At 71.2% G+C, this 55732-nt stretch carries 51 protein-coding genes (1 of these 51 cut by a window edge); 16 read left to right on the top strand and 35 right to left on the bottom strand.

From position 1 onward, the window contains the following. Positions 1 to 375 carry the 3' portion of a DUF779 domain-containing protein gene (locus tag FV226_RS10100; RefSeq protein WP_147762789.1) on the top strand. The gene continues 48 nt to the left of window position 1, outside the view, so only the last 375 of its 423 coding nucleotides appear in the window; the start codon falls outside the window, past its left edge; its stop codon occupies positions 373 to 375. Positions 376 to 585: 210 nt separating this feature from the next. On the opposite strand, the gene FV226_RS10095 is transcribed toward FV226_RS10100, so the two are convergent. The 6 genes from FV226_RS10095 to gap form a co-directional block, all read right to left on the bottom strand. Then, entirely contained in the window at positions 586 to 1605 is a 1020-nt protein-coding gene (locus tag FV226_RS10095; protein ID WP_238270240.1) for a tetratricopeptide repeat protein, read from the bottom strand. Next, positions 1602 to 2252 (bottom strand): thiamine phosphate synthase, encoded by a 651-nt coding sequence (locus tag FV226_RS10090; RefSeq protein WP_147762788.1) that lies wholly within the window; start codon positions 2250 to 2252, stop codon positions 1602 to 1604. The genes FV226_RS10095 and FV226_RS10090 overlap by 4 nt, the downstream gene beginning before the upstream one ends. A 272-nt stretch (positions 2253 to 2524) precedes the next feature. Beyond that, positions 2525 to 3595, bottom strand: coding sequence for a class II fructose-bisphosphate aldolase (fba, locus tag FV226_RS10085; protein ID WP_147762787.1), 1071 nt, complete (start codon positions 3593 to 3595; stop codon positions 2525 to 2527). A 111-nt stretch (positions 3596 to 3706) separates the two neighbouring features. Further along, on the bottom strand, positions 3707 to 4909 hold the full coding sequence (locus FV226_RS10080; RefSeq protein ID WP_147762786.1) for a phosphoglycerate kinase: 1203 nt from the start codon (positions 4907 to 4909) through the stop codon (positions 3707 to 3709). Positions 4910 to 4934: 25 nt separating this feature from the next. Next, a complete protein-coding gene (locus FV226_RS10075; protein ID WP_238270242.1) occupies positions 4935 to 5441 on the bottom strand; it encodes a hypothetical protein in 507 nt (168 codons plus the stop codon). Positions 5442 to 5573: 132 nt separating this feature from the next. Further along, on the bottom strand, positions 5574 to 6581 hold the full coding sequence (gene gap / locus FV226_RS10070) for a type I glyceraldehyde-3-phosphate dehydrogenase (protein WP_147762785.1): 1008 nt from the start codon (positions 6579 to 6581) through the stop codon (positions 5574 to 5576). A 433-nt stretch (positions 6582 to 7014) separates the two neighbouring features. On the opposite strand from gap, the gene FV226_RS10065 reads away from it, so the two are divergent. From FV226_RS10065 to FV226_RS10055, 3 genes are all read left to right on the top strand, one after another. Further along, on the top strand, positions 7015 to 7371 hold the full coding sequence (locus FV226_RS10065) for a DUF4164 family protein (RefSeq protein WP_147762784.1): 357 nt from the start codon (positions 7015 to 7017) through the stop codon (positions 7369 to 7371). Positions 7372 to 7438: 67 nt separating this feature from the next. Beyond that, a complete protein-coding gene (zapA, locus tag FV226_RS10060) occupies positions 7439 to 7825 on the top strand; it encodes a cell division protein ZapA (RefSeq protein WP_147750381.1) in 387 nt (128 codons plus the stop codon). A 259-nt stretch (positions 7826 to 8084) separates the two neighbouring features. Beyond that, positions 8085 to 9206, top strand: coding sequence for an L-dopachrome tautomerase-related protein (locus FV226_RS10055; protein ID WP_147762795.1), 1122 nt, complete (start codon positions 8085 to 8087; stop codon positions 9204 to 9206). Positions 9207 to 9372: 166 nt separating this feature from the next. Here FV226_RS10055 and FV226_RS10050 read toward each other — a convergent pair whose 3' ends face one another. From FV226_RS10050 to FV226_RS10020, 7 genes are all read right to left on the bottom strand, one after another. Then, a complete protein-coding gene (locus FV226_RS10050; protein ID WP_147750392.1) occupies positions 9373 to 10248 on the bottom strand; it encodes an RNA polymerase factor sigma-32 in 876 nt (291 codons plus the stop codon). 307 nt (positions 10249 to 10555) lie between these two features. After that, positions 10556 to 11143: a CarD family transcriptional regulator gene (locus FV226_RS10045; RefSeq protein WP_147762783.1), complete on the bottom strand. Its 588-nt coding sequence runs from the start codon at positions 11141 to 11143 to the stop codon at positions 10556 to 10558. Positions 11144 to 11603: 460 nt separating this feature from the next. Beyond that, positions 11604 to 11942 (bottom strand): ferredoxin FdxA, encoded by a 339-nt coding sequence (gene fdxA, locus FV226_RS10040; protein ID WP_147750383.1) that lies wholly within the window; start codon positions 11940 to 11942, stop codon positions 11604 to 11606. Between the two features lie 209 nt (positions 11943 to 12151). Then, the gene (locus FV226_RS10035; protein WP_147762782.1) at positions 12152 to 12478 is read right to left on the bottom strand and encodes an RNA-binding S4 domain-containing protein; all 327 of its coding nucleotides are present in this window, start codon (positions 12476 to 12478) and stop codon (positions 12152 to 12154) included. A gap of 16 nt (positions 12479 to 12494) precedes the next feature. Next, on the bottom strand, positions 12495 to 15956 hold the full coding sequence (locus FV226_RS10030; RefSeq protein WP_147762781.1) for a helicase-related protein: 3462 nt from the start codon (positions 15954 to 15956) through the stop codon (positions 12495 to 12497). Between the two features lie 75 nt (positions 15957 to 16031). Further along, entirely contained in the window at positions 16032 to 16364 is a 333-nt protein-coding gene (locus FV226_RS10025) for a hypothetical protein (protein ID WP_147762780.1), read from the bottom strand. A gap of 2 nt (positions 16365 to 16366) precedes the next feature. Then, positions 16367 to 17245 carry a DUF3108 domain-containing protein gene (locus tag FV226_RS10020; RefSeq protein ID WP_147762779.1) on the bottom strand — a complete coding sequence of 293 codons (879 nt, stop codon included), beginning with the start codon at positions 17243 to 17245 and terminating at the stop codon, positions 16367 to 16369. Between the two features lie 370 nt (positions 17246 to 17615). On the opposite strand from FV226_RS10020, the gene rpmB reads away from it, so the two are divergent. Together rpmB and FV226_RS10010 are read left to right on the top strand one after the other, a co-directional pair. Then, positions 17616 to 17927: a 50S ribosomal protein L28 gene (gene rpmB / locus FV226_RS10015; RefSeq protein WP_147754427.1), complete on the top strand. Its 312-nt coding sequence runs from the start codon at positions 17616 to 17618 to the stop codon at positions 17925 to 17927. Between the two features lie 28 nt (positions 17928 to 17955). Next, complete coding sequence (locus FV226_RS10010) at positions 17956 to 18717, top strand: TraX family protein (RefSeq protein WP_147762778.1); 762 nt, start codon at positions 17956 to 17958, stop codon at positions 18715 to 18717. Between the two features lie 106 nt (positions 18718 to 18823). On the opposite strand, the gene cobT is transcribed toward FV226_RS10010, so the two are convergent. The 4 genes from cobT to FV226_RS09990 all read right to left on the bottom strand — a co-directional run bounded on the left by cobT (position 18824) and on the right by FV226_RS09990 (position 23188). Further along, entirely contained in the window at positions 18824 to 20725 is a 1902-nt protein-coding gene (cobT, locus tag FV226_RS10005; protein ID WP_147754425.1) for a cobaltochelatase subunit CobT, read from the bottom strand. A 5-nt stretch (positions 20726 to 20730) separates the two neighbouring features. Further along, positions 20731 to 21234, bottom strand: a complete 504-nt coding sequence (locus tag FV226_RS10000) for a DUF29 domain-containing protein (protein ID WP_147762777.1) — start codon at positions 21232 to 21234, stop codon at positions 20731 to 20733. Between the two features lie 19 nt (positions 21235 to 21253). Beyond that, the gene (cobS, locus tag FV226_RS09995) at positions 21254 to 22237 is read right to left on the bottom strand and encodes a cobaltochelatase subunit CobS (protein ID WP_147754424.1); all 984 of its coding nucleotides are present in this window, start codon (positions 22235 to 22237) and stop codon (positions 21254 to 21256) included. A 258-nt stretch (positions 22238 to 22495) separates the two neighbouring features. Then, a complete protein-coding gene (locus FV226_RS09990) occupies positions 22496 to 23188 on the bottom strand; it encodes a J domain-containing protein (RefSeq protein WP_147762776.1) in 693 nt (230 codons plus the stop codon). A 129-nt stretch (positions 23189 to 23317) separates the two neighbouring features. Between FV226_RS09990 and FV226_RS09985 the strand changes: the two genes are divergently transcribed. Both FV226_RS09985 and arfB read left to right on the top strand, forming a co-directional pair. After that, on the top strand, positions 23318 to 23602 hold the full coding sequence (locus FV226_RS09985; protein WP_147754698.1) for a BolA family protein: 285 nt from the start codon (positions 23318 to 23320) through the stop codon (positions 23600 to 23602). A gap of 19 nt (positions 23603 to 23621) precedes the next feature. Beyond that, complete coding sequence (arfB, locus tag FV226_RS09980) at positions 23622 to 24041, top strand: alternative ribosome rescue aminoacyl-tRNA hydrolase ArfB (protein ID WP_147754697.1); 420 nt, start codon at positions 23622 to 23624, stop codon at positions 24039 to 24041. A gap of 352 nt (positions 24042 to 24393) precedes the next feature. Here the strand turns inward: arfB and FV226_RS09975 are convergent, their stop codons facing one another. Continuing rightward, positions 24394 to 25161 carry a YoaK family protein gene (locus tag FV226_RS09975; protein WP_147754696.1) on the bottom strand — a complete coding sequence of 256 codons (768 nt, stop codon included), beginning with the start codon at positions 25159 to 25161 and terminating at the stop codon, positions 24394 to 24396. 166 nt (positions 25162 to 25327) lie between these two features. After that, positions 25328 to 26425: a methyltransferase domain-containing protein gene (locus FV226_RS09970; RefSeq protein WP_147762794.1), complete on the bottom strand. Its 1098-nt coding sequence runs from the start codon at positions 26423 to 26425 to the stop codon at positions 25328 to 25330. A 161-nt stretch (positions 26426 to 26586) separates the two neighbouring features. Between FV226_RS09970 and FV226_RS09965 the strand changes: the two genes are divergently transcribed. Genes FV226_RS09965 through FV226_RS09955 form a run of 3 tightly spaced genes read left to right on the top strand, consistent with a single transcriptional unit; the run spans position 26587 to position 29875 of the window. Further along, complete coding sequence (locus FV226_RS09965) at positions 26587 to 27663, top strand: ligase-associated DNA damage response exonuclease (protein ID WP_147762775.1); 1077 nt, start codon at positions 26587 to 26589, stop codon at positions 27661 to 27663. Continuing rightward, the gene (locus FV226_RS09960; protein ID WP_147762774.1) at positions 27660 to 29411 is read left to right on the top strand and encodes a cisplatin damage response ATP-dependent DNA ligase; all 1752 of its coding nucleotides are present in this window, start codon (positions 27660 to 27662) and stop codon (positions 29409 to 29411) included. The genes FV226_RS09965 and FV226_RS09960 overlap by 4 nt, the downstream gene beginning before the upstream one ends. Beyond that, positions 29408 to 29875 carry a secondary thiamine-phosphate synthase enzyme YjbQ gene (locus FV226_RS09955; protein ID WP_147762773.1) on the top strand — a complete coding sequence of 156 codons (468 nt, stop codon included), beginning with the start codon at positions 29408 to 29410 and terminating at the stop codon, positions 29873 to 29875. Before FV226_RS09960 ends, FV226_RS09955 begins: the two co-directional genes overlap by 4 nt. A 101-nt stretch (positions 29876 to 29976) precedes the next feature. On the opposite strand, the gene FV226_RS09950 is transcribed toward FV226_RS09955, so the two are convergent. The 6 genes from FV226_RS09950 to FV226_RS09925 all read right to left on the bottom strand — a co-directional run bounded on the left by FV226_RS09950 (position 29977) and on the right by FV226_RS09925 (position 38161). Further along, positions 29977 to 31107 (bottom strand): PrpF domain-containing protein, encoded by a 1131-nt coding sequence (locus FV226_RS09950; RefSeq protein ID WP_147762772.1) that lies wholly within the window; start codon positions 31105 to 31107, stop codon positions 29977 to 29979. Between the two features lie 89 nt (positions 31108 to 31196). Beyond that, the gene (locus FV226_RS28560; protein WP_238270250.1) at positions 31197 to 31337 is read right to left on the bottom strand and encodes a type II toxin-antitoxin system YafQ family toxin; all 141 of its coding nucleotides are present in this window, start codon (positions 31335 to 31337) and stop codon (positions 31197 to 31199) included. A 266-nt stretch (positions 31338 to 31603) separates the two neighbouring features. Further along, entirely contained in the window at positions 31604 to 31885 is a 282-nt protein-coding gene (locus tag FV226_RS09940) for a type II toxin-antitoxin system RelB/DinJ family antitoxin (protein ID WP_147762771.1), read from the bottom strand. 72 nt (positions 31886 to 31957) lie between these two features. Further along, entirely contained in the window at positions 31958 to 33493 is a 1536-nt protein-coding gene (locus FV226_RS09935; RefSeq protein WP_147762770.1) for an efflux transporter outer membrane subunit, read from the bottom strand. 152 nt (positions 33494 to 33645) lie between these two features. Further along, positions 33646 to 36792 carry a CusA/CzcA family heavy metal efflux RND transporter gene (locus FV226_RS09930; RefSeq protein WP_147762769.1) on the bottom strand — a complete coding sequence of 1049 codons (3147 nt, stop codon included), beginning with the start codon at positions 36790 to 36792 and terminating at the stop codon, positions 33646 to 33648. Positions 36793 to 36823: 31 nt separating this feature from the next. Beyond that, positions 36824 to 38161 (bottom strand): efflux RND transporter periplasmic adaptor subunit, encoded by a 1338-nt coding sequence (locus FV226_RS09925; RefSeq protein WP_147752798.1) that lies wholly within the window; start codon positions 38159 to 38161, stop codon positions 36824 to 36826. Positions 38162 to 38713: 552 nt separating this feature from the next. On the opposite strand from FV226_RS09925, the gene FV226_RS09920 reads away from it, so the two are divergent. Then, the gene (locus FV226_RS09920; RefSeq protein ID WP_147762768.1) at positions 38714 to 39730 is read left to right on the top strand and encodes a GTP-binding protein; all 1017 of its coding nucleotides are present in this window, start codon (positions 38714 to 38716) and stop codon (positions 39728 to 39730) included. 35 nt (positions 39731 to 39765) lie between these two features. Here FV226_RS09920 and FV226_RS29070 read toward each other — a convergent pair whose 3' ends face one another. The 3 genes from FV226_RS29070 to FV226_RS09905 form a co-directional block, all read right to left on the bottom strand. Next, positions 39766 to 39915, bottom strand: a complete 150-nt coding sequence (locus FV226_RS29070; RefSeq protein ID WP_306422380.1) for a hypothetical protein — start codon at positions 39913 to 39915, stop codon at positions 39766 to 39768. Positions 39916 to 40185: 270 nt separating this feature from the next. Further along, positions 40186 to 40512 carry a HigA family addiction module antitoxin gene (locus FV226_RS09910; RefSeq protein WP_147762767.1) on the bottom strand — a complete coding sequence of 109 codons (327 nt, stop codon included), beginning with the start codon at positions 40510 to 40512 and terminating at the stop codon, positions 40186 to 40188. Positions 40513 to 40529: 17 nt separating this feature from the next. Continuing rightward, a complete protein-coding gene (locus FV226_RS09905) occupies positions 40530 to 40808 on the bottom strand; it encodes a type II toxin-antitoxin system RelE/ParE family toxin (protein WP_147762766.1) in 279 nt (92 codons plus the stop codon). A 267-nt stretch (positions 40809 to 41075) separates the two neighbouring features. Between FV226_RS09905 and FV226_RS09900 the strand changes: the two genes are divergently transcribed. Next, the gene (locus FV226_RS09900) at positions 41076 to 42383 is read left to right on the top strand and encodes an O-antigen ligase family protein (RefSeq protein WP_147752802.1); all 1308 of its coding nucleotides are present in this window, start codon (positions 41076 to 41078) and stop codon (positions 42381 to 42383) included. Continuing rightward, positions 42380 to 45679 (top strand): PAS domain-containing protein, encoded by a 3300-nt coding sequence (locus FV226_RS09895; RefSeq protein ID WP_238270252.1) that lies wholly within the window; start codon positions 42380 to 42382, stop codon positions 45677 to 45679. Before FV226_RS09900 ends, FV226_RS09895 begins: the two co-directional genes overlap by 4 nt. A gap of 373 nt (positions 45680 to 46052) precedes the next feature. Here FV226_RS09895 and FV226_RS09890 read toward each other — a convergent pair whose 3' ends face one another. From FV226_RS09890 to maiA, 4 genes are all read right to left on the bottom strand, one after another. Beyond that, positions 46053 to 46370 (bottom strand): hypothetical protein, encoded by a 318-nt coding sequence (locus FV226_RS09890; RefSeq protein ID WP_147752803.1) that lies wholly within the window; start codon positions 46368 to 46370, stop codon positions 46053 to 46055. Next, the gene (locus FV226_RS09885; RefSeq protein WP_147762765.1) at positions 46367 to 46681 is read right to left on the bottom strand and encodes an EthD family reductase; all 315 of its coding nucleotides are present in this window, start codon (positions 46679 to 46681) and stop codon (positions 46367 to 46369) included. Before FV226_RS09885 ends, FV226_RS09890 begins: the two co-directional genes overlap by 4 nt. A gap of 313 nt (positions 46682 to 46994) precedes the next feature. After that, on the bottom strand, positions 46995 to 48326 hold the full coding sequence (locus tag FV226_RS09880; RefSeq protein WP_147762764.1) for an NAD(P)/FAD-dependent oxidoreductase: 1332 nt from the start codon (positions 48324 to 48326) through the stop codon (positions 46995 to 46997). 238 nt (positions 48327 to 48564) lie between these two features. After that, positions 48565 to 49212: a maleylacetoacetate isomerase gene (maiA, locus tag FV226_RS09875; RefSeq protein WP_147752812.1), complete on the bottom strand. Its 648-nt coding sequence runs from the start codon at positions 49210 to 49212 to the stop codon at positions 48565 to 48567. 186 nt (positions 49213 to 49398) lie between these two features. On the opposite strand from maiA, the gene dgcN reads away from it, so the two are divergent. Beyond that, complete coding sequence (gene dgcN / locus FV226_RS09870; RefSeq protein ID WP_147762763.1) at positions 49399 to 50418, top strand: N-acetyltransferase DgcN; 1020 nt, start codon at positions 49399 to 49401, stop codon at positions 50416 to 50418. After that, positions 50415 to 51401: an N-acetyl-D-Glu racemase DgcA gene (dgcA, locus tag FV226_RS09865; RefSeq protein ID WP_147762762.1), complete on the top strand. Its 987-nt coding sequence runs from the start codon at positions 50415 to 50417 to the stop codon at positions 51399 to 51401. The genes dgcN and dgcA overlap by 4 nt, the downstream gene beginning before the upstream one ends. 6 nt (positions 51402 to 51407) lie before the next feature. Here the strand turns inward: dgcA and FV226_RS09860 are convergent, their stop codons facing one another. From FV226_RS09860 to FV226_RS09850, 3 genes are all read right to left on the bottom strand, one after another. After that, positions 51408 to 52181 (bottom strand): methyltransferase domain-containing protein, encoded by a 774-nt coding sequence (locus FV226_RS09860; protein WP_147762761.1) that lies wholly within the window; start codon positions 52179 to 52181, stop codon positions 51408 to 51410. Positions 52182 to 52192: 11 nt separating this feature from the next. Continuing rightward, positions 52193 to 53401: an MFS transporter gene (locus FV226_RS09855; RefSeq protein ID WP_147762760.1), complete on the bottom strand. Its 1209-nt coding sequence runs from the start codon at positions 53399 to 53401 to the stop codon at positions 52193 to 52195. Positions 53402 to 54289: 888 nt separating this feature from the next. Continuing rightward, a partial coding sequence (locus tag FV226_RS09850; protein ID WP_246691542.1) for an OmpA family protein occupies positions 54290 to 55732 on the bottom strand: 1443 nt, incomplete at its 5' end.

Genomic DNA, 55732 nt, shown 5'->3' with positions numbered 1-55732 from the left:
GACGGGACGCCGCTGCGGGTCACCGCGACCCCGGCCGCCCTGGAGCTCATCGCCGAGCTTCGTGCCGAGCACGGCCCGGTGATGTTCCACCAGTCGGGCGGCTGCTGCGACGGCTCTTCGCCGATGTGCTACCCGGTGGGCGACTTCATCACCGGCGACGGCGACGTGCATCTCGGCCAGGTCGGGGGCGCGGACTTCTTCATCAGCCGCTCGCAGTTCGCGGTCTGGAAGCACACCCACATCCTGCTCGACGTGGTGCCCGGACGCGGCGGCATGTTCTCCCTGGAGAACGGCCGCGAGAAGCGCTTCCACATCCGCTCACGCCTGTTCACGGCGGCCGAGAACGCTGCGCTCGACGGCGCCTGCAAGCTTTAAGCGCGGGTCTGACCACGATCGGTGACAAGGGTTCCTCCCTTTTCCCAACCCACCACCTCATCTTGAGGTGCCGCGTCAGCGGCCTCGAAGGAGGCCTCCAGAGATCGCGCTATCCCTGGAGGCCTCCTTCGAGGCTTCCGCCTCGCGAAAGCGCCTCAGGATGAGGTGGTGAGTGGGATCGGTCGTGGAACGGGCTCTGAGCGACCGCGCTCAGCGCGCCTCGGACCGCTCCTCCGCCAGCCGCTCGGCGCGGGTGCGCTCGTCGGCGGTGAGGCCGACAAGCGTCTGGTCGAGCCAGGCGTCAGACAGGCCCTGGCCGGCCGCGGTGAGGTTCCAGGCCGCGGCCTCGACCATGTTCTTGGGCACGCCGCGCCCGGTGGCGTAGAGCCGGGCGACGCGGTTCTGCGCGATGGCGTTGCCGCGGGACGCCGCGTGCAGGAAGTAGCGGGCGGCGCGGCCCTCGTCCTTCGGCAGGCCCTTGCCGTTGAACAGCAGGATCGCGAACTCGACCTCGCCGGCGAGGTCGCCGTTGTCGGCCGCCCGCCGGAACAGCTCCGCCGCCTTGGTCGCGTCCTGCGGGACACCGCGGCCCTGCAGGTAGAGGACGCCGAGATCGTGCTGGGCCGGGCCGATCTCGCCGTCCGACGCCTTGCGGAACATCGCCGCCGCGCGGGTCTGGTCGGCCTCGGTGCCGCTGGCGAGCAGCAGCAAGGCGAGGTTGTAGGCCGCCGTCGGCGAGCCGTGCTCGGCCGCCTGCTCGAGCCAGCGCCGGCCGGCCTTCGGGTCCTTGGGAACGCCGCGGCCGTCGAGGGACATCAGGCCCAGCGACGACATCGCGCCGGGCTCGCCCTGCGCCGCCGCGAGGCGGTACCAGTCGGCGGCCTTGACCGGGTCGGGGCGGATGCCGAGGCCCTGGTTGTACAACTCGCCGAGCAGCGTCATCGCCGCCGCGTCCTTGCGGTCGGCCTCGATCCGCTTCGTCGCCTCGCGGAACGCGGTCACGTACTGCCCGCGCTGGTAGGCGCCGTAGGCGAAGTCCGGCGTGCGGTCGGTCGGCGGCGGGCGGGCGCCACCGGAATAGCCGACGGTGTAGGGGGTCGGCAGCTCTCGCATCGGCGGCTTGACCGGGTCGGTGCCCGGCGTCCGGGTCGGCTCGATCGCGCTGGGCGCCGCCATCGCCCCGCCGCCGGCCAGGAGCAGCGCGAGGGTGCTCGAAGCGAGCCGCCTCACGAGGCCGCCTCCGAGAGCGCGGCCTGCACGCGGGCGACGCCTGCGGGGTCGTCCATCCACAGCCCGCTCTCCAGCCCGACGAACTCGGCGCCGGTCGCCGCGAGCGCCGCGACCTCGGCCTCGGTGCAGGCGACGCCGATGCATGGCGTCTCGAAGATTTCGGCCCACCACGCGGTGCGCTCGTGCACGCCCTCTGCGTCGGCGGCGACGCCGTCGGGGTAGAGGCCGCCGAACATCAGGTAGTCGATGCCGGCCTCGCCCGCATCCATCGCCGCGTGCCGGGTCTCGATCCCGCCGACGCCGAGGATGCGGCCGTCGCGCAGACGCCCGCGCAGCTCCTGCAGCGTGCCTTCCTCCGGCTTGTCGACGTGGATGCCATCCGCCCCGCCCCGCGCCGAGATGCTGACGAGGTCGCCCGCGAAACCCGGGGCGGCGACGACCAGCACCGCGCCGGCCGCCTGCACCGCGGGCGCGACGCGTTTCACCAGGGCGATCAGGCTGCGCTCGTCCGCGGGTGCCAGGCGCAGGATCACCGCGGCCACGTCGCCCGCGGCGCAGGCTCGCTCCAGCGCGGGCACCAGCGCGTCGACATGCTCCGCCCCGACATGGTGCGGCGTCAGCAGGGTGAGGCGGGGTGCGTCGGTCATGCGCCCTGATACCGCCGCGGAGGGCGTCGGGGAAGCGGAGAGGAGCGTTGCGGCCCTGGCAAAGAGAGGTCGAAGTCTCGCTCGAGCGTCCTCGTACGCGCCCGTCATTCTGGGGCTGCGCAGCAGAGCCCGGAATCCAGAACCATAGGCCGTGATCGAGAATGCACCGTCGGCGGCTCTGGATTCCTGGCTCGCCTCACGGCGCCCCGGAATGACGGTGTCGGGGCGGTGAAGGGGGGCCTTCCCTTACCGCCCCGATCGAAGGCGCCGCCTCAGTTCGCGGTGATCTTCGGGTCGAGCGAGCCGTTGGCGTAGCGCTTGGCCATGGCGGAGACCGAGATCGGGCGGATCTTCGAGCCCTGGCCGGCGGTGCCGAACTCCTCGAAGCGCTGCTTGCACAGCTTGGTCATCGCCTCCATGGCGGGCTTGAGGTACTTGCGCGGATCGAACTCGGCCGGGTTCTCGGCGAGCACCTTCCGGATCTGGCCGGTCAGCGCCATGCGGTTGTCGGTGTCGATGTTGATCTTGCGCACGCCGTGCTTGATCCCGCGCTGGATCTCGGCCACCGGCACGCCCCAGGTCGGCTTCATCTGGCCGCCGTACTGGTTGATGATGTCCTGCAGATCCTGCGGCACCGAGGACGAGCCGTGCATGACGAGGTGGGTCGTCGGCAGGCGCCGATGGATCTCCTCGATCACGTTCATCGCGAGCACGTCGCCGTCGGGCTGGCGCGTGAACTTGTAGGCGCCGTGGCTGGTGCCCATCGCCACCGCCAGCGCGTCGACCTTGGTCGCCTGCACGAACTTCACCGCTTCTTCCGGGTCGGTGAGCAGCTGGTCGTGCGAGAGCGTGCCTTCGAAACCGTGGCCGTCCTCGGCCTCGCCCTCGCCGCTCTCGAGCGAGCCGAGCACGCCGAGCTCGCCCTCCCCCGAGACGCCGGCCCAGTGCGCCATCTCCGAGACCTTGTGGGTGATGCCGACGTTGTAGGCGTAGTCGGCCGGCGTCTTGCCGTCGGCCTTCAGCGACCCGTCCATCATCACCGAGGTGAAGCCGTACTGGATCGCGGTGGCGCAGGTGGCCTCGTCGCTGCCGTGGTCGAGGTGCATGCAGACGGGGATGTGCGGATAGATCTCGACGAGGCCGTCGATCAGCTTGGCCAGCACGATGTCGTTGGCGTAGGCGCGCGCGCCCTTGCTCGCCTGCAGGATCACCGGGGAATCGGTGGCGTCGGCGGCCGCCATGATGGCGAGCCCCTGCTCCATGTTGTTCATGTTGAAGGCCGGCACGCCGTAGCCGTACTCGGCGGCGTGATCGAGAAGCTGCCTCAACGTGATCCGCGCCATCGTCCGTGCTCCGTCTTAGGTCTGGTCGGGTCTGTGGGGAGAACGCCGCCGCGGCCCGGATGGATCGTGCGGGACGGCGCGAAAATCGCCGGAAAAGTCGGCTGTTGAAACTCAGCTCTTGGCGCGCAGGGCCTCGACGCCCGGAAGCGTCTTGCCCTCCAGCCATTCGAGGAAGGCGCCGCCGGCGGTCGAGATGTAGGAGAAGGTCTCCGAGACGCCCGCATGGTTCAGCGCGGCCACCGTATCGCCGCCGCCGGCGACCGAGACGAGCTTGCCAGACGCCGTGCGATCGGCCGCGTGCCGGGCGGCGGCGACGGTGGCGGCATCGAACGGCGTCAGCTCGAAGGCGCCGAGCGGGCCGTTCCACACCAGCGTCGCGGCCTCGTCGATCGCCGCGTCGATCAGGGCGACGGATTTCGGCCCGGCGTCGAGGATCATGCCGCCCTCGGGCACCGCGTCGACCGAGACGGTCTCGTGGGCCGCGTTCGCCTTGAACTCGGAGGCGACGACGGCGTCGACCGGCAGGATGATCCGGCACTTGGCGGCCTCGGCCGCGGCGATGATGCGCAGGGCGGTCTCGGCGAGGTCCTTCTCGCACAGCGACTTGCCGACGGGCTTGCCCTGCGCGTGCAGGAAGGTGTTGGCCATGCCGCCGCCGATCACCAGCATGTCGACCTTGGCGACGAGGTTCTCGAGCAGGTCGATCTTCGAGGAGACCTTGGCGCCGCCGACCAGAGCGATCACCGGGCGGGCGGGGGCTTCGAGGCCCTTGGTCAGGGCGTCGAGCTCGGCCTGCATCAGGCGGCCGGCATAGGCCGGCAGGCGGTGGGCGAGGCCCTCCGTCGAGGCGTGCGCCCGGTGGGCGGCCGAGAACGCCTCGTTGACGTAGACGTCGCCGTTGGCAGCGAGCGCGTCGGCGAAGGCCGCGTCGTTCGTCTCCTCGCCGGCATGGTAGCGGGTGTTCTCGAGGAGCAGCACGTCGCCGTCCTTAATCGCCGCGATCGCCGCCGACGCGGCCGGGCCGACGCAATCCTCGGCGAAGGCGACCGCGCTGCCAAGCTTGTCGGACAGGGTGGCGACGACGGGGGCTAGCGAATCCTTGGGATCGCGCTTGCCCTTCGGCCGGCCGAAATGGGCGAGCAGCACCACCTTGCCGCCTTGCCCGGCGATCTCGCGGATCGTCGGCACCACGCGCTCGATCCGGGTCGCGTCGGTGACGCGGCCGCCCTCCATCGGGACGTTGAGGTCGACGCGGAGCAGGACGCGCTTGCCCGCCAGCGAGCCGGAATCGTCGAGGGTGCGGAAGGCGGTCATGCGGTCCTGCTCTGTCGGTGTCGGGTCAGCGCGCGGGCGAGGGGGCGGACGACGTGGCGGGGGCTTGGGCCGCAGGCGCGGTGGCGTTCGCGCGCGGCGGCAGCAGGCTGTCGAGGTTGAGCCGCTGCACGGCGACCATCAGCACCACGGTGAGCACGGCGGTGATGATCGCGGTGAGCACCAGGGCGCCGGTGCCGGGCAGGCGCCGCGTGCGCTCGGTCAGGCCGCGCATCTCGGAGCGGAGCGCGGCGAGGTCGGACTGGCGGGCGGCCTCGTTCATGCGGTTCGAGGCGCCCTCGACCTTGTCCTCGACGCGGGTCAGCAGAGACTCGGAGCGGGCGTACTTGTCCTCGATGCGCGAGGTCTTGTCCTCGATCCGGGCGAGCTGGTCGAACAGCTGGTTGGCGGCGATCGGCGTCGCCACGGAGGCGCCGGGAATCGCGGGCTTCGCCTCCACGCGGGCTGTCTCCACATGCGTGGTCGCCGCCGGGATGAAGTCCTGTCCGGTCGCGGTCTTGGGGGCGTCGGTCATGCGTGTCGGACCCTTGCTCGTCTGCGGTTCGGAAGGCGGCCCGGCGCCTCGTGGAGCTGGGCTTGGTCGCGAAACCGCCGGCCCGCGGGTGGCGCCCGCGAGCCGGCCGGGTGAACGGATCAGATCAACGCGTTAGATCAGCTTGGCCATCGCCACGGCCGTGTCGGCCATGCGGTTCGAGAAGCCCCACTCGTTGTCGTACCAGGCGAGGATGCGGACGAAGGTGCCGTCCATGACCTTGGTCTGGTCGAGGTGGAAGGTCGAGGAGTGCGGGTCGTGGTTGAAGTCGATCGAGACGTTGGGCTGGTCGGTGTAGGCCAGCACGCCCTTGAGCGGGCCGTCGGCCGCCGCCACGATCGCCGTGTTGATCTCCTCGACGGAGGTGGCGCGCTTGGCGGTGAACACGAGGTCGACCGCCGAGACGTTCGGCGTCGGCACGCGGATCGAGGTCCCGTCGAGCTTGCCCTTCAACTCGGGCAGCACGAGGCCGACGGCCTTGGCGGCGCCGGTCGAGGTCGGGATCATCGAGAGCGCGGCGGCGCGGGCCCGATAGAGGTCCTTGTGCATCTGGTCCAGCGACGGCTGGTCGTTGGTGTAGGAGTGGATCGTGGTCATGAAGCCGCGCTCGATCCCGACGAGGTCGTTGAGGACCTTCGCCACCGGCACCAGGCAGTTCGTGGTGCACGAGGCGTTCGAGATCACGTGGTGGTCGGCGGTGAGCTGGTCGTGGTTCACGCCGTAGACCACCGTCAGGTCGGCGCCGTCGGCGGGGGCCGAGACGATGACGCGCTTGGCGCCGGCGTCGAGGTGGGCCTTGGCCTTGTCCTTCGAGGTGAAGATGCCGGTGCATTCGAGCGCGATGTCGACGCCGAGCTCGCGGTGCGGCAGCTCGGCCGGGTTGCGCACGGCGGTGACGCGGATGCGGTTGCCGTCGACGACGATGTAGTCGCCGTCGACCACGACCTTGGCGTTGAACCGGCCGTGGATCGAGTCGAAGCGCAGCAGGTGCGCGTTGGTCTCGACCGGCCCCAGGTCGTTGATCGCCACGACCTCGATGTCCTTGCGGCCGGCCTCGTGGATCGCGCGCAGCACGTTGCGGCCGATGCGCCCGAACCCGTTGATGGCAACCTTCACCGTCACGGCGTGACTCCTTCCCGAGATGGGGCGCCACCTTGCGGGCGCCGCTCGATGATACCGGGGCGGCGCGTCGGCCGTCCGGTGCTGCGGCCGGCTCTATGAACCGCCGAATTGAACCTGGGATGAACCGACGCGAGGACCGGGCACGGGTCGCCGGGGACCATCCGTGAGACGGACGACGCGGGCGAGGGCCTCGGGACTGGCACGGGTCGGATATCCGGGCAGAGGATGCGCGCGAGGACAGGCCCTGCGCGTGCGACGGGTCTCTAACATGGTGCCTCGGGCTGTCAAAGCGCACGCGGTGGCTGTGCGCGCGCAAGCCCTGACAATCCGGACGGCCTGACCGGGCGGGATCGTCCCGACGCGGATTTGCCTGGGCGTGCGGTCGGAATCGGCTGGAAATCCGCTGCGGCTTAGGGGAAACCTGCCCTCGACCATGAGCGAGCCCGCCAGCCCCCCGACCGATCCGCCCGGCGACGACGCTGCCGGGCCCGACTCCGCCGGGCACGACTCGGCCGGGCACGACTCGGCCGGGGACGCCCTGCGCAGGCTCGATGCGGCGTTGCTGCAGCTCGAGGCCGCCGTCGCGCGCCGGCTCGAGGCGGAGGCGAACCCCGCCGACGTCGAGGCGGAGCGCGCGATCATGGCCGAGGACCGCGCCCGGCTGGCCGCCGCCCTCGACGCGGCGAGCGCCCGGCTCGCCCAGGTCGAGACCGCCGCGGACACGGTCGGCCGCCGGCTGGAGCGGGCGATCGGCACCGTGGAAGGCGTGCTCGGCCGCCCGGACCCTTGACCGGAGGCGGTGGGCGCGCGCCCAATCCTCCGTCGACCCGACCGCCCGCGTCCGTTCCGAAGCCCGCATGCCCCAGATCAGCGTCACCATCGACGGCAAGAGCTACCGCATGGCCTGCGGTGACGGCGAGGAGGCGCATTTGTCCGCGCTCGCCGCCGACCTCGGCGCGCGGGTCGCCGACATGCGCAAGGCCTTCGGCGAGATCGGCGACATGCGCCTCCAGGTGATGGCGGCGCTGACCATCGCCGACGAGGTCTCCGAGCTGAAGCGCCGGCTCTCGGTGGCGGAAGCCGAGGCCGAACGCCTGCGGGCGGAAACGGCCGCCGCGGGCGCGGCGCAGGCCGACCAGTCGGCCCGCGTCGCCGACGGCGTCTCGAAGGCCGCCGAGCGGATCGAGCGGATGGCGCGGGCGCTCGCCGCCACCGCCGGACCGGCAGGCGCCGACTTGCGCTGAGCCAGCCGACTTGCGCCGAGCCAGCCGACCTGCGCCGATCCAACCGGCCTGCGCCGAGCTGCGGCGCCCGGTCGATGAACCTTGGCGGGCCGGCGCCGCGTTGACGGGCCGACGCGGCGTTCCCGCCGCCCGAAAAAGGCTCCCCATGACCATGACCATGACGATCGCCGGCGCGTGCCCCGGCTTCCGCGCACGCCTGCTGCTCGGCGGAGCGTTGCTCGCCGGAAGCGCGCTTGCCGGCCCCGCCGTCGCGCAGGACATGCCCGCACCGCAGAAGGACGCCGCGCCGGGTCTGACCAAGGTGGCGAGCTTCGAGCATCAGGTGACCGGCGTCACCGTTTCGAAGGACGGGCGGATCTTCGTGAACTTCCCGCGCTGGACCGAGGACACCGCCGTCTCGGTCGCGGAGCTGAAGGACGGCACGCTGACGCCGTTCCCCGACGCCGAATGGAACGGATGGCGCAACGCCAAGAAGGACCAGGTGGATGCCCGCAACCATTGGGTCTGCGTGCAGAGCGTCGTCGCCGACCCGAAGGGCAACCTCTGGGTGCTCGATCCGGCGGCGCCAGCGATGGCGGCCGTGGTCAAGGACGGGCCGAAGCTCGTCGAGATCGACCTGAAGACCAACAAGCCGGCCCGCACCATCGCCTTCGACGAGACGGTGGCGCCGCAGGGCTCCTACCTGAACGACGTGCGCTTCTCCCCCGACGGCAAGACCGCCTACCTCACCGATTCCGGCGCGAGCGGCGCCCTGGTGGTGGTCGACCTCGACAGCGGCAAGGCGCGCCGCCTCCTCGACGGCGATCCGACCACCATGCCCGACAAGAGCGTGACGGTGAGTTACGACGGCAAGCCGCTGCGCCGCCCCGACGGACGCGGCGTCGAGTTCGCCGCCGACGGCCTCGCGCTCTCGCCCGACGGCAAGACGCTCTACTGGCAGGCGATCAAGGGCAAGACGCTCTACAGCCTGCCGACCGACGCGCTCACCGGCTGGCTGACGTCCGCGGTGGTGCCGAGTGCGCTCACCGACAAGAGCCTCTCGGGCAAGGTCGAGACGGTGGGCGAGAACGGCCCCGCCGACGGCCTGATCATCAGCCGCCACGACGGCCGGATGTACGTCACCGCGCCGGAGGAGAACGCGGTGAAGGTGCGCGACCTCACGGCCAAGGGCGGGACGCCGACGGTGCTGGTCCAGGACCCGCGCCTGCGCTGGCCCGACACCTTCGCCGAGGCACCGGACGGCACCATCCTGTTCACCACCTCGCACATCCAGGATTCGGCCTTCTACAAGCCGGACGCGCCGGCGGCCCTGCCGACCGAGCTGTGGAGCATCAAGCCGGGCGCAGCCGAGGCGACGGGTTCGACGACGGCACCGAAGTAGAGCGGGCACCTTCCCCTCTCCCCGCAAGCGGGGCGAGGGGGGCACGGTGATCGCTCCACCCACGGTCTCGATAGGCGCCAGCCGACATCTTGGTGAATGGGCCTACGGCAAACGAAAAAGGCCCGACCTTCCGGTCGAGCCTTTTTTATCTGAGCCGATGCGAACCTCAGCCCGCGTAAGCCCCACCCGTCGTTTGCGGAAAGCGATCCGCGAGCGCCCGGCGAAGCTTTTCCAACGCGCGGTTCTCGATCTGGCGGACGCGCTCCTTGGAGATGCCGAGGCGGTGGCCCAGCGCCTCCAGGGTGGCCTGGTCCTCGGCGAGCCGGCGCTCGCGCAGGATGCGCAACTCGCGCTCGGACAGGACGGTGAGAGCCTGCTGCAGCCAAAGGTGGCGGCGCTCGCCGTCGACCGTGGCTGTGACGGTCTCGTCGGGCAGGGCCGCACCGTCGACAAGGAAGTCCATGCGCTCGGACGAAGCTTCGCTTTCCTCGCCGACCGAGGCGTTGAGCGACATGTCGGGACCGGAGAGCCGGGCGTCCATCAGCGCCACGTCCTCGCGCGACACGCCGATGGCGGTGGCGATGCGACGGTGGATCTCGTCGCCGACACGCTCCTCGGTCGATTGCATCAGCCGGGCGCGCAGGCGCCGCAGGTTGAAGAACAGCGCCTTCTGGGCGGAGCTGGTGCCACCGCGGACGATCGACCAGTTGCGCAGGATGTAGTCCTGGATCGAGGCGCGGATCCACCAGGTGGCGTAGGTCGAGAATCGCACCTCGCGCTCCGGCTCGAACCGGGCCGCGGCCTCCATCAGACCGACATGGCCCTCTTGGACGAGATCGGCCATCGGCAACCCATAGTGGCGGAAGCGCCCGGCCAGCGCGATCACGAGGCGCATATGCGCGGAGATCAGCTTGTGCAGGGCGCGCTCGTCGCGGTCGTCCTTCCAGCTCACCGCAAGGCCGCGTTCCTCGTCCCGCTGGAGGAACGGCGCTTCCATCGCGGTGCGAATGAACTGCCGACGAATTCCCGCGATTTCCGCCATTCCGCCTGCCTCTTTCTTCCAAGCGCTTCTGCGGCCTCGACCGCGTCCTGCGGACTCACCGGTACGATCCGGGCATCCACGCAAGGCACCGGACAACGGGAAGGCGAAGGCGATGGTTCCGCGGCGATGCAACAGGGCGCGCGATGCCCGGTTCCGCGGCGCGCACGATTCCGCGAGCGGGTGTTGCCGGACGGCTCCAGCCGACATGCGCTTTGGGGGCCGGCCCAAAGAAAAAGCCCGGCGCTGGCGCACCGGGCTCGGTCGACGATGGAAGGGCCGGAAAGGGTCCGGCCGAGTCGGCGCGCCCTCAGGCGGCCTCTTCCTGGATGGCCTCGTCGCCGTCGGTCTCGGCTTCCGCCTCGGCCTTGCCGCGGCGGGGCGACTTCTGCAGGCTCTGGTCGATGAGCTTGAGCGCCTCGGTCTCGGTAATGCGGTTGACGGTCGAGATCTCACGCACGATCCGGTCGAGGGCGGCCTCGTAGAGCTGGCGCTCGCTGTAGGACTGCTCGGGCTGGGCCTCGGAGCGGAACAGGTCGCGCACCACCTCGGTGACCGAAAGCAGGTCGCCGGAATTGATCTTGGCCTCGTATTCCTGGGCGCGGCGCGACCACATCGTCCGCTTGACGCGGGCGCGGCCGGTCAGCACGTCGAGGGCCTTCTTCACCAGCTCCGGCTCGGCGAGCTTGCGCATGCCGACGCTGTTGGCCTTCGCGGTGGGGACGCGCAGGACCATCTTGTCCTTCTCGAAGGAGACGACGAACAGCTCGAGCTTGTAGCCGGCGATCTCCTGCTCTTCGATCGCGGTGATGCGGCCGACGCCGTGGGCGGGATAGACCACCGCCTCGCCGGTCTTGAATCCCTGGCGGCCCGTCGTCGGCTTCTTGGCTGTTGTCATGCGAGAAGGGCCTCCAGAACAAAGCGCGGGGGGTTGCAAGCACCCGCGTGACCATGTCTTCCGGGACGGGACACCCGGCTTCCGACGCCCGACCGACGCCGCCGACCAGACAGGTCGGGCAGGCGGAGGCTCCCAGGCGAGCCGTGCGCAGCCCATGATAGAACAACCGCCGAAGGCAACGCCTCCAGCGGTCGAGCGCGTGCATCCTGTGATCCCGGGTGATCCGGGTTTCGCGTTTTGAACGCGGCAGGCGGCACGTCAGGCGCGAGCGACGGCAGAAGGATTGTCTATCACAAATCAACGGTCGAATCAAAGCAGCGCGACGCACCCCGGACGGTTCGGGACCATCCGGAGCGCGTTATGCACGGGTTCGCTGGGGCCGGCCGCGGGCCGGCGAGGCAAACGCAAGGCAACCCGAAGGCCAGCCGCCGCGTCGATACGCGGGATCGTGCCGGCTTGTTCAGTCGCCGGTGCCGGGGGCGGCGGAGAAGTGGGCCTCGAACTTGCCGGCCACGCCGTCCCAATCCTTGGCGTCGCCGGGCGCGTCCTTCTTCTGGGTGATGTTCGGCCAGTCCTTTGCGTAGTCGGCGTTGACCTTGAGCCAGGTCTCGAGGTTCGGCTCGGTGTCCGGCTTGATCGCCTCGGCCGGGCATTCCGGTTCGCAGACGCCGCAATCGATGCACTCGTCGGGGTGGATGACGAGCATGTTCTCGCCTTCGTAGAAGCAGTCCACCGGGCAGACTTCCACGCAGTCCATGTACTTGCACTTGATGCAATTGTCGGTGACGACGTAGGTCATGGTGCGATTTTCGTCCTCGATCCGCGCTGGCCGCATCCGCGGCCGCCGGGGGCTCGAACGGTCTCGCGGGCGGGCGAAGGCGCGTTCGGCTTGCGTGTCCACGGGCCCTCGTAGGCGGCCCTTGGATGGGAAGGGCTCTAGCCCCTGCCAAAGGGGCTGACAAGCGCAGCCATGCCGCAACCTGGCCGCCGCACGGGACTGTGGCTTGTCTACAATGATTCCAGGGGCGGGCTGGGCTCTACAGAGAGAGGGGCCGGAGCCTCGTCGCCCCCGGCGGCGAGGTCCGCGTAGAGCAGCCGGGCGACCGGGGCCGAGCCGCGATGCGTCCCGAGGTCCAGGATCCGCAGGATGAGAGTGGCGTGGGCGGCGGCGACCGTCAGCACGTCGCCGACGGCCAGCCCCTTGGCCGGCAGGGTGGTCCGCGTCCCGTTGAGGCGGACGTGGCCGTCTTCCACGAGGCGGGCGGCGAGCGCGCGGGACTTCGCGAACCGCGCGAACCACAGCCACTTGTCCAGCCGCTGCCGCCCTTCCTTCATGCAGACCGGCGGTGCCTCAGCGCTTGCCGCCTTCGCCGGATTCTAGCTGCGCCTTCAGGGCGGCGAGCTTGGCGAAGGGCGAATCGGGATCGGGCGCCCGCTCGCGGCGCGGGGGCCGGGCATCCGGTCGAGGGCCGGCATGGCGCGGCTCGTCGCGGCGGTCGGGCCGGGCGCCGGGCTCGAAGCGCTCGCGGCGCGGGCCGTCGTGGCGGCGCGGCCCTTCCGGCCGGCCACCCTCGGGCCGGGGACCATCCTGACGGGAGCCGTCCTGGCGCGGCGGTCGGTCGCGGCCCTCGGTCGCGTGCGGACGGGGCCGGTCGCGGCCGCCGTCGCGGCGCTGCTCGCCCTCGCGGCGTTCGCCCTGGGGCGCGCCCGGGGCGCCGTCGCGGCCGCGGCCGGCGCCGCGCGGGCGGTTCGGGCGCGGGTTGGCCTGGCGCTGGTGGCGCTGCAGCGTCCACACCTCGATGGTCGCCGGCTCCTCGGCGACGGCGTCGGCGAGCAGTTCGGACGCGGCCTCGGCGGGAATTTCCTCGCCGGCGGGTGCGGCTGAACCCTCGTCGGCGGTCTGAAGTACGTCGGTCGAAGCCGACTCCGTGGAAGCCGCGTCGTTCGTCGGCGTGTCGGCGTGCTCGGAAGCGGTCGCCTCGACGCCCGCATCCTCCTTCGCCGGCTCGACGGCGGCGTCCTCGGCGGGCGCTTCGTCCGGCGCGGCTTCCGCAACGGGCTCCTCGGCGGCGGGCGCCGCCTCGGGCTCTGGCGTTGCCTCGGGAGCGGGGACGGCCTCTCCGGCCTCCGCCTCGTGCGCGTTCGGCTCGGCCGGTTCCGAGACGGCGTCCGAGGTCGCCGCCTCGGCGGCCGCAGCCTCGGCGGGGCCGGTCTCGCCGGCTTCAGCTTCAGACGTGGCCTCGGGAGTCGCCTCGGTCGCACCGTCCGTCGCGCGTGCGACGGGCTGGACCGGCGTCGTCGGGGCGGCGGGCAGCAGCGGCACGGTGATCGCCGGGCCGGGCCGGGTCTCGGCGCTGTATCCGAGCGAGGTCAGGATCGAGGCGAAATCCTCGCCCGAGCAGCCGACCAGCGAGGTCATGCCGACGGTGGCGACGAACCCGTCCTTGTCGGCGGCGCCGGGGGGCGGCGCGCCCGGCGTGGTGCCGGGGCGGTAGGAGACGGCGGGACGGATCAGGTCGGCCAGCCGCTCGAGGATGTCGACGCGCACCGCGCGCTCGCCGCAGACGCGGAAACCCGCGGCGCGGTAGAGGCCCTTGGCGATCTCGGGATCGACCTTGATCGAGGTGCGGCCGGAGCCGGCGAGGTGCCCGATCTCGTCGAGGCCGCGCTGCTCCAGTCCGCCGTTCTGCAGGGCCCAGAGCTGGGCGGCGAGCGTCCGCGGCGCCGGCTTCAGCAGGGCCGGCAGGAACAGGTGGTAGGCGCCGAAGCGGACGCCGTGGCGGCGCAGCGCCCCGCGGCCGTCCTGGTCGAGGGTGCGCATCTCCTGCGCCACGCGGGCGCGCTCCAGCACGCCGAGCGCCTCGACGACCTGGAAGCCGATGCCCTTGGCGAGCCCGGTGAGGTCGGCGGCGGTCTCGATCTCGATCAGCGGCCCGAGCAGGCGCGTCACGTGCGCCTTCAGCCAGGCGTCGAGCCGCGCCACCACCTTCTCGCGGGCGGGGCCGGCAAGCGCGTCGTCGGCGAGGAGCCGGATCTGGGGGGCGAAGATCTTGTCGCCGGGCGCCAGCTTGGCCACCGGCGCGCCGGTCCAGCGGATCACGCCGTCGTGGCTCAGCACCAGCGAGGCGTCGGCGGCGGCGGAGAACCGCTCGGCGCGCGACTCGATCTCGCCGGCGAGCCCCTTCTCGGCGGCGCTGCGCAGCGTCTTGGCCTCGTGGCCTTCGGCGCTGGCATCGGGCACGAACAGGAAGCCGTGGAGGTGGCCGACATGTTGACCCTCGACGGTCACGTCACCGTCGGGGGTAATCTGGGCTTCGAGCATCGTGTTCTCTCTCAGGCGCCGCATCAGGACGCTGGTGCGCCGATCGACGAAGCGGCTCGCGAGGCGTTCGTGCAGGGCGTCGGACAGCCTGTCCTCTACCCGACGCGTCTCGCCCTGCCAATGTTCCGGATCGCGAAGCCAGTCGGGGCGGTTGGCGACGAAGGTCCAGGTGCGTCCGTGGGCGATGCGGCGGGACAGGGTCTCGATGTCGCCGTCGGTGCGGTCGATCATCGCCACCTGCTCGGCGAACCAGGTGTCGGGGATGCGCCCGGCCATGCCCTTCATCAGGAAGCGGTAGAGCTCGGCCACGAGGTCGGCATGCACTTGGGGGTGGACCTTGCGGTAATCCGGCACCCCGCAGACGTCCCAGAGGCGGCGCACCGCGGACGCGCCGCTCGCCATGGCACGGAAGTCGTCCTCCTTCATCAGGATCTCGAGGGCCTGCTGGTCCTCGCCCATCGGCGCCCGCGTCAGGCCGGGCTCGCTCGGGTGCACGTCGAGGCTCGCCTGCAACGCGTCGAGCGAGCGGAAGTCGAGGTCGGGGTTGCGCCATTGCAGGATGCGCAGGGGATCGAAGTCGTGGTTCTCCAGCCGCTCGATCATCTCGGGCTCGAACGGGCGGCAGCGCCCGGTGGAGCCGAAGGTGCCGTCCGAGAGGTGGCGGCCGGCCCGTCCGGCGATCTGCCCGAGCTCGGCCGGCGTCAGCTTGCGGAAGCGGGTGCCGTCGTACTTCCAGGTGGCGGCGAAGGCGACGTGGTCGACGTCGAGGTTGAGGCCCATGCCGACGGCGTCGGTGGCGACGAGGTAATCGACGTCGCCCGACTGGTAGAGCTCGACCTGCGCGTTGCGGGTGCGGGGCGAGAGCGCGCCGAGCACCACCGCCGCGCCGCCGCGCTGTCGCCGGATCAGCTCGGCGATGGCGTAGACCTCCTCGGCCGAGAACGCGACGATCGCGGTGCGCCGCGGCATCCGCCCGAGCTTCTTCTCGCCGGCATAGGTCAGCGTCGAGAGGCGCGGGCGCGTCGTGGTGTGGACGTTGGGGATCAGCGACTGCACCAGCGGCAGGATCGTCGAGGAGCCGATCAGCAGGGTCTCCTCGCGCCCGCGCTGGTTCAGCAGGCGATCGGTGAAGACGTGGCCGCGATCCATGTCGGCCGAGAGCTGGATCTCGTCGATCGCCACGAAGGCCACGTCGAGGTCGCGCGGCATCGCCTCGATGGTGGAGATCCAGTAGCGCGGCCGGTCCGGCTTGATCTTCTCCTCGCCGGTGACGAGGGCGACCTTGTCGACCCCGACGCGGGCGACGACCCTGAGGTAGACCTCCCGGGCGAGCAGCCGCAGCGGCAGGCCGATCATCCCGGTGGGATGGGCCAGCATCCGCTCGATCGCCAGGTGCGTCTTGCCGGTGTTGGTCGGCCCCAGAACCGCCGTGACGCCGCGCGCGCGGGACGAGGGCGGGAGGGAGCGGCGGTGCTGGAGGATCGGAGCCATCCCTTCGGCGCTGGGTGCCGCGCGAGCCGTCGAGGCACCGCATGGCGACGCATCCCGCCCCGGGGGGACGAGGCGTCAGTCGGCCGACGGCCTGCGCCGGAACGAGCGATCATATGGGGCGGGCGCCCGCTCTCCGCCAAGGCCGTAGGCCGATCCGTCGCGATCGGGGATGCCGTAGAGCTCGATCCGCGTCGACGGCCGCCCCGTCTCGATGTCGGCGCAGAGCGTGTCCGGCACGGCGGTGAGCGGCCCGCGGCGCCGGCCGCGCCCCTCCGTCACCTCGGCCGAGGAGTAGGCGTTTCCGCCGCAGGCGCTGGCGCCGGCCTCGAGCGGTTCGGCCGCGACCGGGCGCAGGGGGGCGAGCAGGGCGGCGCCCGCCAGGAGCGCAGCGCGCGCGACGCGGCGCATCCTCAGCGGCTCGCGAGGCTGCCGGTGGTGGCCGGCGCCTCGGCGGTGGCGGCGCCGCGCACCCAGCGGGTCGCCTCGATGATGTTGGTGCCGACCGTGGTCCGCACCGAGATCCGGATCGGCACCAGCATCCGCGTTCCCTCGACGGGCGCGAGCCAGACCGACATGTCGCGGTTCTCCTCCATGAAGCGCACCCCCGGCCGGTCGGGCCGGTGGCCGGCCACCGCCTGGTAGCGGGCGTTGCAGACCAGCACGGGGCCGGAGTAGCCCGGCTTCTCCACCGCCCGGGTCTCGCCGTAGCTCAGCACCACGTTGAAGCGGGTCGCACCGTCGAAGACCGGCAGCGTGCGGCTGCAGTTGTCGGGGTTGGTCAGCTCGCCCGAGGCCTGGGCCGGCATCAGCAGGGCGCTGGCCGGGTCCATGATCCCGCGCTTGTTGGCGGCGGTCACCGGCACGCGGTCGTCCACGTCGACGAGCGGCGGCGTCACCTCGGACTGGGTGACGTTGCCGTGGGCGAGCGCCATGCGCACGGCGATGCCGGAGTTGGCCGTGCGCGTCGCGATCGAGAAGGTGTTGGGCTGCGGCGCGGCGGCGATGATCCCGGCCGAGCGGGCCGAGCCCTGGCCGCCGGTGATCGCGCCGACGAGGCCGGTCAGCGTCGCCGAGACGTCGACGCGGTACTTCGCGCTCTCGAAGGTGCCGGCCAGCCGCGCGGTGCCGATCGGCAGGCCGGCGAGCGCGATGCCGTAATCGACGGCGATGCTGGCCGGCGCGGCCTTGCGCTCGCGCGCCTCGGCCGGCGACAGGGCGCCGGCGCCGAGGGCGGCGGCGAGAACGAGGCGCATCAGTGGGAAGGCGCTGCGGTTGGGGCGGGCGCTCATGGTCCGAATCGCATCCTCACGAGGTCGTCCGGGCGCCGGGCCCGACGACGCGGCGCCCTGGGGCTGCCCGGGGGTTGGTTATCGAAGCGACATGGTTAACAGGCCGTTCCGCCGACGCCCAGGGTCCGGGGGCGCGCCGCGGCGCGAGGGCGCCTGCGTTCAGCCTGTCGCGCTGCGTGCGCCGGCGCCTTCATGACGACGCGATGTCGGGTTTCGCCTTGACGGTCGCGGGCTGTCTCGCCTATAGGCCGCCACTCAGACACGACTGCGCAAGGCCTGGAACGACGTTCGGGTGGGGCTGGCCAGTCGGCGCACCCAGCCCATGAGGGCGGGTCGGGATCGCCCAGGAACGAGACAGGATAGCGTTATCATGGCACGCCGCTGCGAACTCACCGGCAAGGCCGTTCAGGTCGGCCACCTCGTGAGCCATTCGAACCGCAAGACGAAGTGCCGGTTCCTGCCGAACCTCTGCAACGTCACGCTGACCTCGGACGCGCTGAACCGCCGCGTGCGCCTGCGCGTCACCGCGCATGCGCTTCGCTCGGTCGAGCACCGCGGCGGCCTCGACGCCTTCCTCGTGAAGGCTCACGAGGTCGAGCTGTCGCAGACGGCCAAGCTGCTCAAGCGCGAGATCCACAAGAAGCTCGGCGAGACCGCGGCTCCGGAAGCCGTCGCCGCCTGAAGCCCTCGCCCTCGGGCGACGCGAGATCATGAACCGCCGCATGGACCCCCATGCCGGCGGTTTTTTCGTGCCCGCCACGGCGTTCGCCGGCGCGCCGCTCGACGCAATCAAGGGCGCGGCGGCCGTGCTGATGGTCGGCGACCACGTCGACACCATTCTGCTCGACGGCCACGCCGTCGCCCTGTGGCGGCTCGGGCGGATCGCCTTCCCGCTGTTCTGCGTGGTGTCCGTGCTGCACGTCGTGCGCGGCGCCGATCCCGGCCGCTACGTGCTGGCGCTGCTCGCCCTCGCGGTGCCGACGCAGGCCATCTACGCTGCCGCCTTCCCCTTCGGCACCACCGAAGGGTCGATCCTGTTCACCCTGGCGGCGGGCATCGCGTTCGCGACCACGCTCGACCGGGCGGGCACCGGGCTTCGTCATGCGGCCCTGGCGCTCGGCCTCGCCGTGGTGCTCCTCGCCCCCGCACTCGCCAAGACGGCGGTGGATTTCGGCCTCGCCGGCATCCTGCTGCCGGCGGCGATCCTTCTCGCGCTTCGCGAGCCGCGCGCCTACGGCGCCTGGCTCGTCGCCACAATCGTCGGTCTGAACTGGCACGGCTGGCACCCGCGGGGCGAAACTCCCTGGATCTCCGCCCTCATCGACGCCGCGACGATCCTCGTCGGCGTCCCGCTGGTGCTCTTCGTCGCCCTGCGGCTGCGAGGCCGGCCGCGCTTCCTGCCGCCCTACGCGCTCCAGGCGTTCTACCCGGGGCACCTCGCCGTGCTGGTCGCGCTGCGGGCTCTCACCTGAAGCATTTTCGAGCGAGGTGGATGCCGGCTCGCGTGAAGACAATGCGATCACACAGTCAGTAAGGGCATTCCCGTGATCCGGGGATCATGGAAAATGCTCTCAGGCGTCAGCGCCGGCGTCCGCCGAAAGCCCGCATCGGGGCGCGGCCGCCGGCATCCTCCTCGAACAGCTCGGCGAGCTTTTCGGTCATCGCGCCGCCGAGCTCCTCCGCGTCGATGATCGTCACGGCGCGGCGGTAGTAGCGGGTCACGTCGTGGCCGATGCCGATCGCCAGGAGTTCCACCGGCGAGCGCTGCTCGATCTCCTCGATCATCCAGCGCAGGTGCCGCTCGAGGTAGTTTCCGGCGTTGACCGACAGGGTCGAATCGTCGACCGGCGCGCCGTCCGAGATCACCATCATGATCTTGCGCTGCTCGGGCCGGGCCAGGATGCGCTTGTGCGCCCAGTCCAGCGCCTCGCCGTCGATGTTCTCCTTGAGCAGCCCCTCGCGCATCATCAGCCCGAGGTTTTTCCGCGCCCGGCGCCAGGGCGCGTCGGCCGACTTGTAGACGATGTGGCGCAGGTCGTTGAGGCGGCCCGGTGCGTTCGGCTTGCCGGCGGCGAGCCACGCCTCGCGCGACTGGCCGCCCTTCCAGGCGCGGGTGGTGAAGCCGAGGATCTCGACCTTCACGCCGCAGCGCTCGAGGGTGCGGGCGAGGATGTCGGCGCAGGTCGCCGCCACGGTGATCGGGCGGCCCCGCATCGAGCCCGAGTTGTCGAGCAGCAGCGTCACCACCGTATCGCGAAAATTGGTGTCCTTCTCCTGCTTGAAGGACAGCGGCTGGAACGGGTCGATGACCACCCGCACGAGGCGCGCCGGGTCGATCTGGCCCTCTTCGAGGTCGAAGTCCCAAGCACGGTTCTGCTGGGCGAGCAGCCGGCGCTGCAGGCGGTTGGCGAGCCGCCCGACGACGCCCTGGAGATGCGAGAGCTGCTTGTCGAGGTAGCTGCGCAGCCGCGCGAGCTCCTCGGCGTCGCACAGGTCCTCGGCGTGGATCACCTCGTCGAACTTCGGATTGAACACTCGATAGTCCGGCCCGCGCAGCTCGTTGGCGGCCTTCGACGGCGGGCGCCAGGATTCGGAGGCTTCTTCCGAATCGGCGTCCTCGGATTCCTCCGGAAGCTCGCCGGACGGCGCGTCGGCCGCCTCCTGCGCGCCCTCCTCGATGTCGTCGGAGGCCTCTTCCGAGGTCTCGACCTCGGCGCGGTCGCCCTGGCTCTGCTCCTCGGCGTCGCCCTCGCTCGGGGTCTGCTCGTCGTCCTGGGCCTCGTTCTCGTCGTCGTTCTCGTCGTCCTCGGGGTCGAACGGCGTCTCGTCGGCCATGTCGAGGGAGGACAGCAGCTCGCGCACGGAGCGGCCGAACCCGCGCTGGTCCTCGATCGAGCCGATCAGACCGTCGAGGTTCGGGCCGGCCTTGTCCTCGATGTGCGCGCGCCACAGCTCGACGATGCGCTTGGCCGCCTCCGGCGGCTGCTGGCCCGTCAGGCGCTCGCGCACCATCAGGGCGACGGCGTCCTCCATCGGCGCGTCGGCCCGGTCGGTGATGTTCTCGTACTTGCCGCCGCGGTGGTAGCGATCCTCCAGCATCGCGGAGATGTTCGAGGCGACGCCCGACATCCGGCGCGAGCCGATCGCCTCGACGCGGGCCTGCTCGACCGCGTCGAACACCGCACGCGCCGCGGAATTCTCCGGCGCGAGCCGGCGATGGACCGTGATGTCGTGACAGCCGAGGCGCAGCGCCATGGCGTCGGCGTTGCCGCGCAGCACCGCCACGTCGGCGACGGTGAGCTTGCGCGGCGGCTCGGGCAGGCGCGCCTTGTCGCCGGTGAGCGCCGGCCGGTCGGTGGCGTAGGTGACCTCGACCTCGGAGCGCTTGGCGATCGCGCGCAGGCACCCGGCGACCGAGCGCTTCAGGGGCTCGGCGACCGGCTCGCGGCGTTCGCCGGGCTTGCGGTTGGAGATGGACATGGATGCTACTTCTTAACGGAATCGAGGTCGAAGGGACGCTCGCGGATATCGTCCCAATCGTAGGGGCAAGTGTCCGGAAACTCGTCGGGGTCCAGATGGGTCTCGTTGGAGGCCCAATCCCGCGCATCCTGATAGGCGCCGTCCCGCGCCTCCACGATCCGCGACCTCAAGCCGGGATTCTGCTGCAGGATGCGACCGACGCGGCGGCGCTGTTCGCGGATCGAGTAGATCCAGCTCGGCGTGCGATGCTCCGGTTGCTGGTCCCATTTCAGCATGTGCATGAGGAGGACGCGCAGGCAGCTCTGGAGCTTGGAGAACTCGCTCTTCGACAACCCCTCCAGCTCCTCGGCGACGTGGTCCAGATCGAGGTCGTCGAACCGGCGGGCGCGCAGGAGGTCGGCCTGTTCGAGGAGCCAGCCGTAGAAATCATCTTCGTAACGAGGACGCGACGGAGCCGATCCGCCGGCCTTCGCGACGACGGGGGCGTCTTTCAGGGCCGGCTTACCCATCGCATCCTCTCCATCAAGCTCAGCTCAGCGCGACGTTCATCGCGCTCTCGGGCAGCTCCTTGCCGAAGGCGCGCTGGTAGAACTCGGCGACCAGCGTCCGCTCCAGCTCGTCGCACTTGTTGAGGAAGGTGACGCGGAAGGCGAAGCCGATGTCGCGGAAGATGTCGGCGTTCTCGGCCCAGGTGATCACCGTGCGCGGGCTCATCACGGTCGAGAGGTCGCCGTTCATGAACGCGTTGCGGGTCAGGTCCGCGACGCGCACCATGCGGCTGACGACGTCGCGCCCCTGGTCGCCCTTGTAGTGGGTCGCCTTGGACAGGACGATGTCGACCTCGCGGTCGTGCGGCAGGTAGTTGAGCGTGGTGACGATCGACCAGCGGTCCATCTGGCCCTGGTTGATCTGCTGCGTGCCGTGATAGAGGCCCGAGGTGTCGCCGAGGCCGACCGTATTGGCGGTGGCGAACAGCCGGAAGGCCGGGTGCGGGCGGATGACCCGCTTCTGGTCGAGCAGCGTCAGGCGGCCGGACAGCTCCAGCACCCGCTGGATCACGAACATCACGTCGGGGCGGCCGGCGTCGTACTCGTCGAAGACCAGCGCGACGTTGTTCTGTAGCGCCCAGGGAAGGATGCCGTCCTGGAAGGCGGTGACCTGCTTGCCGTCCTGCAGCACGATCGCGTCCTTGCCGACGAGATCGATGCGCGAGACGTGGCTGTCGAGGTTGATCCGCACGCAGGGCCAGTTCAGCCGGGCGGCGACCTGCTCGATATGGGTCGACTTGCCGGTGCCGTGATAGCCGGTGACCATCACGCGGCGGTTGCGCGCGAAGCCGGCCAGGATCGCCAGCGTGGTCTCGCGGTCGAAGATGTAGTCCGCATCGAGATCGGGCACGTGCTCGCTGGTTTCCGCGAAGGCGGGCACCTGGAGGTCGATGTCGATGCCGAAGGTGTCGCGGACGGAGACCGTCCGGTCGGGGAGCATGGCGGGCTTGTCGTCAGAGAGCATACGGAACCTCGTAGGGCGGTCTTCCGACGGGCATCGGATCGAAAGCCGCGCGGAACTTGTCTCGGGCCTCGCCTCGCCGGGCGAACGCCGCCGGGATGCAGGCCCTTCCTTAACCGTCGTCGCGCCGGGGCGCCACAGACGGGCAGGCGTTCAGGGCAAGGCCCACATATAGGTCGGCGTTCGGAGAATTCCGGTCGTTCGCGCGCGAAAACCGCTCGCCGCGTCGCGACGCCCGGCTTTGCATCGATCGTGCCGGCCTCAGCAGAGGCCGGCCGCGCGCAACACGTCGTGCGCCCGGATGATGTCGCGCAGGCGCTCCTCGAAGGAGCGGTCGCCGCCGTTGGCGTCGGGATGGAAGCGCTTCACCAGGGCCTTGTACTGCGCCTTGATCGCGGCGGTGTCGGCCCCTTCCTCGAGACCCAGCACGTCCAGCGCCCGGCGCACGGTCGCCGACAGCTTCGGCCGCGCCGGCTCGGCCGGGGCCTGACGGCCGCGGGTGCCGCCGACGCCCTCGGCGCGTAGCACGCCGAGCGGGTCGACGTAGGCCCAGTCGCGCGTCGGCGCGTCGGCGGCCTTCGCCGCCGCCGGGCGGTTCACGCCCATCGCCCAGGTCGGGCGGTGGCCGATGATCGCGTCCTTCTGGAAGGCCTGGACGGCGTCGTCGTTCATGCCGTCGAAGTAGTTGTACGTCGCGTTGTAGGCCTTCACGTGGTCGATGCAGAAGTTCCAGTACTGCCCCTCGGCGCGTCGCCCCTTGGGCGCGCGGAACAGGCCGGCATGGGTGCAGCCCTCCGCCTCGCAGGTGCCCGCGGGCTTGCCGCTCGCAGTCTTGCCGGCCGAGTTCTTGCCGGCCGAGTTCTTGCCGGCCGCGGTCTTGCCGCCGGCCGTCTTGGGCTCGTCGCAGGTGCGCCGGATGCGGATGCTGTCGAAGAGGGGCGAGTTGAGATCCATGACGGGGCGATTATGAGGGGGTGGACCCGAGACACAAGGGCGCCGGGCCTGATGACGCATGCGGGCGAACGGGCTTGACGACCCGGCCGCCAGGTGACGCGGCTGCGACGCAACACGAGGGATGGACGGATGACGGGAACGGCGACGCTGCGGGACTGGATCGAGGCCAAGCTGGCGGCGGAACTCGCGCCGGCCCGCCTCGACGTGGTGGACGAATCCCACCTCCATGCGGGCCATTCCGGCGCGCGGCCGGGGGGTGAGACGCATTTCCGCGTCGATGTGGTCTCGGACGCCTTCGAAGGGAAGAGCCGCGTCGACCGCCACCGCGTCGTCAACGCGCTGCTGGCCGAGGCGTTCGCCCGCGGGCTGCACGCGCTGGCCGTGAAGGCGCGCACGCCCTCGGAAGCCGGCTGAGCCGGAAGGGGAGGGGGCCGTGGCCCTGGTCTGCACGCCTCAGATCGCCATCGACGAGGCCGAGCTGCACGAGACCTTCGTGCGGGCCTCGGGCCCCGGCGGCCAGAACGTCAACAAGCTCTCGACGGCGGTGCAGCTGCGCTTCGACGTGCGCCGCTCGGCCGCCCTGCCGAACGCGGTGGCGGTGCGCCTGATGCGGCTCGCCGGGCGGCGGCTCACGGCCGACGGCGTGCTGGTGATCAGCGCGCAGCAGTTCCGCACGCAGGAGCGCAACCGCGCCGACGCCCGCGAGCGGCTGGCCAAGCTCGTCGCCGAGGCCGCCGTGCCACCGGTTCCGCGCCGCGCGACGCGCCCGACGCTGGCCTCGAAGAAGCGGCGGCTCGAAGCCAAGACCCAGCGCGGCGCGACCAAGCGCCTCCGTGGCGCGCCGGTGGATTGACCACGCCTCCTCCCGTTCCCGCAGAAGCGACAGGACTCACGCATCCCCGCGTCTGGCACCTCTTTTGACGCGCATTCCCTCGCCCCGCGTGCGGGGAGAGGGCTTTGCCGACCTCGTCGTCGGCAAAGCGAGGCGGCAGCCGAAGGTGAGGGGGCTGACCCGGAGGAGGCTCATCCGTTCGCGCCCCCTCACCCTCGCTTCGGCTTCGCCTCCGCTACCCGTCTGCACGACGGGATGCAGCCGGGCCTCTCCCCGCACGCGGGGAGAGGGGGAACCCGCGGGTCATCGGTGTCCGCAGCGAAATAGGCAAAACGATCGCCCGTTCGGAGGAGGGGATGTCCCGACTCCGCGGTCAGTGGATCGCGTCGATCGCCTTCGCGTCGGGGCTCGCGTCCGGCGCCGGCGAGGAGCCGGCCACCAGCTCGCTGCCGGGCTTGGCGATCGTCAGGACAACGGCGATGAAGGCGAGCAAGGCCGCGAGCGCCGCCGGGAACAGGAAGGCGCTCTCGCCGTAGCGGATCTGCAGCAGGCCGCCGACCACCGCGCCCGACGACAGGCCTGCCCAGAGCGGCGCCTGGATCCAGAACGACGAGGCCACCGTCCCGAGGATCAGGTTGGCCATGCCGGTGCCGAAGCGGACCACCGCGCCCGTGACGTAGGTGAGCGCGATGCTGCGACCGCCTTCGTCCTGGAGGATCGCGTTCTGCAGGCCGAGCGCCAGGACGATCGGATAGGCGTGCAGCGGGAAGGCGAAGGTGCCCCACGGCATCAGCAGGCCGAGCGCCAGCAAGGCGGCCTCGATCGTCAGCAGCACCGAGAGCCGCCAGCGGCCGACCCAGGCGGCGATCAAGGTGCCGAGGAAGGCGCCGAAGCAGAAGACCAGCAGCACCGTGACGACGCGCAGGGTGTTCTCCCAGTCCGCGTTCGCCACCGCCACGCCGAAGCGCGTGGTGTTGCCGGACATGAACGACATGAACAGCTGCGAGAACTCGAGGAAGCCGATCGAGTCCGTGGCGCCGGCCAGGAACGCCAGCACGATCGCGAAGGGGATGCGGGTCGCCGCGCTCGCCGGGAAGGCCTTGTCCGGCGGGTCCCCGGGGGCGGTCTTCTCGTTCACCATGTAGGGCCTCGAAACGTGGTGGGTCGCGCCCGCTTCTCCCGTGAGGGCGCAGGGGGTCGAGCGGGCGGCGGTGGGATCGACGGCTATAAAGAGCCGAGCACGGCCAAGGTTCAACTATGCACGGCCGGCAGGGTGATATTCCTCACCTCGCTCTCCGGCGCCGGGATTAAGCGGCCTCCACTCCCGTGCTTGCACTACGTTTGACTGCGATCACGGTGCGTCCGGGAACGTCCGCGCCGTTCTCGCGCCGGACCACCGCTGAACGGATCGCGAGGTCGCCGAAGCCCGCGGCCTCGGCGGCGGCCGCGAGGTAGGCGTCGGCGTGGGCGTAGCGGCCGTCCGGCCCGAGCACGACGCCGTCGCCGTCGTGCGATTGCACGGTGAAGGCGGCGCGCCCGTCCGGGCGCAGCACCCGCGTCATGCCGGACAGCACCGTCGCGAGCGGCCCGAGATAGATGAACACGTCGGCCGCCACGCAGAGGTCGGCGGAGGCCGCAGGCTCGCCCGCGAGGAAGTCCTCGATCCCGGCCTCGACGAGGCGCGCATAGAGGCCCTTGCGCCGGGCGAGCGCCAGCATCGCCGGCGCGATATCGACCCCGGTGAGCGTCCCAACGCGGGCGCCGAGCGCCGCGCCCATCAGGCCGGTGCCGCAGCCGAGGTCGATCGCGTGGCCGTAGCGGGGGGCGCCGCCCGGCTCCCTCTCCCGTGCGGGAGAGAATTGGGGCGAGGGATGAGAACTGTCCGGAGAGGTCACGCCCCTCATCCCACCCTTCTCCCCCTGGGAGAAGGAGCCCCGCGGCGGTTCCCGCGATCCATCGTAGGCGTCGAGCGCCGCGCAGAGCAGCGCGGGGCCGCAATAGCCCAGGCCCTCGACGAGGTGGCGCTCGAAGCGGCCGGCATAGCCGTCGAACAGGGCGCGCAGGTAGGCCGGCGACAGCACCGGCAGCGCGGCGTCGCCGGCGATCCGCGCCAGGTGGACGAGGGTGCCGAGCGTGTCCTCCGGGTCGAGGTCGCGTCCGGTCTCGTAGGCACGGAGCGCCGCCTGGAACAGGGCCGGGTCGGCGGCGCCGGCCGCGGCCTCGGCGGCGTGCCGCGCCTCGCGGGCGCGCCCGAGCAGCACCCAGGCGGCGGCGAAGCGCGGGGCGCGTTCCAGCGCCTGCTCGGCCATCTCGGCGGCGCCGACGCAGTCGCCCTCGGCCAGGCACGCCTCGGCGTAGGCGAAGCGACGGTCGGCCAGCAGGTCGCCGGAGCCGGCCTGGTGCATTGCGAGAATCGATTTCACGGCGGGGATCGATTCGATGGCGGGGATCGATGTCATGGGGGATCGATCCGGGTCTCGTCGGGACGACGCCCTATATCGTCGGCGACGCCACCCCTCGGTAGACCCATCCTCCGCCAGACCCAACCCTCGACGAGACGGGACCGATGACGCTTCGCGCCGGCGACCTCCTGACCCTGACCCGCGAGGGGCTGTACTGCCCGCTCGGGCGCTTCCACGTCGACCCCACCTGGCCGGTCGAGCGGGCGCTGATCAGCCACGGCCATGCCGACCACGCCCGGGCCGGCCACGGCAGCGTGCTCGCCACGGGCGAGACCCTGCGCATCATGGCGGTGCGCTACGGCGAAGATTTTTGCGGTGCGCGCCAGGAGGCCGTGCTCGGCGCGGACGTCCGCGTCGGCGACGTGACGGTGCGGTTCGCCCCCGCCGGGCACGTCCTCGGCTCGGCGCAGATCGCGATCGAGGCGCAAGGCGTGCGCGTGGTGGTGTCGGGCGACTACAAGCGCGCGCACGATCCGACCTGCCGGCCGTTCGAGGTGGTGCCCTGCGACGTGTTCATCACCGAGGCGACCTTCGGCCTGCCGGTGTTCCGCATGCCCGACACGGCGGCAGAGGTGCGCAAGCTCCTCGATTCCGTGGCTCTGTTCCCCGAGCGCGCCCACATCGTCGGCGCCTACGCGCTCGGCAAGGCGCAGCGGGTGATGATGCTGCTCCGCGAGGCCGGCTACGACCGGCCGATCCACCTGCACGGGGCGATGGAGAAGCTGACCGAGCTGTACAAGCGCGAGGGCTTTGCGCTGGGCGACACGCCCAAGGTGGCCGCCACCGACCGCGCCGGCCTGAAGGGCGCCATCGTGCTGTGCCCGCCCTCGTCGATCCAGGACGTGTGGTCGCGGAAATTCCCGGACCCGGTGACGAGCTTCGCCTCGGGCTGGATGCGGGTGCGCGCGCGTGCCCGCCAGAAGGGCGTCGAGCTGCCGCTGGTGATCTCCGACCATGCCGACTGGCCCGACCTCTGCCGCACCATCCGCGAGACCGGGGCCGGCGAGGTCTGGGTCACGCACGGGCAGGAGGACGCGCTGGTGCACTGGTGCGGGACGCAGGGCATCAAGGCCAAACCGCTGCACATGCTGGGCTACGGCGACGACGGCGACGCGGAGCCGGCGCCCGTCGAGGCGGCGCAAGACGCCGCTGATGAGGTCACCGACGAGGCCGCCGCGTGAACGATTTCGCCGAGCTTTTGGACCGCCTCGCTTACGAGCCGCGCCGCAACGCGAAGCTGCGCCTGCTGCAGGACTACTTCGCGAAGACCCCGGACCCGGAACGCGGCTACGCGCTCGCGGCGATGACCGGCACCCTCAGTTTCCGCGAGGCCAAGCCCGCGCTGATCCGCGGCCTCGTCGAGGCGCGGATCGACCCGGTGCTGTTCCGGCTCTCGCACAACTACGTCGGCGATCTCGCGGAGACGACCGCGCTGATCTGGCCGGGACCCCTCGCGGACGAAGCGCGGGTCCCCGCTCCCGAACGGGAGAGGGAGCCCGTCGGCGCTCCCGGCCCCGGCCACAACAACCCGCCTCCGCACGTGCCGACGCTCGCCGAGGTGGTCGAGACCCTGTCGACCATCCGCAAGGCCGACCTGCCTCAGCACCTTGCGACCTGGCTCGACGCGCTCGACGAGACCGGGCGCTGGGCGCTGTTGAAGCTCGTCACCGGAAACCTGCGCGTCGGCGTGTCGGCGCGGCTCGCCAAGACCGCGGTCGGCGCGCTCGGCGGCCACGAGGCGGACGCGGTCGAGGAGGTCTGGCACGGGCTCAAGGCCCCGTTCGAGACCCTGTTCGCCTGGGCGGAGGGGCGCGGCCCGCGGCCCGAGACCCTGAACCCGGCCCCGTTCCGGCCGCCGATGCTGTCGCACCCGATCGAGGAGGAGACCGACTTCGACAAGCTCGCCCCGGCCGACTTCTCCGGCGAGTGGAAGTGGGACGGCATCCGCGTGCAGCTCGTCGGCGGGCGCGACGCGGCGGGCGAGCAGGTGGCGCGGATCTACTCGCGCACCGGCGAGGACATCTCCGGCGCCTTCCCGGATTTGGCCGAGGCGGTCACCTTCACGGGGACGCTCGACGGCGAGTTGCTGATCCTGCGCGAGAGCCGGGTGCAGAGCTTCAACGTGCTGCAGCAGCGCCTCAACCGCAAGGCGGTGACGGGCAAGCTGACGGAGGAGTTCCCGGCGCATGTGCGCGCCTACGACCTGCTCACCGCCGACGGCGAGGACCTGCGCGGGCTCGGCTTCGTGGAACGCCGCGCCCGGCTCGAAGCGTTCGTGGCGACGCTCGACCACGTGCGGATCGACGTCTCGCCGCTGGTGCCGTTCTCGACCTGGGAGGACCTGGCCGCGGCCCGCGCCGACCCGGCGGCTTTGGGAGCCGGCTTGGATGCCGACGCCATCGAGGGCGTGATGCTCAAGCGCCGCGACAGCCCCTATCTGCCCGGCCGCCCGAAGGGCCCGTGGTGGAAGTGGAAGCGCGAGCCGCACCTCGTCGACGCGGTGATGATGTACGCCCAGCGCGGCCACGGGAAGCGCTCGTCGTTCTACTCCGACTACACGTTCGGCGTGTGGCGGGACGGCGCCGACGGGCCCGAGCTGGTGCCCGTCGGCAAGGCCTATCACGGCTTCACCGACGCGGAGCTGGCCAAGCTCGACCGCTATGTCCGCAACCACACGGTGAAGCGTTTCGGCCCGGTGCGCGAGGTCGCCTACGGGACGGAGGGCGGATTGGTGCTGGAGATCGCCTTCGAGGGCGTGCAACGCTCCACCCGGCACAAATCGGGCGTCGCCATGCGATTCCCCCGCGTCAGCCGCATCCGCTGGGACAAGCCGGCAGCCGAGGCCGACCGGATCGACCTTCTGGAACGCATCCTGGCGCGGGGCGAGCGCGAGACGATGCCGGGCACGACCTTGGAGATCGCGGAATGAAGCGTGGCACGGTGGGGACGGTCGAGGCGCTGTTTTCCGGCTCCGTCCGGCGCCAGGCCGGCGGGCGGCTGACGATCGCCACGCCGGGGCCGGGCTTCACCGAGTTCACCGACGCGGTCGCCGCCTTCGTGCGCGACAGCGACGTCTCGGACGGCATCGTCACGGTGTTCTGCCGGCATACCTCGGCCTCGCTGACGATCCAGGAGAACGCCGACCCGGACGTGCAGGCCGACCTGATGACCGCGCTGGACGGCTTCGCCCCGCGCCACGCGGCCTACGTCCACGGCGCCGAAGGACCGGACGACATGCCCGCCCACATCCGCACGATGGTCACCGACGCCACCCTGTCGATCCCGGTGGTGGACGGCCGCCTTGCGCTCGGCACCTGGCAGGGCGTGTACCTGATCGAGCACCGCGACCGGGCGCACCGGCGGGAGATCGTCTTGGTGGTGGTGGGGACGTGAGGCGGACGCGCTGATCCCGCGATCACACCCGCCCCGTCATTCCGGGCTCTGCTTCGCAGCCCCGGATTGACCGAGGTTGGAGGGACGCCGTCTTGTCCGCTTCACGCGTACACCACCCCCCGCATCAGCGGCCGGGCCGTGCGGAAGAACGAACCGCGCGTCGTGCGGAACCCGTCCCCATCCTGGACCACGTCGGCGTCGGCGGTGAGGACGCCTGAGGGCATGCCGACGCGCAGGGTGTCGGCGGTTTCACGGGCGACCTCGGCGACGACGCTGCCGGGGAGGCGGGCGGCGACCGCGAGGCACAGGGGGGCGGTGAGTGGCAGCGCCTGATGCGGCACGCCGTTCGAGATCACCCGGGCGGTGAGGTCGACCGCGGCGGCGGTCACGCGCTCGCCCGAGAGGGTGCCCGCGTCCTGCGGCGGCGCCACCAGGCCGACGAAGGGGACATGGACGATGGTGGCCGCGTGCGCGTCGTCGCGGGCGATGCCCATCGCCACCGAGGCCGCGCGGCGGATGCGGCCGAGACGGTCGAGCAGGCCGGGTACGGCCTCGATCGCCGCCGGCAGCTCGGTCCCCGTCAGCCCGAGGGCGGTGGCCTTCACGAAGACACAGGCGTTGGCGGCGTCCACCATCGAGACGTCGAAGTGCCCGAGCCCCGCCACCGCGAGGCGCTCGCGCACCGTGCCGATGGGGAGCAGCCGGCCGGTGGTGGCGCCGCCGGGATTGACGAAGTCGAGGCGGATCGGCGCGGCCGTCCCCGCGACGCCGGGAATGGCGAGGTCGCCGCGGTAGACCGCGCGTCCGCCCGCCACCGCGAAGGCGGCGTGGACGACCTTCTTCGTGTTGGTGTTGAAGATCCGGATCGTCACAGGCCCGTCGGGCGCCGAGACCAGCCCCTCGTCGATCGCGAAGGGGCCGACCGCCGAGAGCATGTTGCCGCAATTGCCCGACAGGTCGATCCGCGCCTCGCGCACCACCACCTGGACGAAGGTGTAATCCACGTCGGCGTCGTCGCGGCGCGAGCGCGCGACGACGCAGATCTTCGAGACCGACGAAACGCCCCCGCCCATGCCGTCGAGCTGGCGCCCGAACGGATCGGGGCTGCCCATCGCCGACAGGAACAGCGGTTCCCAGGCCGCGACGTCGGCCGGCACGTCGCGCCGGTGCAGCATCAGCGCCTTGCTGGTGCCGCCGCGCATGAACACGGCCGGGATCGCGGTGAAGCTCATGAGGCGGGCCTTCGTAGAGGGACGGACATCGGACGTGGCCTGCCGGCGGCGGCGGCATCATCCCGCCAAGGCCGGCGCAGGGCATCCGTTCAGGCTCCGAACAGGTCCGCATGGGTGCCGGCGCGGACGAAGACGACGAGGCCGGAGCCGCGTTCGTCGTCGATCGTGTAGGCGAGCAGGAAGTCGCCGCCGACGTGGCATTCGCGATGTCCCGCCCAATTCCCCTTCAACGGATGATCGAGCCACTCGGGGCCTGGGGGCCGTCGTTGGCGATCAGCAGCAGCATGACCTGTTTCAGACGAGACATGTCGTACCGGCCGGAGCGGGACAGGCGTTCCCAATCCTTGCGGAAGGTCTTCGTGTAGTCCGACGCCCGCGGCGGGGCGGCGCGCTTAGAGCATTTTCCGTGATCTCTGGATCACGGAAAATGCTCTAACCTGCTGTGTGGTCGCATTTTCTTCACGCGAGCCGGCATCCACCTCGCTTGAAAAATGCTCTAGCGGATGCCGGCGTCTTCAAGGTCGGCGATCAACGCGTCGGCGTTCGTGAAGCGGCTCCGGTGCCGGCGGGCGATGGTCTCGGCTTCCTCCATCGCAGCCCGGGTCTCGGCGTTCGGAACCCCGAGTTCGAAGGGAAGCGCTCGATCCGTGGCGACGCGGTGCAGGACCAGGCGCACCGCATCCGACATGGACAGGCCGAGGGCATCGAGCGCGACCACGGCGCCGGCCTCGGTCTCGTCATCGACGCGGATGTGCAGGACGGATGTGGGAGCGGTCATGCCAAAGCCTCTCGCTCCTGAGAATGGCGATCGCCACCCCGGCCGTCAACGCGCCGCGTCCTCGCGGCCGCCTTACAAGAACTTCAGCGGGTCGGTCTCGGGCGGGGGCGGGGCGACGTCGGCGCGGTTCCACCAGCCGCCGCCGAGCGCCTGGAACAGGGCCGCGGTGTCGGCGTACTGCGTCGCCCGCGCGCCGGCCGATGTGACGAGCGCCGAGAGGTAGCCCTGCTGGGCGATCAACACCTGCGTCGAGTTCACGGCGCCGGCCGAGAACTGCTTGCGGATCAGGCCGAGGCTCTGGCCCGTCGCATTCTCCGCGGCCGAGGCGGCGGCGACCGCGGCGGCGTCCGATTGCAGGGCGCGCAGCGCGTCGGCCACGTTCTGGAACGCGGCGATCACCACGGCGCGGTACTGCGCCTGCGCCTGGGTCAGGGTCTCCTCGGAGGCGCGCTGGCGGCGGTAGAGCGTGCCGGCGTCGAAGATCGGCGCGGTGGCTTGCCCGAGGATGGTGAAGAACCCGGCGCCCGGGTTGGTGATCTGCGCCAACCGCACGGCGCTCGAACCGCCCGCGGCGGTGATCGAGAATTGCGGCAGCCTGTTCGCCACCGCGACGCCGACGCCGGCCGAGGCCTGCTGCACCAGGGCCTCGGCCGCCTTCACGTCCGGCCGCTGCTGCACCAGGCGCGAGGGCAGGCTGACGGGGACCTTCGTCGGCAGCCGCAGGGCCGAGAGGGTGAAGGTCTCAGCCACCTCCTCGCTCGGCAGGCGTCCGGCGAGCGCGGTCAGGAGGTTGCGCTGCTGCGCCAGCTGCTTCTCCAGCGGCGGCAGCAGCTGCTGCGACAGCGACAGGGCCGCCTGCTGCTGGATCACGTCGGCGCCGGCGATCTGCCCGAGCGAGAGCTGCTTGTTGTAGAGGGTCAGCACCTCGGTCTGGGCCTGGATCACCCGCTTCGTCGCGTCGATCTGGGCGCGGAGGCTGGCCTCCTGGATCGCGGCGGCGACGACGTTGGCGGTGAGGCTGAGGTAGGCGGCCTCGAGCTGGAAGCGCTGGTTCTCGGCCGTCGCCTCCAGCCCCTCGATCGTGCGGCGGTTGAGGCCGAACACGTCGGGGTTGAACGCCACCGTCACCTGCGGCGTGTAGAGGCTGTAGAGGTAGTTGTTCTGGTTCTGCAGCGGCGATTGCAGGTCGAGCCCCGGCGCCCGCGCGCCCAGCGCCTGCGGGTTGGCCGAGAGCGAGGGATACAGCGTGCCCTTCTGCGCGAGCACGTTCTGCTGCGCGATGCGCAGGCTCGCCTGGGCCGCCTCCAGGTTCGGGTTGTTGGCCAGCGCCTCCTCGACCAGGCGGTTCAGCGCCTTGGAGCGGAACAGCGTCCACCACTGGCCGGGGATGTCGGCGCCCGAGACGAAGCTCTGGTCGGCCGAGCCGCCCTGGCGCGTGGCGACCTTGTCGGCCGCGCTCGGGTTCGCCAGGGGCTCCTTCGTGTAGCGGGCGACCGGCGGATCCTCGGGCGCGATGTAGTTCGGGCCGACCGCGCAGGCGGACAGGCTCAGGCTCGCGGCAAGCGCCGCCGCCCGTGCGGATCGCCGGTACAGGGCCGTCTCGATCATCGCGCCCCAGCGAGTGCCGGCCCGCGCGGTCGCGCGAACCCCCGCCCGGTAGAGCGCCGCGGGAGGGCGTCGAGTCAATGCGGCGTTGGCCGTGACGGGCGGGGAGGGCGGGGGTTGTGGTGCCCGCGCCACGGGTTTCGAAGCCGACGCCATCACGCCGCCGCCCGGTGCAGGACGGGCGTCGCCAGCGGGTTCGGCTGGCGGCGGGAGAACAGCGAGATCAGCACCGGCACCACCACGAGGATCAGGTTGGGCGCGAGCAGGATGCCGCCGACGACGACGAGGGCGAGCGGCTTCTGCACCTGTGAGCCGATGCCGGTGGAGACCGCCGCCGGCAGGAGGCCGACGCAGGCGGCGACGCAGGTCATCATCACCGGCCGCATCCGCACGATCGAGGCGTGCCAGACAGCCTCCTTGCGCGGCCATCCCTCTTCCATCAGCTGGTTGTAGTAGGCGAGCAGGATCACGCCCTCCATCGTCGAGATGCCGAACAGCGCGATGAAGCCGATCGCCGCCGAGATCGAGAACGGGGTGCCGGTGAGCGCCAGCGCGAAGATGCCGCCGATCATCGCCATCGGGATCACCGACAGGCCGAGCAGCATGTCGGCGACCGAGTTGAAGTTGATGAACAGCAGCAGCGCGATCAGCACCAGGGTGATCGGCACCACCAGGCTGAGGCGCGTCACCGCGTCCTGCAGGTTGGTGAACTGGCCGACCCATTCGAGGTGATAGCCGGCCGGCAGCGTCACCTCGTCGGCGACGCGCCGTTGCGCCTCCAGCACGGTGCCGCCGAGGTCGCGCCCGCGCACCGAGAACTTCACCGGGATGTAGCGCTCCTGGTCCTCGCGGTAGATGAACGACGCGCCCGAGACGAGGTCGACGTCGGCGATCTCGGAGAGCGGCACCTGCACCACGCCGCCGTTCGGGTTGGCGGCGCCGATGGTGATGTTGCGGATGGTGGCCAGCGACGAGCGGTATTCCTTCGCCAGCCGCACGCGCATCGGGAAGTGCCGGTCGGAGCCGTACTCGTAGAGGTCGCCCGCGGTCTGTCCGCCGATGGCGGCGGCGATGGTGGTGTTCACGTCGCCGATCGAGAGGCCGTAACGGGCGGCCTTGTGGCGGTCGACGTCGATCCGCACCGTGGGCTGGCCCAGCGAGGCAAAGACCGAGAGGTCGGTGACGCCGGGGACGGTGGCGAGCACCGCCTTCACGTCGTTGGCCGCCTTGGTGATCGCGGCTAGATCCGTGCCGTAGACCTTGACCGAGTTCTCGCCCTTCACCCCCGAGGCCGCCTCCTGGACGTTGTCCTCGATGTACTGGGAGAAGTTGAACTCGATGCCGGGGAACTCCGCGTCGAGGCGCTTCGACAGCCCGGCGATGAGCTGTTCCTTGTCGAGCCCCTTGCGCCACTGGTCGATCGGCTTCAGCGGCGCCAGGATCTCGACGTTGAAGAAGCCGGTGGCGTCGGTGCCGTCGCTCGGCCGGCCCTGGTGCGAGATCACGGTGACGACCTCGGGCACCTCGGTGAAGATCTTGCGCAGGCGCTCGACGTAGGCGTTGCCGGCCTCCAGCGAGATCGAGGCCGGCATCGTGCCGCGCACGTAGAGGTTGCCCTCCTCGAGCTTGGGCAGGAACTCGAGGCCGAGGTTCCGCGCGACGAGCCCCGACACCAGCAGGATCGCCACCGTCACCGCGATCGAGAGGATGCGGTTGCGCAGGCCGAAGCCGAGGATGATCTCGTGGCCGAAGCGCAGCACCTTCACGATCAGGGTGTCGCGCTCCTCCACGTGCTTCGGCAGGATCACCGCCGAGAGCGCGGGCGAGACCGTGAAGGTCGCGAGCAGGCCGCCGACCAGCGCGTAGGCGTAGGTCTTGGCCATCGGCCCGAAGATGTGGCCCTCGACGCCCGACATCGTGAACAGCGGCAGGAAGCCAACGATGATGATCGTCGCCGAAAAGAAGATCGCCCGGTTCACCTCGGAGCCGGCGATGGCGATGGTGCCGAGCCGTCCGGTGAGGCCGCCCGGCGCCGGCTGCCCCTCCGAGTGGTGCGGCTCGGCCAGGTGCCGGAACACGTTCTCGACCATGATGACGGTGGCGTCGACGATCAGCCCGAAATCGATCGCGCCGAGCGACAGGAGGTTCGCGGAATCGCCGCGCACCACCAGGATCAGGATGGCGAAGCCGAGGGCGAAGGGGATGGTCGCCGCCACGATGATCGCGCTTCGAAGCGAGCCGAGGAACAGCCACTGCACCACGAAGACCAGAACCACGCCGAAGACGAGGTTGTGCATCACCGTGTGCGTGGTGGTGTGGATCAGCCCCGACCGGTCGTAGATCCGCTCGATCTTCACCTCGGGCGGCAGGATCGTCGAGGCGTTGATCTTCTCGATCTCGGCTTCCACGCGCTTGAGCGTCGGCAGGCTCTGGCCGCCGCGGCTCATCAGGACGATGCCCTCGACGATGTCGTTCGAGCCGTCGTGACCGACGATGCCCAGCCGCGGCGCGTTCGAGACGCGCACGTCCGCCACGTCCCGCACCAGCACCGGCGTGCCGGCGACCTGGGTCAGCATCGTATCCTTGATGTCGTCCATGTCGCGGATCAGGCCGACGCCGCGGACCACGGCCGACTGCTCGCCGACGTTCAGCGTCTGGCCGCCGACGTTGATCGAGGAGTTGTTGAGGGCCGAGACGAGCTGCACCAGGGTCATGCCCTGGGCCTGGAGGCGGTTGAGGTCGACCGCGATCTCGTATTCCTTGGCCTTGCCGCCGAAGGCGGTCACGTCGACGACGCCCGGAATCGCCTTGAAGCGGCGCTGCAGCACCCAATCCTGCAGGGTCTTCATCTCGGCCGACGAGAAGCCCTTCGGCCCGACGAGCTTGTAGCGCATGATCTCGCCCACCGGGCTCGTCGGCGAGATCTGCGGCGTCGCGCCGTTCGGCAGGGGCGGCGCCTGCGACAGGCGGTTGAGCACCCGCTGCAAGGCCTCCTCGTAGGTGAACTCGTAGTTGAACTGCACCTTCACGTCGGACAGGCCGAACAGCGAGATCGTGCGCACCACCTGCGCGTTCGGGATGCCGGCGAGCGCCACCTCCAGCGGGATCGTGATGTAGCGCTCGATCTCGTCGGCCGACTGGCCGGGATTCTGGGTGATCACGTCGACGAGCGGCGGGACCGGATCGGGATAGGCCTCGATGTTGAGCTGGGTGTAGGCGGCGTAGCCGAGCGCCAGCATCACCAGGAAGCCGAGGCACACCAGCACGCGCTGGCGCAGAGAGAAGACGATCAGGCTGTTCATCGCGTCATGCCCCCCGGCCGTTCCCGTCCGGTCAGGACGCCTTGTCGCCCGACGCGGCGCGGTCGATGAACAGCGCGCCGCGGGTGACGACCTCCTCGCCGGCGGCGAGCCCGTCCACCACCTGCGCGTTGTCGCCGTTGATCAGGCCGAGCGTGACGCCGCGCGCCGCGATGGCGCCGTCGGGCCGGGCGACCCAGACGTGGGCGCTGGCGCCCTCGTAGACGATCGCCGCGAGCGGCACGGCGGGCGAGGGCTGCGGCTTGCCGGTGACGATGGTGAAGGTGGCGAACATCTCCGGCCGCAGCGACCGGTCCGGGTTGTCGACCTCGCTGCGCACGGCGAGGCGGCGCGTCGCCGGATCGAGGCTGGAGGCCATGTAGTTCACCCGCGCCTTGAACACGCGGGTGCCGAAGCCGGCGACCCGCGCCTCGACCTCCTGGCCGATGCGGATCTTCGGGATCTCGCTCTCGCGCACGTTGGCGATGAGCCAGACCGTCGAGAGGTCGCCGATGACGAAGGCCGGGTCGCTCGACGTGGTGAGGTACTGCCCGATGCCGACCTTGCGCTGAACGATCGTCCCGGCGATCGGCGCCTGGATCTGCGTCTCGGCGCTCATCGTGCCGTTCTTCTCGAAGGCGGCGATCTCGGCGTCGGTCTTGCCGAGCAGCTTCAGGCGGTTGCGCACTGCGTCCAGCGAGGCCTGCGCCGTCTTCAGGTCGCTCTGCGCCGCGATCACGTCGTTCTGGGCCGACTGGTAGTCCTTCAGGGCCACCGCCTTGGCCGCGAACAGCTCCTGCTGCCGGCTGGCGATGGTCTGGTCGAGCTTGAGCAGCGCCTGCTGCTTCTGGATGGTGTTGAGCGCCCCCTGGTAGTCGTTCTGGGCCTGGACCATGTCGGTGGCCTCGATGACGAGGAGCACCTCGCCGGCCTTCACGTCGTCGCCGGCGCGCTTGAGCACCTTGGTGACGCGGCCGGAATAGGGCGAGGCCACGGGCACGTTGTCGTCGTCGTTGAGCGCGATGCGGCCTTCGGCCGAGCCCTCCGGGCGGAACGTCATCGTCGCCACCGGGTGGATCTCGAAGGCGGCGCGCTGCTCCTGCGTCGGCCGGAAGGTCCGCTCGGCGGAGGTCGCGGGGGCTTCGGCCTCGGCGGTCTCGTCCTGCGCCGCCCCGCCGAACATCCCACGGACGGAGGTCGCCGCGGATTCGAGCACGCCGCGCACCGGCTGCGGGAACACCGCCACCACGGCGACGGCGGCGATCACCAGCGACAGCACCACCGCGATCGGCAGCAGCCCCTGGCGGCGGGGACGCTGGGTCCCGCCCGTCGGCGCGTCGGTGTCGGGGTCGAGAGGCGTGCGGGCGTCCATCGCGCTGTCGTCTTCGGGTCGTGGTCGCGGGAGGGGCGGAGCGATCGGACGGAGGTGGAACCCGTCACCCCGCACCGAACCGATCGATGGTGCTTTTCTAAGGCAGGCCGGGCCTAGGGCCGTCCGGCGACGCGTGCGTTGCTGCAGCGCCGATATCCCGCGCGCCGGGGGCGCACAATGGCCGCGCCGGTGTCGGGCGCCGCCGCAGGACGATTGCGGCGCGCTGTGGCGATCACGTTCGGGATATCGGGCACGAAGGACTCGGATACAAACGAGGATCGACCGGCCCGCGGCGGCGCCGGGGCGGGCGTCGCGCGCCAGCTTCGAACGCGGCAGGTCTCCAGCGCTCCCTGACAGGCGTTCGCGACAGCCTTGCGACGGGACGGCCTCGCTCAAGGGACGAGCCCTCGCGACGGACATGGGCGCCCAGACCGCCGCGCCCGCGCTCGGGTGCTTCCATCCGCGGGCCGATGATACGATATGACAGGTCGTCGGCAGCCCGGCTCCGCCCGGGCGCCCTCCGCGTCACCGCCCCCGAAAACGAGTCGCCCCATGTCCGGATCGCAGAGCCCCGCCACGTCCGAGCCGACGACGTCCGAGTCGACCACGTCCGGGAAGATCCCGGTCACCGTCCTGACCGGCTACCTCGGCGCCGGCAAGACGACGCTGCTCAACCGCATCCTCACCGAGAACCACGGCAAGCGCTACGCGGTGATCGTCAACGAGTTCGGCGAGATCGGCATCGACAACGACCTCGTCGTCGGCGCCGACGAGGAAGTGTTCGAGATGAACAACGGCTGCGTCTGCTGCACCGTGCGCGGCGACCTGATCCGCATCATGGACGGCCTGGTGAAGCGGCGCGGCAAGTTCGACGCGATCATCGTCGAGACCACGGGGCTAGCCGACCCGGCCCCCGTGGCCCAGACCTTCTTCGTCGACCAGGACGTGGGCGAGGCCGCCCGCCTCGACGCGGTGGTGACGGTCGCCGACGCCAAGTGGCTGTCCGAGCGCCTGAAGGACGCGCCCGAGGCGAAGAACCAGGTCGCCTTCGCCGACGTGATCCTGCTCAACAAGGCCGACCTCGTCTCCGAGGCCGACCTCGCGCGCGTCGAGGGCGAGATCCGCGCCATCAACCCCTACGCCAAGCTCCACCGCACCACGAACTGCGACGTGCCGATCGACGCGGTGCTCGGCCGCAACGCCTTCGACCTCGGCCGCATCCTCGACCTCGAGCCCGACTTCCTGGAGGAGGGGCACCACCATCACCACGACGACGACATGCAGTCGTTCTCGGCCCGCATCGACGGCCCGGTCGACCCGGAGAAGTTCATGCCGTGGATCTCGAACCTCACCACGATCCAGGGGCCGGACATCCTGCGCTGCAAGGGCATCGTCTCGTTCCCCGACGAGCCGCACCGGTTCGTCTTCCAGGGCGTCCACATGATCCTCGACGGCGACCTGCAAGCCGAGTGGAAGGCGGGCGAGGACCGCTCCTCGCGGGTGGTGTTCATCGGGCGCAAGCTCGACGCCGAGGCGATCAAGGCGGGTTTTTTGGATTGCGCCGCCTGACGCTCAGGTAAGCCAGATCGTGACCGACCCGCGCGTCACGATCCGATCAGCTTGACGAAGGCGGCGCCGGCGCCGAAGAACGCCGCGTCCGCCGCCATGCCGGAGAGCGCGATCTGCCAGGGGGCGAGCATCCGGTCGCGCTCCAGCTTTCGCGCTTCGTGTTCGAGCTTCATCGACTCGGCCATCAGTTTCTTCTACTCGGCGACGAACTTCTCGCTCTCTTCCCGCTGCTGGTGGATGCGCCCGAGCTGCTCCTCGAGATCGGAGTTGAGCGGCACAGTGGTGCCCGACATCGGGTCGCGTCCTCGATACGGTGATGGCCGGTACCGATGATACGGTCTGGCCCGGTTCCGGTCGAGCGGCGCCGTCGGCCGAATCTCGATCCTTCCGGGTCACAAAAGGCCGACCGTCGTTCGATGCTGGGCGTGTAGCTCGGCATCGTCCCGCAGGCTGCTTCAGGCCGCCCGCTTCGCCTCAAGGGTCGGGATTTCCGCGAGGTCGGGGCCGAGCCGTTCCGCCGCCTGCCAGAGGCTGTAGGCCTCCTGCATCCGGCTCCACAGCAGGGGGCCGTTGCCGCAGAGCTTGCCCAGCCGATGCGCCATCTCCGGCGAGACGTCGGACGATTCCGACAGCACACGATGGATCTGCTGGCGGGTCACCTTCAGATGGCTGGCGAGCTGGGTAACCGTGATCCCCAGGGCCGGGAGCACGTCCTCCCGCAGGATGGCGCCGGGGTGCGTGGGGGCCCGGTTCGGGCGTTTGGCTGCGAATTCCTCGGGCAAATCGCCTCTCCTCACCGTCAATGATACTGCTCGAAGTCGACGCGCGCGGCGTCGTCGTCCTCGAACTCGAACGTGATGCACCACGGACCGTTCACGTGGACGGTGTATCGGGTCGGCGTGAACCCGTGCAGGGCGTGGAAGTCGTAGCCCGGCACGTTCATGTCCGCCGGCTTCGAGGCCTGGTCGAGCGCGTCCAGGATGCGCAGGCAGCGCGCCTTGAGATGAGCGGCGATCTTGGCGGAACGGCCGGACGCGAACAGCTCCTTGAGACCCTTGTGCCGGAAGCTGACGATCATCCCGGCACGAGCCTCTCGCTGCCGATCGCAGGTCTGACGACAGGCGAGATATGGCATCCCGTCCGTAAACTGTCAAGTGACACGCTACAGTTTCGACGGCCGGAGTCGCGGCGCAAGTCTCCGCACGGCGACGATGCGGCCCGCGGGCCGGTATCGCGGCATCGAATGGCAGCGAGGGCTTGTCAGCCGAATCTCAACCTTTCCGGATCATGAAGGGCCGAACGTCGTGCGGGCCCGCGTTCCAGGCCCGCGGAGTCCGCGTGAGCCATGGCCAGCACCGCCGTTCCGGGCTTCGTCCTGCCGTATGCGGACCGGGTCCCGCTGATCCGGGTGATCCATGGTTTCGCCCGCGCGCTGTTCGCGGCCTTCGTGTTCTTCGCCTGCTTCGCCTTCTCCGAGACCTCGCCCTACGACGTCATCGCGATCCCGACGATCCTGCTCTGGGCCTGCCTCGGCATCCGCCTGCATCGCGGCGCGGTCCCGCTGGTCCTGCTGCTGCTGCTCTATCTCGGCGCCATCGTCGTCGGGCTGCTGCCCTTCCTCGACGAGGAGTTTCCGGTCACCTGGACGATCCAGCTCGTCTACCTCTCGGTGACGTGCGTGTTCTTCGTGATGTTCTTTTCCGACGACACCCGGGCACGGGTCGAGCTGGCGCTGAAGGCCTACACCGCGAGCTGCGTGTTCTCGGCGGTGCTCGGCATCGTCGGCTACCTGCAATGGCTCGGGATCGAGGACCTGTTCTACAAGTACGACCGCGCCTCGGGCACCTTCCAGGACCCGAACGTGTTCGGCTCGTTCCTGACGCTGGGCGCCCTCTACCTGATGCACGGGCTCATCACCGCGACGAGCCGCCGCCCGGTGCTTTCGCTCGCCGGCCTGCTGATCATCCTCGTCGGGATCTTCCTGTCGTTCTCGCGCGGCTCCTGGGGCGGTACCGTCGTCGCCGCGCTCCTGATGATCGGCTCGGTCTACGCCTCCTGCGGCTCCGCGCGCCTGCGCCGCCGCATCGTGCTCCTCAGCCTGGCGACCCTGGCGCTCGGCGCCGTCGCGATGGCGGCCTTGCTCTCGGTCGACAGCGTCCAGAAGATGTTCGCCACCCGCGCGGCGGTGAGCCAGGACTACGACGAGGGCGAGACCGGCCGCTTCGGCAACCAGCTGCGCGGGATGGAGATGCTGCTGGAGCGCCCGCTCGGGATGGGGCCGATGCACTGGCGCCTGACCTTCGGGCTGGAGCCGCACAACTCCTACATCGGCAGCTTCGCCAACGGCGGCTGGCTCGGCGGCGCCGTGTTCCTGGCGATCGTGGCGGCCACGGGCTTCGTCGGGTTCCGGCTGCTGGCGCGGGCCTCGCCGTTCCGCGCCCACGCGCAGGTGATCTGGCCGGCCCTGCTGATGTTCTTCCTTCAGGCGCTGCAGATCGATATCGAGAAGTGGCGACACGTCTACATGATGCTCGGCATGGTGTGGGCGCTGGAGGCGGCGCGCCGGCGCTGGGCCGCCGCGGGGGCGCGCGAACCGGATGAGGTCATGGGCCGGCGCCCCGAGGGGATGCCGGCAGGGGGCGCGCGATCGTGAGCAGCACAGAGGGGCTTGGGGACGTGGCGGACGCGGGGCGCGAAGCCGAGCGCGTCGCGGTCCTGCACGCCCTCGGCATCCTCGACACGCCGCAGGAGGCCCATTTCGAGGCGGTGTGCCGTACCGCCCGCCGCCTGTTCGACGTCGAGACCGCCTTCGTCGGCTTCATCGACGCCGACCGGCAATGGCTGAAGACGCCGTGCGTGGTGGTCCCCGGCGAGATGCCCCGGCAGGAGAGCTTCTGCAACGCCACCATCCAGTCGGACGCGGTGCACGTCGTGCCGGACGCGCGGCGCGACCCACGCTATCGGGGCAGCCCGCTCGTGGACGGCCGGGAGGGCAGCATCCGGTTCTACGCCGGCACGCCGCTCATCCTCGCCCCCGGCATCCGCGTCGGCACCCTGTGCCTCGTCGATTCGCGGCTGCGTGACTTCTCGGACGAGGACGCCGCGGCGCTGCAGGGGCTCGCCGAGATCGTGGTCGCGCACCTGCGCCTGTCGGAGGCGAACACGGCGCTCGGGCGCGAGATGGTCCTGCGGAGCGCGCACGAGACGCAGTTGGAGCGTCAGGCCGACGAGATCGCGGCGCGCTCCGCCTCGCTCGCCAGCGCCAACCACCTGCTGACCATGGCCGAGCAGCTCGCCCACGTCGGCAACTGGCGCGTCGCCCTGGCAGACGGCCAGCCGGTCTGGTCGGTCGGCCTCTACGAGATCGCCGGCCGCGACCCCGCCAACCCTCCGCCGCACCTCTCGTCCTTTGCCGAGGTCTACCACCCGGACGACCGGGAGCGTCTGGTGGCCGCCGTGGGCGGCGCGATCGCGGGGGCTCAGAACTTCGACTTCGATGCCCGCATCCTGCGACCGGACGGCACCGAGCGCGACGTCCTGGTGCGCGGCACCTGCGAGACCGACGCGTCCGGCGCGACCACCGCCCTGTTCGGCGTCATGATCGACGTCACCGACCGGCGCCGGGCCGAGGCCGACGTCCACCGCAGCGAGAGCCGCTATCGCGGGCTTGCCGACACCCTGCCGCTGCTGGTCTGGACGATGCGCCCGGGCGACGGCGAGATCACCTACGCCAACCCCCAGTTCCACGCCTATTACGGGCCGATCGGCTCGGGCCGCGCCGCGCGCGTGGGCTGCAACCATCCCGACGACGCCCCGGCCATGGCGGCGGCGTGGCGGGCAGCCCAGGCGGGCGAGACCACCTATGCCGGCGAGTGGCGCCTGCGCCGCGCCGACGGCGCCTACCGTTGGCACAAGATGTCGATGACGCCGGTCCCCTTGATGGACGACGGCACCGTGATCGAATGGCTCGGCACGGCGCTGGACATCGACGAGATCGTCGCCGCGCGGATGGCCGAGCAGGACGCCCGCGGCCTCCTCCGCATCGCGCTGGAGGCGGCCGACGCCGGAACCTGGGATTGGGACATGCAGACGGGCATGTGCCGGCTCTCGCCCGAGAGCCTGCGCATCCACGGGCTGCCCGAGGACGGCGATCCGCGCGCCGTCACCACGGCCGCGTGGACCGCCCTGGTCGACCCCGAGCAGGTCGGCGAGGTCTGGGACGCGATTCGCCACGCGATCGAGACCCGCTCGACCTACACCGCCGAGTTCCGGGTCGGGCCGCGCTGGGTCTACGCCCGCGGCCGGCCGCTGTTCGGTCCGGACGGCAGGCCCAGCCACATGGTCGGCCTCCACATCGACGTCACGGAGCGGAAGTCCGCGGAGGCGGCGCTGCGCGCGATCACCGCCGAGGCGCAGGCGGCGCGCGCCGAGGCCGAGCGGGCGAGCGAGGCCAAGAGCGACTTCCTCGCGGCGATGAGCCACGAGATCAGGACGCCGCTGAACGGCATCCTCGGCTACGCCGACATGCTCCTCGACGAGACCCATCTGCGGCCGGAGGACCGGCACCGGCTGGAGCTGATCCAGGGCTCGGGCGCCGCGCTCCTGACCGTCGTCAACGACATCCTCGACTTTTCCAAGATCGAGGCCGGGCAGCTCACCCTCGACCCGGTCTCGTTCCCGCTGGTCTCGGTGATCGACAACACCGTCTCGATCGTCCGGGGCGGCGCCCGGAAGAGCGACCTGCGGATCGAGACCCGGATCGACCCGGACCTGCCCGCCTTCGTCCACGGCGACGCGAGCCGCCTGCGCCAGGTGCTGCTGAACCTCCTGAACAACGCCGTGAAGTTTACGCCCCACGGCTCGGTGACCCTCGCGGTCTCGCGCGAGGGCACGGGCGCGCGCGGCTACGACCTGCGCTTCGAGGTCACCGATACCGGCATCGGCATCGACCCGGCGCAGCAGGACCGGCTGTTCAAACGCTTCAGCCAGGTCGACGGCTCGATCAGCCGCCGCTTCGGCGGCACCGGCCTCGGCCTCGTCATCTGCCGCCACCTGCTGTCGCTGATGGGCGGCGAGATCGGCGTGGTGAGCCGCGAGGGCGCCGGCTCGACCTTCTGGTTCACCCTGACGCTGCCGCCGGGCGAGGAGACCGTCCCCGCGGCGGTGCCGTCCGCGGTGGCCGCCGCGGATAGGGCCGGGGGCCCCGTGCGCCTGCTCCTGGCCGAGGACGTTCCGCTCAACCAGGAGCTCGCCTGCGCGGTGCTCGAGGCGCAGGGTTACGTCGTCGACGTGGTCGAGGACGGCGCGGCGGCGGTGGCCGCCGTCGAGGCGGCGCTGACGCGGGGGCGGGGCTACGACCTCGTCCTGATGGACGTGCAGATGCCGGTGATGGACGGCCTCACCGCGACCCGCCACATCCGCGCGCTGCCGCCGCCGGCCTGCGAGATTCCGATCGTCGCGATGACCGCCAACGTGCTCCCGAAGCAGATCGACGACCTGCACGCGGCCGGCATGGACGACCACGTCGGCAAGCCGTTCCGCCGCGCCGACCTCTACGCCACCATCGCGCGCTGGACCGGCCCGCAGCGCGAGGCCCGCCCGGCGCCGGCCTCCGCCGCGACGGACGGCTCCAACACCGTGCTCGACGGAGCGGTGTTCGGCGCCCTGAAGGACGGGTTCGGGGCCGAGCGAGTGGCGGCGCTCCTCGACCTGATGGGGGCTGAGCTGCGCGACCGCTTCCGCTCCGAGGCCGACCGGGTCCAGGTCGCCCACGACGCGCACGCCCTGGTCTCGGCCGCCGGCATGCTCGGCTTCACCCGCCTCTCGCGCCTCTGCCGCGAGATCGAATCCGCCGCCCACGGCGACGCGGACCTACGCCCGCTCATCCACCGCCTCGAGGTCCAGCGCGCCGAGGTGCTCGGCACGATCCACAAGCTCAAGGCGGCGTGAGGGCAAGCTTAAGGCGGCGTGAGGGGAAGTGTCATCCGTCCGATGCGAAATGACTGAATTCCGGTATCCCTGCCGGCGGTTCGCTGTGTGCGCATCCCCTCGCCCCGCCTGCGGGGAGAGGGCTTCGGCGACCTCGTCGTCGCCGAAGCGAGGCGGCAGCCGAGGGTGAGGGGGCCGAGCCGGAGGAGCCTCCTCCGCTCGCGCCCCCTCACCGTCGCTTCGGCTTCGCCTGCGCTCCCCGGCTGTACGACGAGGTGCAGCCGGGCCTCTCCCCGCGCGCGGGGCGAGGGGAGCCCGCGAGTGATCCGCGGCCGTCCCGAATCGTGTGAGTACGGTGGCCCTCATGGCGGGAGGGCGGGGCGCTCCCGGGCCTTCAGCCCTCCGGCGCGGCCTCGTCGTCCTCCGGCTCCGGGTCGGCCGTCCAGGCGGTGGCGAAGGCGGCCAGGTGCTGGGCCTCCGCGAACGCCATCACCGTCACCGTGCGCTCGGCCGGCATGCCGCCGGGATAGGGGGCGAGCAGGATCGACTTGCGCAGCAGCCGGGCGCCTGGCGCGTTCTCGGCGAGCCAGGCCTCGGCCTCGGGCACCAGCGCCTCCGGGCTCGCCAGCGCCCGGGAATCCGAGCGCAGCACGATGACCCTGGTGCCGAGGCTCGGATCGGCGGCCTGGACCGCCTGGACGATGTCGATCACGCGGATGCCTCCGGCAGCTCGTTGATCTGCACCGCGGCCTCGGCGTCGGTGAACTTCGGGATGTCGCCGAAGATCTCGGGGCCGTGCTGGGCGGCGGCCTTGGCGAAGGCGTCGGCGGAGTCCCAGGTCAGCAGCGCCATCACCTGGAACGGGGCCGGCTTGCCGTCCGGCGTACCGACGCCGCGCACGACCTTGGCCTCATGCAGGCCCATCGGCGACCAGCGCTCGCGCACCAGCGGCATGTGGTGGCCGAGATAGTAGTCCATGTCGAACCGGGGACCGGCCGGATACATCACGCTGACGAGGATCATGGCTGACGAACTCTCCCTGGCGGCACGTCTGAACGCGCGCGGCGGCGGCACGGAACCACCGAATGCCGGGGCTGGCAACGGGGGGGCGGTCCTGGTGCGCCGACCTCTCTCCCGCACAGGTCGTCACATCCACCCGTGGTGCAGGTGAAGCGCGGGTCCCCTCTCGCGTTCGGGAGAGGGCCAGGGTGAGGGGCGAGGATTGTCCGGAGAGGACGCACCCCTCACCCCAGCCCTCTCCCGAACGGGAGAGGGGGCCGCGTGGCGCTTCGCACGATCCGTTCGGGGTGCCCTATGAAGTGGCGTGATTGCCCCCTCAGTGCAGCTTCACCCGCGCCTCGGTGCGGCGGGTGAGCGCGCGGGCGGCGGCGTCGAGCGCCGTCTTCATCGTGCCGTGGAGCGCCTGCTCGTGCATCTTGTAGAGCGAGCGGTACATCATCCGCGCGAACAGCCCGGCGATGAGCATGTTCTTGCCGCGGATGAAGCCCATCAGGCTGCCCACCGTCGAGTATTCGCCGAGCGAGACCAGCGAGCCGAAGTCGCGGTACCTGAACGGCTTCAGCGGCTTCCCGGCGATGCGAGCCGGGATCTGCTTGATCAGGTGCGACGCCTGCTGGTGCGCCGCCTGGGCGCGGGGCGGCACCGGGCGGTCGGAGCCGGCCTCGACGAGGTAGGCGCAGTCGCCGATCGCGAAGATGTCGGGGTCGTGGGTGGTCTGCAGCGTCGGCGTCACCACGAGCTGGTTGGTGCGGGTGGTCTCCAGGCCGCCGATGCCCTGCAGGAACGGCGGCGCCTTCACGCCGGCCGCCCAGACCACGAGCTCGGACGGGATGAACGAGCCGTCGGCCAGCGCAACGCCGTCGGCGCGCACCTCGGTGACGCGGGCCTGGACGCGGACCTCGACGCCGATCTTGGCGAGCAGCGCCATCACCTCGGACGAGAGCCGCGGCGGCACCGCCGGCAGGATGCGGTCGGCCGCCTCGACCAGGGTGATCTTCAGGTCCTTGGCCGGATCGATCCGGTCCATGCCGGTGGAGACCACGTCGCGGACGGTGCGGTGCAACTCGGCCGCGAGCTCGGTGCCGGTGGCGCCGGCGCCGATCACCGTGACGTGGAGCTGGCCCGGCCGCACCGGACCGACCTGGGTGTGGGCCCGCAGCATTCCGTTCACGAGCCGCTGGTGGAAGCGCACCGCCTGATCCTGGGTGTCCAGCGCGATGGCGTGGTCCTTCACGCCAGGCGTGCCGAAATCGTTGGTGGTCGAGCCCACCGCCATGACCAGCGTGTCGTAGCCGACCGCGCGAACCGGCGTGATCTCGCGGCCTTCCGCGTCGTGGCTCGCCGCGAGCTGGATCGTGCGCGCGGTCCGGTCGAGCCCGGTCATCTCGCCGATGCGGTAGCGGAAATGGTGCTGGTGCGCGTGGTGCAGGTAGTCGACCGCGTGGTGGCCGACGTCGAGGCTGCCGGCGGCGACCTCGTGCAGCAGCGGCTTCCAGATGTGGGTGCGGGCGCAGTCGACGAGGGTGACGTGGACGTCCTTGCTGCGCCCGAACTTGTCGCCGAGCTTCGTCGCCAGCTGCAGGCCGGCCGCGCCGCCGCCGACCACGACGATGCGGTGGAGGCCCTGTTCGTTCTCGCCCGGTACCATGCCTGTCTCGTCGCTCCTCGGTGCGGCCGGCGCCGCCTCATCGCCCCCGGTGCCCCCGTGCGCAGGCACCGACCGTGCCGCCCGCCCGGGCAGGGTATCTCGGAACCGGTCTAAACCATGCGAGGATGGCCGTAATCCGGCCGCGGCGATCAAAAATTTTTGGCGGGACCTCAACCCGAGAGTGGCCTCAACCCGAGAGTGGCCTCCACCCGAGAGCGGCCTCGAGCGTGCGGCGGCCTCAGGCCGCCGGCGCGCCGGGCTGGCGCTTGGGATGGGCCTCGGCGAAGGCCGGCAGCGCCAGGCAGGTCTCGGCGATGCGCGCCACGGTGGGGTAGGGCGCGGTCTCGACCCCGAAGATCGCGGTGCCGACCCAAAGGCTGACGAGGCAGAGGTCGGCATGGCTCACCGCGTCGCCCTGGCTGAACCGGCCGGTGCCGTCCTCCGTCGAGAGCCGGGTCTCGAGGGTCTTCAGCCCGGTCTCGAAGGCGTGGCGGACGAAGCCCATCATCCGCTCCTTCGGAAGGTCGTAGGCCTCCATCAGGTAATTGCGCACCCGCGGCACGTAGAGCGGATGGGTGTCGCAGGCGACGAGCTGCGCCAACGAACGGGCCCGCGCCCGCTCGCGCGGATCGGCCGGCAGCAGGGGGACGCCGCCCTTGGTCTCCTCCAGGTAGTCGAGGATCGCGAGCGACTGCGTCAGCGGCGGCCCGTCGCCGTCGAACAGGGCCGGCACCGCGCCCTGCGGGTTGATCTTGCGGAATTCCGGCGCGTGCTGGTCGCCCGCGTCCAGGTCGATGAAGGTCTCCTCGTAGGCGAGCCCCTTCAGCTTCAGCGCGATCCGCACCCGGAAGGCGGCGGCCGAGCGCCAATTACCGTACATTTTCATCATGCCCACTGGCCCCACATCCGTTTCGCACGGGACCACATCGCACAACGGCGTCCTTCGCAAGGGCGAGGCGGGGGCAAGCCGTCGGCGAACGGGGCTTTGGCCGTGATCGTGCATTGCCCCGCGCGCGCGATCCCGCGATAGGAAGCCGGACCCGCGGCAGCGCGCGCGAAGGGATGACGGCCGATGCAGATCGAGACGCCCTATCTGATGTTCCTCGGCGACGTGCCCGATCGGCTCGCCGCCAAGACCGCCTACGGCATCGTCGACTGGCGCCCCGAATGGTGCATCGGCCAGATCCGGCTGCCGGGCTGCGCGGCCGACCTCGGCATCCCCGACCTCACCCTCGACGAGGCGCTGGCCAAGGGCTGCCGCACGATGGTGATCGGCGTCGCCAACGCCGGCGGCGTGCTGCCCGAGCACTGGGTCGCCGAGATCGTCGCCGCCCTGGAGGCCGGGTTCGACGTCGCCAGCGGCCTGCATGCGCGGCTCGGCGCGGTGCCGGCCATCGCCGAGGCGGCCGCACGCCGCGGCCGGGCGCTCCACGACGTGCGCCACACCGACGAGACCTTCGCCACCGGCAAGGGCACCAAGCGCCCGGGCCGCCGCCTGCTCGCGGTCGGGACCGATTGCTCGGTCGGCAAGAAGTACACGGTGCTGGCGCTGGAGAAAGGCATGCGCGCCCGCGGCATGGACGCGGATTTTCGCGCCACCGGCCAGACCGGGGTGTTCATCTCCGGCCGGGGCGTCGCCATCGACGCGGTTGTGGCCGACTTCATCTCCGGCGCGGTCGAGTGGATCGCACCCGCGGCCGACCCGAAGCACTGGGACCTGATCGAGGGCCAGGGCTCGCTCTACCACCCGTCCTTCGCCGGCGTCAGCCTCGGGTTGCTGCACGGGGCGCAGGCCGACGCCTTCGTGGTCTGCCACGAGCCGAGCCGCACGACGATGCGCGGCGTGCAGCACCCGCTGCCCTCGATCCGCCAGGTGATCGACCTGACGATTCAGCTCGGCAGCCTGACCAATCCCGGCATCCGCCCCACCGGCATCGCCGTGAACACCCAGGCGCTGGAGGAGGACACCGCCCGCTCGCTGCTGGACAAGCTCGGCGCCGAGTACGGCCTGCCCGCCACCGATCCGGTGCGCTTCGGCGTCGACGGGCTCGTGGACCGGCTGATCGCCGAGTTCCCGGAGACCGCGCCGTGAGGCGGCTCGCCGTCGCCATCGAGCGCTTCCCGATCGCCGGCGCGTTCACGATCAGCCGCGGCAGCCGCACGGAGGCCGTGGTCGTCGCCGCGCGGATCGCCGACGCGGAGCGCGGGGTCGCCGGCTGGGGCGAGTGCGTGCCTTATCCGCGCTACGGCGAGAGCGTCGAGAGCGTCGCCGCCGCGATCGAGGCCCAGGGCGACGCGATCGCCGCCGGCCTCACCCGGTCCGAGATGACGGAGCGGATGAAGCCGGGCGCCGCCCGCAACGCCCTCGACTGCGCGCTGCTGGATTTCGAGGCCAAGGCGCAGGGGCGCCCCGCCTGGGAGATTCTGGGCCTGACGGCGCCGGCCCCGGCCACCACCGCCTACACGCTGAGCCTCGGCTCGCCCGAAAGCATGGAGGAGGCCGCGCGCAAGGCGTCGGCCCGGCCGCTGCTCAAGGTGAAGCTCGGCGGCGAGGGCGACCCCGCGCGGATCGCCGCCGTCCGACGCGGCGCGCCGGACAGCCGCCTGATCGTCGACGCCAACGAGGCGTGGCGGGCCGAGACGCTGGAGGCCAACCTCGCCGCCTGCCTCGCCGCCGGTGTGACGCTGATCGAGCAGCCGCTGCCGGCCGACGACGACGGGCTGCTCGCGACGATCGATCGCCCGATCCCGATCTGCGCCGACGAGAGCCTGCACGACCGCGCCGGCCTCGACCGCCTCGCGGGGCGCTACGACGCGATCAACATCAAGCTCGACAAGACCGGCGGGCTCACCGAAGCCGTGATGCTCGCCCACGAGGCCCGCGCTCGCGGCCTCGCGCTGATGGTCGGCTGCATGGTCGGCACCTCGCTCGCCATGGCACCCGCGATGCTGCTCGTCCACCACGCCGAATACGTGGACCTCGACGGCCCATTGCTGTTGGCGCGCGACCGCGAGCCGGGGCTGGTGTTCGAGGGCAGCACGATCCACCCGCCGGAGGCCGCACTCTGGGGGTGAAGGGCGCTACACCGCCGCCGCCTCGATCAGCACCGTGTCGATCCAGAAGCTCCCGTCCGGTTCGATCCCGAAATGCCGGGCGACCTCGTCCGGGGCCGAGGCCTGGAGCGAGCGGATCGCCGCGACGTGCGGCTCGGGCGTCCGCATCCGGGCGATCCAGGTGGAAAAGTCCATGCGCAGGCGGCCGTGGGTGACCTTGTCGACGGTGAAGCCGGCATCCGTGAGCATCCCCAGCCATTCGGGCACCGAATAGTCGCGCACGTGCGAGGGGTCGCGCAGCAGCTCCACCGCCTGGAGGTGGGTGTCGAGGAGCGCGTCGTCAGGGGCGACGACGTCGGCGATCAGCGTCGGCGCGCCGGGTTTGGCGACGCGCCGCGCCTCGGAGAGTCCGGCGCGGACGTCGCGCCAGTGATGCGCGCTGAACCGGGTCGTGACCGCATCGAAGCTCGCATCGGGGAAGGGCAGCGCTTCGGCCGATCCGGCCTCGGTCGCGATGTTGGAGAGCCCGCGCCGCGCGGCTTCCGCCGCCACCGCGGCGAGCATGTCGGGCGAGAGGTCGAGGGCCGTGACCGAGCCGGCTTCCGGCGCGATCGCGAAGGCGACGTGGCCGCCGCCGCAGCCGAGGTCGAGGGCGCGGGCCGGGCGCGACCCGTGCAGGCGCCGCGCCATGCGGTCGAGGTCGGCGCCCGCGGCGTGGACCGCGCTGGCGACGTAGGCCGCGGCCTGCGCGCCGAACCGGTCGGCGACGTGGTCTTCGTGGCGGCGTTGGGTGCCTGTCATGGCGACCTCCTTCAGGGGGCGGGCGCGAGCGGCGCGAGGCGCGAGAGCCGGAGCGCGACGGCGAGCGCCAGACCGTAGAGGACGCCGACGAACGCGACCACGCCGGTCCAGCCGGAATGGGCGAAGAACCAGCCGCCGGCCGTGCCGAGCACCGACGAGCCGAGATAGTACAGGCACAGGTAGACCGACGAGGCCTGGGCGCGGTCCCGCAGGGCGCGCCGGCCGATCCAGCTGCTCGCCACCGAGTGGGCGCCGAAGAAGCCGATGGTGGTGACGACGATGCCGAGCACCACCAGCCACAGGTTCTCGGACAGGGTCATCAGGATGCCGGCGAGCGCCACCGTGATCGCCAGCCACAGCACCTTGCGTCGCCCGAGCCGGCTCGCGACCTCGCCGGTGAGCGTCGAGCTCAGCGTGCCGAACAGGTAGACGACGAAGATCGCGCCGATCGCGGTCTGGCTCAGGGAGAACGGCGGATCGAGCAGGCGGAAGCCGATGTAGTTGTAGACGCACACGAAGCCGCCCATCAGCAGGAACGCTTCCGAGAACAGCCACGGCAGGCCGGGATCGCGGAAGTGCTGGCCGAAGGTGCCGGGCACCTCGCGCCAGCGCATCCGGTGGGCGACGAAGCGGCGGGACGGCGGCAGCGCCCACCAGAACGCGAAGGCGGCCGCCAGCGCCAGCACGCCGATGGTGCCGACGCCGAGCCGCCACGTGGCGTGGTCGGCGATGATGCCGGCGATGAGCCGGCCGCACATCCCGCCCACCGCGTTGCCGCCGACCAAAAGCCCCATCGACAGGCCGATCGAGCGCGCGTCCATCTCCTCGCCAAGATAGGCCATCGCCACCGCCGGCAGCCCGCTCGCGGCGAGCCCCGTGAGCGCGCGGAGCGCCAGGAACCCGTGCCAGCCCGGCACCATCGCGGCGACGATCGTCAGGATCGCCGAGGCGAAGAGCGAGGCCAGCATCACCGGCTTGCGGCCCAGGACCTCCGAGATCGGGCTGACGACCAGCAGCGCTACCGCGAGTACGCCGCAGGGCAGCGACAGGGCGAGGCTGCTCTCGGCCGGCGAGACGCCGAAGTCGTCGGCGTAGACCGGCAGCAGCGGCTGCACGCAGTAGAGCACGGCGAAGGTGGAGAAGCCGGCTGCCGCCAGCGCGAGCGCCGTGCGGCGGAAGGCCGGCGTGCCCGATCGGATCAGCTCGACGCCGTCGCTCATGCGTTTTCCGGTCCCGGCCTCGTCCTCGCGACACAGGCCTGACGCCTGGACGCGGCGACCGTCAACCGCTGGGGCGCGGAAAACCGACCTTCGTCGTGACAGGCAGAGGACGCGTTCCCCTGAAGCATGCGACGGGACTCGCCATCCGGCAGGACGCCGCGCGGGTTCCCCCTTCGCGTTCGGGCAGGCCGATCACAGATTGTGCCACGCCGTCATTCCGGGGCGCCGGAGGCGAGCCCGGAATCCAGAACCGCCGCCGGTGCCAAGTCCTGCTCGTCCTGCGGTTCTGGAGCCCGGGCTCCGCTGCGCGGCCCCGGGATGACGACGGTGCTGCCCGTAGGGGTCCGAAGAGCACATCACGCTTTACGATCACCTTGCCCGATCGAGAGCGGGACAAGGGGAGGGGCGTGCCTTTCCCGGACGGACTTGACCGCTCGCGCCAGCACCATCCAGCCGGACGCCACCGCATTCACGAATCCCAGCTATGGCGGATCGATGGGCGCGCATCCCCTCGCCCCGCGCGCGGGGAGAGGGCTTTGCCGACCTCGTCGTCGGCGAAGCGAGGCGGCAGCCGAAGGTGAGGGGGCGCGAACGGAAGAGGCTCATTCGTCGATTCCCGCTCACCCTCGCTTCGGCTTCGCCTCCGCTCCCCGGCTGCACGACGGGGCGCAGCCGGGCCTCTCCCCGCCCGCGAGGCGAGGGGGACCCGCGCGTTGGCTGCAGCCGTCGAACATCGTGGGACTACGGTCGCTCATCCGGGCAAGGGCCAGGGTCAGGACCGTCCCCTTTTCGGCTCGACCTGATCCCTCACCCCAACCCTCTCCCGAACGGGAGAGGGGGCTGCGTCGTGCTTCGCGCGATCCGAACGCCGGCAGACGGGGCGAGCCACTACCGCGGCGGCGGAGCCGCGGCGCCCGCGTTGCCCTGCTGCAGCAGCGGGGTGATGCGGCGGACCGTGACGCGGCGGTTTTCGCGGGAGGCGCTCTGCGTGTTCACCTTCAGGTACTGCTCGCCGTAGCCCTGCGTCGTCAGGTTCTCCGGCGGCACCTGGAAGTTCTGCGTCAGCACCGTGGCGACCGATTGCGCCCGGCGGTCCGACAGCGACAGGTTGTCGACGTCGGCGCCGACCGCGTCGGTGTAGCCCTCGATCAGGAAGACCTCCTGCGGGTTGGCGCGGATGGCCTGGTTGATCGCCGCCGCGATGGTGGAGAGCCGGGCCGCCTGGTCGGGGGTGACCGTGAACGACGCGGTGTCGAAGTTGATCGTGTCGATGTCGACGCTGCGCATGCGGGCGCGCAGCTGCGGGCTGTAGCGGACCTGGTCGAGGGTGTAGCGCCGGTCGATCGCCACCACCGGCGGGGCCGACAGGGCCTCGTAGACGGCGCGCTCGTCGGACGCGCCGTAATCCACCACGTAGCGCTCGCGCGGGATGCGGATGTCGGGCGGCGGCAGGTCGACCACGTCCTCGTAGATCGGGCGCGGGGCGCCGCCGTAGCTGTTGTCGATCAGCACGACCTCCCGGCCGTCGCGGAAGCGGCGGGAGCGGCGCAGCATACGGCCGTCGTCGTCGATCACCGTCACGATCTGCTCGCCGCCGGGGCGATCGAGGTAGGTGTAGGTTTCCGGCCCTCGGCGCTCGCTGCGGTAGCCGCGCCCGCCGATGTCGCGGAAGCGCTCGTTCTCGTCGTGGCGGATGAAGTAGTTGTCGCGGTCGCGCACGATGATGCGGCCGGGCTCGCGGATGTAGGTCCGCCCGTCCTCGTTGAACTCGCGGCGGTCGCGGCGCACGCGGTCGTAGTCGCGCACCTCCTCGTCATCCGTGTTGAAGCCGCCGGAGATGTAGCCGGGGCGCCCGGGCCGGTTGAAGCCGCCGCGGTCGTCGACGCGTCCCGTCGGGACGCCGCGCGGGTCGTAGCCCGGCTGCGTGTCGGAGCCGCGAAGCCCCGGCTGGCCGGGGCTCGGCTGGCCGGGAAGGCCCTGCCCGGGATTCACTTGCCCCGGATTGCCTTGTCCCGGATTGCCTTGGCCGGGGGCGAACTGGCCCGCGCCCGGCGGTTGCACCGGCCGACCGGGCACGCCCGGGGCGGCGTTCGGCGCCACGGCCGGATCGCCGGGGCGGCCGGGCGGCGTGCCCGGTGCAGCGCCCGGCGGCGTCGCCGGCGGCGCCACGCGATCCTGTGCGCCGCCTTCACCCGGACGTTCGCCTGGGGGCTGGACCGGACGGCCGGGAACGCCGGGCCGCGCGTTCGGCGCGACGGCGCCAGGCTGGCCGGGCGGCGTGCCGGGCGCAGCGCCCGGTGGCGTCACCGGGGGCGCGGCACGATCCTGTGC

The sequence above is a fragment of the Methylobacterium sp. WL12 genome, assembly GCF_008039475.1.
Classification (GTDB): domain Bacteria; phylum Pseudomonadota; class Alphaproteobacteria; order Rhizobiales; family Beijerinckiaceae; genus Methylobacterium; species Methylobacterium cerastii.
The sequence above is the reverse complement of the archived record's forward strand: the minus strand, read 5'-3'. Positions and strand labels throughout refer to the sequence as shown.

What these genes read in the sequence shown, in the direction of transcription:
- FV226_RS09950 (WP_147762772.1), bottom strand. Translation starts at nt 31,107, where the DNA reads ATGAGCTTCACCGCGATCCCGGCCGTGTTCATGCGCGGCGGCACCAGC.
- rpmB (WP_147754427.1), top strand. Translation starts at nt 17,616, where the DNA reads ATGGCACGCCGCTGCGAACTCACCGGCAAGGCCGTTCAGGTCGGCCAC.
- FV226_RS10045 (WP_147762783.1), bottom strand. Translation starts at nt 11,143, where the DNA reads ATGACAACAGCCAAGAAGCCGACGACGGGCCGCCAGGGATTCAAGACC.
- fba (WP_147762787.1), bottom strand. Translation starts at nt 3,595, where the DNA reads ATGGCGCGGATCACGTTGAGGCAGCTTCTCGATCACGCCGCCGAGTAC.
- FV226_RS10020 (WP_147762779.1), bottom strand. Translation starts at nt 17,245, where the DNA reads ATGAGCGCCCGCCCCAACCGCAGCGCCTTCCCACTGATGCGCCTCGTT.
- maiA (WP_147752812.1), bottom strand. Translation starts at nt 49,212, where the DNA reads ATGAAAATGTACGGTAATTGGCGCTCGGCCGCCGCCTTCCGGGTGCGG.
- FV226_RS10030 (WP_147762781.1), bottom strand. Translation starts at nt 15,956, where the DNA reads ATGGCTCCGATCCTCCAGCACCGCCGCTCCCTCCCGCCCTCGTCCCGC.
- FV226_RS09905 (WP_147762766.1), bottom strand. Translation starts at nt 40,808, where the DNA reads ATGATCGTCAGCTTCCGGCACAAGGGTCTCAAGGAGCTGTTCGCGTCC.
- FV226_RS10010 (WP_147762778.1), top strand. Translation starts at nt 17,956, where the DNA reads ATGAACCGCCGCATGGACCCCCATGCCGGCGGTTTTTTCGTGCCCGCC.
- FV226_RS10035 (WP_147762782.1), bottom strand. Translation starts at nt 12,478, where the DNA reads ATGAAGGAAGGGCGGCAGCGGCTGGACAAGTGGCTGTGGTTCGCGCGG.
- cobT (WP_147754425.1), bottom strand. Translation starts at nt 20,725, where the DNA reads ATGTCCATCTCCAACCGCAAGCCCGGCGAACGCCGCGAGCCGGTCGCC.
- FV226_RS09955 (WP_147762773.1), top strand. Translation starts at nt 29,408, where the DNA reads ATGAAGCGTGGCACGGTGGGGACGGTCGAGGCGCTGTTTTCCGGCTCC.
- cobS (WP_147754424.1), bottom strand. Translation starts at nt 22,237, where the DNA reads ATGCTCTCTGACGACAAGCCCGCCATGCTCCCCGACCGGACGGTCTCC.
- FV226_RS10090 (WP_147762788.1), bottom strand. Translation starts at nt 2,252, where the DNA reads ATGACCGACGCACCCCGCCTCACCCTGCTGACGCCGCACCATGTCGGG.
- FV226_RS09860 (WP_147762761.1), bottom strand. Translation starts at nt 52,181, where the DNA reads ATGACAGGCACCCAACGCCGCCACGAAGACCACGTCGCCGACCGGTTC.
- FV226_RS09985 (WP_147754698.1), top strand. Translation starts at nt 23,318, where the DNA reads ATGACGGGAACGGCGACGCTGCGGGACTGGATCGAGGCCAAGCTGGCG.
- dgcN (WP_147762763.1), top strand. Translation starts at nt 49,399, where the DNA reads ATGCAGATCGAGACGCCCTATCTGATGTTCCTCGGCGACGTGCCCGAT.
- FV226_RS09925 (WP_147752798.1), bottom strand. Translation starts at nt 38,161, where the DNA reads ATGGACGCCCGCACGCCTCTCGACCCCGACACCGACGCGCCGACGGGC.
- FV226_RS09880 (WP_147762764.1), bottom strand. Translation starts at nt 48,326, where the DNA reads ATGGTACCGGGCGAGAACGAACAGGGCCTCCACCGCATCGTCGTGGTC.
- FV226_RS09990 (WP_147762776.1), bottom strand. Translation starts at nt 23,188, where the DNA reads ATGGATCTCAACTCGCCCCTCTTCGACAGCATCCGCATCCGGCGCACC.
- FV226_RS09935 (WP_147762770.1), bottom strand. Translation starts at nt 33,493, where the DNA reads ATGATCGAGACGGCCCTGTACCGGCGATCCGCACGGGCGGCGGCGCTT.
- FV226_RS10000 (WP_147762777.1), bottom strand. Translation starts at nt 21,234, where the DNA reads ATGGGTAAGCCGGCCCTGAAAGACGCCCCCGTCGTCGCGAAGGCCGGC.
- FV226_RS09940 (WP_147762771.1), bottom strand. Translation starts at nt 31,885, where the DNA reads ATGACCGCTCCCACATCCGTCCTGCACATCCGCGTCGATGACGAGACC.
- FV226_RS09975 (WP_147754696.1), bottom strand. Translation starts at nt 25,161, where the DNA reads ATGGTGAACGAGAAGACCGCCCCCGGGGACCCGCCGGACAAGGCCTTC.
- FV226_RS09885 (WP_147762765.1), bottom strand. Translation starts at nt 46,681, where the DNA reads ATGATCCTCGTCAGCGTGATGTATCCGGCCGGTCCCCGGTTCGACATG.
- FV226_RS09930 (WP_147762769.1), bottom strand. Translation starts at nt 36,792, where the DNA reads ATGAACAGCCTGATCGTCTTCTCTCTGCGCCAGCGCGTGCTGGTGTGC.
- FV226_RS10055 (WP_147762795.1), top strand. Translation starts at nt 8,085, where the DNA reads ATGCCCGCACCGCAGAAGGACGCCGCGCCGGGTCTGACCAAGGTGGCG.
- fdxA (WP_147750383.1), bottom strand. Translation starts at nt 11,942, where the DNA reads ATGACCTACGTCGTCACCGACAATTGCATCAAGTGCAAGTACATGGAC.
- FV226_RS09920 (WP_147762768.1), top strand. Translation starts at nt 38,714, where the DNA reads ATGTCCGGATCGCAGAGCCCCGCCACGTCCGAGCCGACGACGTCCGAG.
- FV226_RS10025 (WP_147762780.1), bottom strand. Translation starts at nt 16,364, where the DNA reads ATGCGCCGCGTCGCGCGCGCTGCGCTCCTGGCGGGCGCCGCCCTGCTC.
- FV226_RS09965 (WP_147762775.1), top strand. Translation starts at nt 26,587, where the DNA reads ATGACGCTTCGCGCCGGCGACCTCCTGACCCTGACCCGCGAGGGGCTG.
- FV226_RS09900 (WP_147752802.1), top strand. Translation starts at nt 41,076, where the DNA reads ATGGCCAGCACCGCCGTTCCGGGCTTCGTCCTGCCGTATGCGGACCGG.
- FV226_RS09855 (WP_147762760.1), bottom strand. Translation starts at nt 53,401, where the DNA reads ATGAGCGACGGCGTCGAGCTGATCCGATCGGGCACGCCGGCCTTCCGC.
- FV226_RS10065 (WP_147762784.1), top strand. Translation starts at nt 7,015, where the DNA reads ATGAGCGAGCCCGCCAGCCCCCCGACCGATCCGCCCGGCGACGACGCT.
- FV226_RS10075 (WP_238270242.1), bottom strand. Translation starts at nt 5,441, where the DNA reads ATGACCGACGCCCCCAAGACCGCGACCGGACAGGACTTCATCCCGGCG.
- FV226_RS09970 (WP_147762794.1), bottom strand. Translation starts at nt 26,425, where the DNA reads ATGCACCAGGCCGGCTCCGGCGACCTGCTGGCCGACCGTCGCTTCGCC.
- FV226_RS10050 (WP_147750392.1), bottom strand. Translation starts at nt 10,248, where the DNA reads ATGGCGGAAATCGCGGGAATTCGTCGGCAGTTCATTCGCACCGCGATG.
- FV226_RS29070 (WP_306422380.1), bottom strand. Translation starts at nt 39,915, where the DNA reads ATGGCCGAGTCGATGAAGCTCGAACACGAAGCGCGAAAGCTGGAGCGC.
- FV226_RS10080 (WP_147762786.1), bottom strand. Translation starts at nt 4,909, where the DNA reads ATGACCGCCTTCCGCACCCTCGACGATTCCGGCTCGCTGGCGGGCAAG.
- zapA (WP_147750381.1), top strand. Translation starts at nt 7,439, where the DNA reads ATGCCCCAGATCAGCGTCACCATCGACGGCAAGAGCTACCGCATGGCC.